49 protein-coding genes, 4 tRNA genes and 1 pseudogene (1 of these 54 running past the window's edge) are annotated in these 57671 nt (G+C 39.3%); 28 read left to right on the plus strand and 26 right to left on the minus strand.

The features are described from left to right. Positions 1 to 67 precede the first annotated feature (67 nt). Positions 68 to 766 (minus strand): SprT family zinc-dependent metalloprotease, encoded by a 699-nt coding sequence (locus tag J8L73_RS15260; protein WP_211018353.1) that lies wholly within the window; start codon positions 764 to 766, stop codon positions 68 to 70. Positions 767 to 1077: 311 nt separating this feature from the next. Between J8L73_RS15260 and J8L73_RS15265 the strand changes: the two genes are divergently transcribed. Both J8L73_RS15265 and J8L73_RS15270 read left to right on the plus strand, forming a co-directional pair. Then, positions 1078 to 4398 carry an MHYT domain-containing protein gene (locus J8L73_RS15265; RefSeq protein ID WP_211018355.1) on the plus strand — a complete coding sequence of 1107 codons (3321 nt, stop codon included), beginning with the start codon at positions 1078 to 1080 and terminating at the stop codon, positions 4396 to 4398. A 17-nt stretch (positions 4399 to 4415) separates the two neighbouring features. Next, positions 4416 to 5411: a two-component system response regulator gene (locus J8L73_RS15270; protein WP_211001675.1), complete on the plus strand. Its 996-nt coding sequence runs from the start codon at positions 4416 to 4418 to the stop codon at positions 5409 to 5411. Here the strand turns inward: J8L73_RS15270 and J8L73_RS15275 are convergent. Next, positions 5408 to 5839 (minus strand): VOC family protein, encoded by a 432-nt coding sequence (locus J8L73_RS15275; protein ID WP_211001674.1) that lies wholly within the window; start codon positions 5837 to 5839, stop codon positions 5408 to 5410. The genes J8L73_RS15270 and J8L73_RS15275 overlap by 4 nt on opposite strands. A gap of 1 nt (position 5840) precedes the next feature. Further along, positions 5841 to 6497 carry an HD domain-containing protein gene (locus J8L73_RS15280; protein ID WP_211018434.1) on the minus strand — a complete coding sequence of 219 codons (657 nt, stop codon included), beginning with the start codon at positions 6495 to 6497 and terminating at the stop codon, positions 5841 to 5843. Positions 6498 to 6636: 139 nt separating this feature from the next. On the opposite strand from J8L73_RS15280, the gene J8L73_RS15285 reads away from it, so the two are divergent. After that, positions 6637 to 7827: a class I SAM-dependent methyltransferase gene (locus J8L73_RS15285; RefSeq protein ID WP_211018357.1), complete on the plus strand. Its 1191-nt coding sequence runs from the start codon at positions 6637 to 6639 to the stop codon at positions 7825 to 7827. 83 nt (positions 7828 to 7910) lie between these two features. On the opposite strand, the gene J8L73_RS15290 is transcribed toward J8L73_RS15285, so the two are convergent. From J8L73_RS15290 to J8L73_RS15340, 11 genes are all read right to left on the minus strand, one after another. Beyond that, positions 7911 to 8207, minus strand: a complete 297-nt coding sequence (locus tag J8L73_RS15290; protein ID WP_211001672.1) for a PilZ domain-containing protein — start codon at positions 8205 to 8207, stop codon at positions 7911 to 7913. Positions 8208 to 8216: 9 nt separating this feature from the next. After that, on the minus strand, positions 8217 to 8597 hold the full coding sequence (locus J8L73_RS15295; RefSeq protein WP_211001671.1) for a response regulator: 381 nt from the start codon (positions 8595 to 8597) through the stop codon (positions 8217 to 8219). A 75-nt stretch (positions 8598 to 8672) separates the two neighbouring features. Next, entirely contained in the window at positions 8673 to 12560 is a 3888-nt protein-coding gene (hrpA, locus tag J8L73_RS15300; protein ID WP_211018358.1) for an ATP-dependent RNA helicase HrpA, read from the minus strand. A 96-nt stretch (positions 12561 to 12656) separates the two neighbouring features. Then, positions 12657 to 13691 carry an isoaspartyl peptidase/L-asparaginase gene (locus tag J8L73_RS15305; protein ID WP_211018360.1) on the minus strand — a complete coding sequence of 345 codons (1035 nt, stop codon included), beginning with the start codon at positions 13689 to 13691 and terminating at the stop codon, positions 12657 to 12659. Between the two features lie 127 nt (positions 13692 to 13818). Next, entirely contained in the window at positions 13819 to 14523 is a 705-nt protein-coding gene (locus tag J8L73_RS15310) for a SapC family protein (RefSeq protein WP_211001668.1), read from the minus strand. A 337-nt stretch (positions 14524 to 14860) separates the two neighbouring features. Next, on the minus strand, positions 14861 to 15571 hold the full coding sequence (gene pgl / locus J8L73_RS15315) for a 6-phosphogluconolactonase (RefSeq protein ID WP_211018362.1): 711 nt from the start codon (positions 15569 to 15571) through the stop codon (positions 14861 to 14863). Positions 15572 to 15573: 2 nt separating this feature from the next. Beyond that, complete coding sequence (gene zwf / locus J8L73_RS15320) at positions 15574 to 17046, minus strand: glucose-6-phosphate dehydrogenase (protein WP_211018364.1); 1473 nt, start codon at positions 17044 to 17046, stop codon at positions 15574 to 15576. Positions 17047 to 17310: 264 nt separating this feature from the next. Next, a complete protein-coding gene (gene pgi / locus J8L73_RS15325; RefSeq protein ID WP_211018366.1) occupies positions 17311 to 18957 on the minus strand; it encodes a glucose-6-phosphate isomerase in 1647 nt (548 codons plus the stop codon). 353 nt (positions 18958 to 19310) lie between these two features. Further along, the gene (locus J8L73_RS15330; protein ID WP_211018368.1) at positions 19311 to 21566 is read right to left on the minus strand and encodes an aminotransferase class V-fold PLP-dependent enzyme; all 2256 of its coding nucleotides are present in this window, start codon (positions 21564 to 21566) and stop codon (positions 19311 to 19313) included. Between the two features lie 136 nt (positions 21567 to 21702). Then, positions 21703 to 22779: an AI-2E family transporter gene (locus J8L73_RS15335; protein ID WP_211018370.1), complete on the minus strand. Its 1077-nt coding sequence runs from the start codon at positions 22777 to 22779 to the stop codon at positions 21703 to 21705. Then, positions 22772 to 22990, minus strand: coding sequence for a sulfurtransferase TusA family protein (locus J8L73_RS15340; protein WP_211001662.1), 219 nt, complete (start codon positions 22988 to 22990; stop codon positions 22772 to 22774). Before J8L73_RS15340 ends, J8L73_RS15335 begins: the two co-directional genes overlap by 8 nt. A 146-nt stretch (positions 22991 to 23136) precedes the next feature. Here J8L73_RS15340 and J8L73_RS15345 point away from each other — a divergent pair, with 146 nt between their 5' ends. The 5 genes from J8L73_RS15345 to J8L73_RS15365 are packed head-to-tail and all read left to right on the plus strand — an operon-like array spanning position 23137 to position 26656. Continuing rightward, positions 23137 to 23802: a hypothetical protein gene (locus J8L73_RS15345; protein WP_211018371.1), complete on the plus strand. Its 666-nt coding sequence runs from the start codon at positions 23137 to 23139 to the stop codon at positions 23800 to 23802. 1 nt (position 23803) lies between these two features. Then, a complete protein-coding gene (locus J8L73_RS15350) occupies positions 23804 to 25261 on the plus strand; it encodes a M48 family metalloprotease (protein WP_211001660.1) in 1458 nt (485 codons plus the stop codon). Between the two features lie 53 nt (positions 25262 to 25314). Next, a complete protein-coding gene (gene arsC, locus J8L73_RS15355) occupies positions 25315 to 25662 on the plus strand; it encodes an arsenate reductase (glutaredoxin) (RefSeq protein WP_211001659.1) in 348 nt (115 codons plus the stop codon). After that, positions 25662 to 26216 (plus strand): NAD(P)H:quinone oxidoreductase, encoded by a 555-nt coding sequence (gene wrbA / locus J8L73_RS15360; RefSeq protein ID WP_211018373.1) that lies wholly within the window; start codon positions 25662 to 25664, stop codon positions 26214 to 26216. The genes arsC and wrbA overlap by 1 nt, the downstream gene beginning before the upstream one ends. Further along, a complete protein-coding gene (locus J8L73_RS15365; RefSeq protein ID WP_211018375.1) occupies positions 26213 to 26656 on the plus strand; it encodes a DUF2069 domain-containing protein in 444 nt (147 codons plus the stop codon). The genes wrbA and J8L73_RS15365 overlap by 4 nt, the downstream gene beginning before the upstream one ends. 261 nt (positions 26657 to 26917) lie before the next feature. Here the strand turns inward: J8L73_RS15365 and J8L73_RS15370 are convergent, their stop codons facing one another. Together J8L73_RS15370 and J8L73_RS15375 are read right to left on the minus strand one after the other, a co-directional pair. Further along, a complete protein-coding gene (locus J8L73_RS15370) occupies positions 26918 to 28255 on the minus strand; it encodes an ankyrin repeat domain-containing protein (protein ID WP_211001656.1) in 1338 nt (445 codons plus the stop codon). A gap of 230 nt (positions 28256 to 28485) precedes the next feature. Beyond that, positions 28486 to 29079 (minus strand): ABC transporter substrate-binding protein, encoded by a 594-nt coding sequence (locus tag J8L73_RS15375; protein WP_211018377.1) that lies wholly within the window; start codon positions 29077 to 29079, stop codon positions 28486 to 28488. A 241-nt stretch (positions 29080 to 29320) separates the two neighbouring features. Here J8L73_RS15375 and J8L73_RS15380 point away from each other — a divergent pair, with 241 nt between their 5' ends. Continuing rightward, complete coding sequence (locus J8L73_RS15380; protein WP_211001654.1) at positions 29321 to 29857, plus strand: acyloxyacyl hydrolase; 537 nt, start codon at positions 29321 to 29323, stop codon at positions 29855 to 29857. Positions 29858 to 29986: 129 nt separating this feature from the next. Here the strand turns inward: J8L73_RS15380 and J8L73_RS15385 are convergent, their stop codons facing one another. Together J8L73_RS15385 and bamC are read right to left on the minus strand one after the other, a co-directional pair. Next, positions 29987 to 31357 carry a YjiH family protein gene (locus J8L73_RS15385; protein ID WP_211018378.1) on the minus strand — a complete coding sequence of 457 codons (1371 nt, stop codon included), beginning with the start codon at positions 31355 to 31357 and terminating at the stop codon, positions 29987 to 29989. 67 nt (positions 31358 to 31424) lie between these two features. After that, positions 31425 to 32486: an outer membrane protein assembly factor BamC gene (gene bamC, locus J8L73_RS15390; RefSeq protein WP_211018380.1), complete on the minus strand. Its 1062-nt coding sequence runs from the start codon at positions 32484 to 32486 to the stop codon at positions 31425 to 31427. A gap of 359 nt (positions 32487 to 32845) precedes the next feature. On the opposite strand from bamC, the gene J8L73_RS15395 reads away from it, so the two are divergent. Beyond that, complete coding sequence (locus J8L73_RS15395) at positions 32846 to 33382, plus strand: ACT domain-containing protein (protein ID WP_058548128.1); 537 nt, start codon at positions 32846 to 32848, stop codon at positions 33380 to 33382. A 10-nt stretch (positions 33383 to 33392) separates the two neighbouring features. Next, positions 33393 to 33872 (plus strand): thioredoxin-dependent thiol peroxidase, encoded by a 480-nt coding sequence (gene bcp / locus J8L73_RS15400; protein ID WP_058548127.1) that lies wholly within the window; start codon positions 33393 to 33395, stop codon positions 33870 to 33872. A 223-nt stretch (positions 33873 to 34095) separates the two neighbouring features. On the opposite strand, the gene J8L73_RS15405 is transcribed toward bcp (J8L73_RS15400), so the two are convergent. Beyond that, positions 34096 to 34614 (minus strand): GNAT family N-acetyltransferase, encoded by a 519-nt coding sequence (locus tag J8L73_RS15405; RefSeq protein ID WP_211018382.1) that lies wholly within the window; start codon positions 34612 to 34614, stop codon positions 34096 to 34098. A 621-nt stretch (positions 34615 to 35235) separates the two neighbouring features. On the opposite strand from J8L73_RS15405, the gene J8L73_RS15410 reads away from it, so the two are divergent. The 4 genes and pseudogenes from J8L73_RS15410 (at position 35236) to J8L73_RS15425 (ending at position 39325) form a co-directional block, all read left to right on the plus strand. Beyond that, positions 35236 to 37134 (plus strand): hypothetical protein, encoded by a 1899-nt coding sequence (locus tag J8L73_RS15410; protein WP_211018383.1) that lies wholly within the window; start codon positions 35236 to 35238, stop codon positions 37132 to 37134. 104 nt (positions 37135 to 37238) lie between these two features. Continuing rightward, positions 37239 to 37723, plus strand: a pseudogene (gene bcp / locus J8L73_RS15415) (thioredoxin-dependent thiol peroxidase). A 193-nt stretch (positions 37724 to 37916) separates the two neighbouring features. Continuing rightward, complete coding sequence (locus tag J8L73_RS15420; RefSeq protein ID WP_211018385.1) at positions 37917 to 38222, plus strand: hypothetical protein; 306 nt, start codon at positions 37917 to 37919, stop codon at positions 38220 to 38222. A gap of 230 nt (positions 38223 to 38452) precedes the next feature. After that, positions 38453 to 39325: a hypothetical protein gene (locus J8L73_RS15425; protein WP_211018387.1), complete on the plus strand. Its 873-nt coding sequence runs from the start codon at positions 38453 to 38455 to the stop codon at positions 39323 to 39325. A gap of 252 nt (positions 39326 to 39577) precedes the next feature. Here the strand turns inward: J8L73_RS15425 and queE are convergent, their stop codons facing one another. Then, positions 39578 to 40243, minus strand: coding sequence for a 7-carboxy-7-deazaguanine synthase QueE (gene queE / locus J8L73_RS15430; RefSeq protein ID WP_211018438.1), 666 nt, complete (start codon positions 40241 to 40243; stop codon positions 39578 to 39580). Positions 40244 to 40387: 144 nt separating this feature from the next. Here queE and queC point away from each other — a divergent pair, with 144 nt between their 5' ends. Then, the gene (gene queC / locus J8L73_RS15435; protein ID WP_058548123.1) at positions 40388 to 41044 is read left to right on the plus strand and encodes a 7-cyano-7-deazaguanine synthase QueC; all 657 of its coding nucleotides are present in this window, start codon (positions 40388 to 40390) and stop codon (positions 41042 to 41044) included. 76 nt (positions 41045 to 41120) lie between these two features. Here the strand turns inward: queC and J8L73_RS15440 are convergent, their stop codons facing one another. Next, positions 41121 to 41570, minus strand: coding sequence for an isoprenylcysteine carboxylmethyltransferase family protein (locus tag J8L73_RS15440; RefSeq protein ID WP_211001646.1), 450 nt, complete (start codon positions 41568 to 41570; stop codon positions 41121 to 41123). A gap of 384 nt (positions 41571 to 41954) precedes the next feature. Here J8L73_RS15440 and J8L73_RS15445 point away from each other — a divergent pair, with 384 nt between their 5' ends. Then, positions 41955 to 42197, plus strand: a complete 243-nt coding sequence (locus J8L73_RS15445) for a hypothetical protein (protein WP_211001645.1) — start codon at positions 41955 to 41957, stop codon at positions 42195 to 42197. Here the strand turns inward: J8L73_RS15445 and J8L73_RS15450 are convergent. The 5 genes from J8L73_RS15450 to J8L73_RS15470 all read right to left on the minus strand — a co-directional run bounded on the left by J8L73_RS15450 (position 42194) and on the right by J8L73_RS15470 (position 48304). Then, positions 42194 to 43210, minus strand: a complete 1017-nt coding sequence (locus J8L73_RS15450; protein WP_211018389.1) for a hypothetical protein — start codon at positions 43208 to 43210, stop codon at positions 42194 to 42196. The genes J8L73_RS15445 and J8L73_RS15450 overlap by 4 nt on opposite strands. Positions 43211 to 43311: 101 nt before the next feature. Next, positions 43312 to 43992 (minus strand): tRNA (adenine(22)-N(1))-methyltransferase TrmK, encoded by a 681-nt coding sequence (locus J8L73_RS15455; RefSeq protein ID WP_211018391.1) that lies wholly within the window; start codon positions 43990 to 43992, stop codon positions 43312 to 43314. Further along, positions 43993 to 44931, minus strand: a complete 939-nt coding sequence (locus tag J8L73_RS15460) for a class I SAM-dependent methyltransferase (protein WP_211018392.1) — start codon at positions 44929 to 44931, stop codon at positions 43993 to 43995. It abuts the gene before it with no gap. Between the two features lie 2 nt (positions 44932 to 44933). Further along, complete coding sequence (gene uvrB / locus J8L73_RS15465; protein ID WP_211018394.1) at positions 44934 to 46928, minus strand: excinuclease ABC subunit UvrB; 1995 nt, start codon at positions 46926 to 46928, stop codon at positions 44934 to 44936. Continuing rightward, entirely contained in the window at positions 46925 to 48304 is a 1380-nt protein-coding gene (locus J8L73_RS15470; RefSeq protein WP_211018396.1) for an MATE family efflux transporter, read from the minus strand. The genes uvrB and J8L73_RS15470 overlap by 4 nt, the downstream gene beginning before the upstream one ends. A gap of 1064 nt (positions 48305 to 49368) precedes the next feature. On the opposite strand from J8L73_RS15470, the gene J8L73_RS15475 reads away from it, so the two are divergent. From J8L73_RS15475 to J8L73_RS15525, 11 genes are all read left to right on the plus strand, one after another. After that, a tRNA-Asn gene (locus tag J8L73_RS15475) sits at positions 49369 to 49445 on the plus strand. A 21-nt stretch (positions 49446 to 49466) separates the two neighbouring features. Then, a tRNA-Asn gene (locus J8L73_RS15480) sits at positions 49467 to 49543 on the plus strand. A 21-nt stretch (positions 49544 to 49564) separates the two neighbouring features. After that, a tRNA-Asn gene (locus tag J8L73_RS15485) sits at positions 49565 to 49641 on the plus strand. 26 nt (positions 49642 to 49667) lie between these two features. Next, positions 49668 to 49744: transfer RNA gene (locus tag J8L73_RS15490), tRNA-Asn, on the plus strand. Positions 49745 to 49893: 149 nt separating this feature from the next. Continuing rightward, positions 49894 to 51837 (plus strand): GGDEF domain-containing protein, encoded by a 1944-nt coding sequence (locus J8L73_RS15495; RefSeq protein ID WP_211018398.1) that lies wholly within the window; start codon positions 49894 to 49896, stop codon positions 51835 to 51837. A gap of 206 nt (positions 51838 to 52043) precedes the next feature. After that, entirely contained in the window at positions 52044 to 52625 is a 582-nt protein-coding gene (rsxA, locus tag J8L73_RS15500; RefSeq protein ID WP_008134172.1) for an electron transport complex subunit RsxA, read from the plus strand. A 1-nt stretch (position 52626) separates the two neighbouring features. Then, positions 52627 to 53181, plus strand: a complete 555-nt coding sequence (rsxB, locus tag J8L73_RS15505; RefSeq protein WP_211001638.1) for an electron transport complex subunit RsxB — start codon at positions 52627 to 52629, stop codon at positions 53179 to 53181. An 8-nt stretch (positions 53182 to 53189) separates the two neighbouring features. Then, positions 53190 to 55679, plus strand: a complete 2490-nt coding sequence (rsxC, locus tag J8L73_RS15510; RefSeq protein ID WP_211018400.1) for an electron transport complex subunit RsxC — start codon at positions 53190 to 53192, stop codon at positions 55677 to 55679. Further along, entirely contained in the window at positions 55676 to 56734 is a 1059-nt protein-coding gene (gene rsxD / locus J8L73_RS15515; protein WP_211018402.1) for an electron transport complex subunit RsxD, read from the plus strand. Before rsxC ends, rsxD begins: the two co-directional genes overlap by 4 nt. Further along, positions 56731 to 57372 carry an electron transport complex subunit RsxG gene (gene rsxG / locus J8L73_RS15520; protein ID WP_211018404.1) on the plus strand — a complete coding sequence of 214 codons (642 nt, stop codon included), beginning with the start codon at positions 56731 to 56733 and terminating at the stop codon, positions 57370 to 57372. The genes rsxD and rsxG overlap by 4 nt, the downstream gene beginning before the upstream one ends. Beyond that, positions 57369 to 57671 carry the beginning of an electron transport complex subunit E gene (locus tag J8L73_RS15525; RefSeq protein WP_211018406.1) on the plus strand. 396 nt of this gene lie beyond the right edge of the window, so 303 of the gene's 699 nt are visible here — the first part of the coding sequence; it begins with the start codon at positions 57369 to 57371; its stop codon lies off the right edge, out of view. The genes rsxG and J8L73_RS15525 overlap by 4 nt, the downstream gene beginning before the upstream one ends.

A 57671-nucleotide genomic window follows, 5' to 3' on the forward strand; every position in this document is an offset into this window, starting at 1 on the left:
TCCTATATTCCTATATTCCTATATTCCTATATTCCTATATTCCTATATTCCTATATTCAGATTAACTTCAATATACCCATTGTAAACTCACACTGTTTTTCTTTAACCATATTGATGATGCTTTATAATCTGGGAAGAAACGCTCAACATGTTGCCAAAAAGCGGTACTGTGGTTTAGGTGGCGTAAATGCGCTAACTCGTGGACAATCACATAATCAATAACATGATAAGGCGCTCCAATTAGATGCAAATTAAATGTGAGCTCTCGTTTGCTATTACAACTCCCCCATTTTCGCTTATAAATAGCTATTTTCAGACTTGTAGGTAATTCTTCGTCCATTTGCTGGCAAAAATACGCTAAACGCATTTCTATATATGCAGTTAGCTGCTCTTTTAGACATTCTTCAAGAAGTTGTTGGTGTTTTTGCAAAGTATTTTTGACACGCGAAGAGTGTGTAATAAGCAAACTATCGTTAGAGTTTATTACTTCAGACTTAACACTTTCCTTGAACGATAAATTTACAACGTTATTAAATATTAAAACTTGTTTGTCTTTAAGCGGTTTCTGCCTGTTGTCAGTTATATTAAGCTGCTTAGTTAATTGCGCACTGACCCATGCCTGCTTATCAAAAAGCCATTTATCGATGTGTTTATTGCTTACAAAGTGAGGAGCATATACCGTCACTTTTTTATCATGCACTTTGATAGCAACCGTTTTACGTTTTGTACTTTTCTTTAACTGATATTCAAACACTTTCATACTCATTAATAGTATTGCGACGAGAATACTCACCAACAATTAATAAAACTAAATAAAGTATACCCTTTCTTAATTAATCCAATTCATTAATTTACTTCGGTTGTACAGTAAAAACTTAAATATAGCTCAATAAGTTTAATTCAGTCCTATTATAGGTACTGTATAATAAAAAACACCGACTAAAAAACTAACCGCTGATAAATAAAAGAAAACGAAAGGTAATAAATTCGTTATTTTAACCAGTTCATTGAATTAACCATTTATTTATTAATTAATTAGATTAAACTTAATAAATAAAGATTATATTTTGAGCCATTATGCTATCAGCTTTTTTTATCACAGACCAAGATCCTAGCTTAATCGTTAATGGCGTTTACGATCCTCTATTAGTTTTAATGTCGTTGCTAGTTGCTATTTTTGCAGCCTTTTTTACCACTCGGCTTATAGACTTAGCAAAAGAAGCTCAATTTCCTAGCTACCAGCGTTTAGCTAATGTGACCGCTGCTACTGTTTTTTCTGTGGGCATTTGGAGCATGCATTTTATTGGCATGCTCGCCTTTTCTCTGTGTACTAATATTGATTATGACCCAATAATTACATTACTGTCTTTTATCCCAGCATTTGTAGCGTGTCAGTATGCTGTATCGATGCTTGTTAATAGTAGAGGTAACTTAAAAGTATTATCGATTTCTTCTGTATTACTAGGAGCTGGTATTGGCACTATGCATTACAGTGGTATGGCTGCAATGGATCTTGCGCCTTTACTTAGATATGACCCATTAATGTTTGGTTTATCGATTATTATTGCTGTTGCCCTTTCCTTTATAGCTCTGTATAGCCGCTTTAATCTGGAGCGTTTTTTACCTTTTTTATCACCTCTTCAAAATAACTTAATTAGCGCTATTATTTTAGGAAGTGCCGTTGCTTGTATGCACTATATGGGAATGGCCGCTACACGTTTTGTAGCTACATCACCTCTAATTTACGATGATGCTAACGCAACCGCAGGGCTAACCTTTATCGCCATCGCAGTCGCGACTGCAACTATAGCAATCACGAGCGTAGTTGGTGTAATAAATGGTATGGTTCGCTACCGTATGCTACTTGAAGATAAATCAGCAAACGAATCTCGTTTAAACGCTATTTTAGGCACCGCTATAGATGGGATTGTTACCATTGATCATACTGGCATTATTTTAAGCTTTAATGAAGCTGCAAGTAAAATTTTTGGCTGGCAAGAACACCAAGTTCAAGGCAAAAACGTTAAAATACTCATGGACGACAACATCGCTAAGCACCACGATAATCATCTTCTAAACGCTCAGAATATAGATTTAGGTAAAGTAATAGGCATAAACCGTGATGTATATGCTAAGCACATGGACGGACAAGTATTTCCTATTCGCTTAGGTATAGGTGAAGTAAATCAGCCGGGCTATAACCCTTTATACGTTGGTTTTATTACCGATTTGACAGAGCAGCGTGCTTTACAAAAAAGTTTAGAAGAGAAAGAGCAAAAGTACCGCTCTCTTATCGATAATATGCCGGGGGTGGCATTTAGGTGCAGGTTTGATGACAACTGGACGATGTTATTTATTAGTCCAAATATAAGTGAGCTTACAGGTTATAACCCCAATGAGTTTATAGAGCATTGTATTGAATTCAATGATTTGGTCTTAAAAGCAGATCAAAAAAATATCGTTGATGAAGTCACTAAAGCTGTTGAAACAAAGTCTCAGTATTCTATTGAATATCGAATTAGACACAGAAATGGCAAAATTTTATGGTTATTAGATAAAGGGAGTATTGATTTTGATTCTCAAGGTAACCCTAAATGGATTGATGGTGTCATAGTTGATATAACTGAGCGCAAAGAATACGAAGAAAATTTAGAGCAAGCTAAATTTAAGGCAGAAGAAGCCGCCCACGCTAAACAGTCCTTTATGGCTAATATGAGTCATGAAATTAGAACGCCGATGAACTCAATTATAGGCTTTAGTGATTTATTAATGGATACGCCGCTTAATCAAGAGCAGCAAAAGCACTTGGTAACAGTAAATAAGGCCGCACGCTCATTACTTAGGCTATTAAATGAAATTTTAGACTCCGCTAAACTAGAGCGCGGCAAACTAACTATAGAGCCTGTTCATTTTAGCTTAAAACCTGTCATAGACAGCATTATTTCTACCTTTTGGCTTGAGGCTAAAAAGAAAGATTTAAATCTAACGCTAAAAATAAAAGAATCGGTAAGCAGCACCTATTATGGCGACCCAGATCGTTTAAGGCAGGTGCTTACTAATTTAATTGGCAACGCAATTAAATTTACAGAAAAAGGTTCTGTTACTGTCACTGTGGGTACAACACAAAACCAGCACTTATTTTTTGAAGTTCAAGACACAGGTATTGGTATTGCTAAAGATCGTGTCAAAGCTGTATTTCAACCTTTCGAACAAGCAGACGGAACTACAACAAGAAGATTTGGTGGTACAGGCCTTGGTACAACAATAAGTAAACAACTAGTCGAGCTTATGGGTGGAAATATCGACCTATTTAGTGAGCTTGGTAAAGGCACTTGTTTTTATTTTTCACTACCGTTAAGCATAGGTGATGAAACTAAAATAGACTTTTTTGATGGCCTTCATACGCAACTACCTGCACTCAGGATACTTGTAGTAGACGATATAGAACAAAATACCGAGTTGCTTTCAATATTACTGTCACGCGATCAACACCTTATTACCAAAGCATCTAATGGCCTTGAAGCAGTTAAAGTATTCGAGCAGCAAGATTTTGATGTCATATTAATGGATATACACATGCCTGAGTGTGACGGCATTCAAGCAACACAAAAAATCAGAACAATTGAAAATCAAAGACAGTTAAAATACACCCCAATCATTGCGCTTACAGCCAGTGTGTTACAACAAGATAAATTAACGGCTAAAAAAGCTGGAATGAATGGCTTTGCCAATAAGCCAGTCGACATAAACCAGCTAAATCAAGAAATAGCGCAAGTACTAGGCTTAGGGGTTGCTAAGGAGGTAGCAATCACTCAAATTGACCCTCAAGCGCAGCACATTGATTTTGACAAAGGCTTGATGCTTTGGGGATCAAAATGCAAACAACTGACGGAAATTACTAAATTTATTAACGACAGTAATCAACGTTTTGAAATTTTATTCACTGAAAAGCTGTCTGATATAAAAGATGTACACAGTCTAGTGCACACACTAAAAGGTGTTGCTGGCAATTTAGGCTTAACAACGTTGATGAAATTATTAGCTACATTAGAGCAACAACCACCTCAACAAGAGCTAATAAGTACATTAGATGCAATTAAAAATGAACTCACTACGATTACCAAGCTATTAGCTAGTAACGAATGTGCTGAGCCAGAGTCAGTTAAAAATAGCTCAGACGATAACGTACTCAGTACTGCTGAAGTAGAAGCCTTATGCAAAGCATTGAGTCAAGACGCCCAAAACGCTGAACTAAATGATGATCTGCTGGCCAAACTACAACGTAACGTATCAGCAAACTTGCAAGGTGAAGTTAACGAAATCGTTGATGCATTTGACGAGTTTGATTTTGATAGTGCACAGACAAAGCTTGAACATTTACTTAAAAACCTAACATAAGAATGAGTATTTAATTAATGGATTTTTCCACAGATAGGCCTCGTATATTAATTGTTGATGATGAGCCTGCAAATCTTAAAGTAATGCGTGAAGTGTTAGGTAATCAGTACAGAATGTCGTTTGCTAAATCTGGCAATGCTGCACTTGCTTTACTTGAAAAAGAGCTTCCTAAGTTAATATTACTCGATATTATGATGCCAGATATGAACGGCTTTGAAGTATGCCAAAAAGTTAAAGCCAATCCAAAAACATCGCATATCCCAATTATTTTTGTAACTGCACTTGGTGACGAAAGCGATGAGTTTAAAGGCTTTGAACTGGGTGCTGTAGATTACATAACTAAACCTATTAGCCCTGCAATAGTTAGAGCACGTGTAAAAACACATTTATCGTTAGTTCAAGCTGAGCAACTTAAGCAAGCCCACGTTGATTTAGTACATCGTCTTGGCAGAGCTGCAGAATACAAAGACACTGACACTGGCGAGCATATCGCCCGCATGAGCCAGTACAGCAAAGTACTTGCTTTAGCACTAGGTATGGACGAGTCTGAGGCCGAACTGTTACGCCAAGCAGCCCCTATGCATGATGTAGGTAAAATTGGCATACCCGATGCTATTTTATTAAAGCCTGGGCGTTTAACAAGCGATGAGTTTGAGCACATGAAACAGCATGCTGTAATAGGTGCGCAAATTCTAGCCAATTCGTCATCACCCCTTTTACAACTTGCACATACCCTTGCTATGGAGCATCACGAAAAATGGGATGGAACAGGTTACCCAAATGGGATAAAGGGTGAGGAAATATCAGTTGAAGGGCGTATTGTAGCGATTGCAGATGTATTTGACGCCCTTACATCAAAGCGCCCCTATAAAGAAGCATGGAGCGTAGAAGAAACTGTTGAGCATTTGAAGTCCCAAGCAGGCAGTCACTTCGATCCTAATTTGATCAATTTATTTATTGAAAAGCTCGATGATATTATTGCCATTAAAGAGGCAAACCAAGAGTTAGTTTAATTAGCCTTAGCAGTATGAGAGCCTAACTCAACATTTTTATAAATACGCTTGATATACTTATAGTCATGAGAGGTAATCTCATGACTATTACTACTGTCGTCTTTAAAATACATCGAAAAAGTAACACCGTGGTCAGCTAATACCGTTTTTATCTTTAATTGCTCCAAATGCTGTAACCACATTACAAATTGCTCACCCGTAGCTGCAAACGCAATCCCTTTACTACGCCCGTCACCTTCAAATAATGCTAATCGGGTTGTTTTATTATGATCTTCAAGTGTTAACGGGCCCTTGCCATTTTCATTCCAAAAAGCGAGTTCCTCTACAACTTTAAAGCCAAGCACATTCTGGTACCAATCAAGCGCATCCTTTATACAATCAACATTTAAGTGACAGTGATCTATGCCAGATAATAAAGGGGCGCTCATATTATTGCCCTATCTCAGATTTAAGCTGCTCTAAAAAAGCATGCATGTAATCCGTGCGTCTTTGCGCCTCTGCTTTAGCCGAAGGCGTATTCATACTTTTAGCAATATGTAGCAACTTTATATAAAAGTGATCTAGTGTATAGGTTTTATCATCTGGCTCGCGGTTAAGGCAAAACGGGTCATCAGGGTTATACAATAAACGACTTATTGAGCCCCCTACTTTCATACATCGACTAACGCCAATAGCACCAAGTGCATCCATTCTGTCGGCATCTTGTACTATTTGCGCTTCTATGGTTTTAATTGCAATGTTGGCACTAAAACTATGCGCTGCAATCGCATGGTGAATATCATCAAACAGCGACTCGTCATAATTAATTGATTTTAAAAACTCAATCGCCTTATCGGCAGCCATCGTAGAGGCTTTTGCGCGATCAGGGTGATTCTTAGCAACTGCCACGCAATCGTGCATCCACGCTGCAGGTAGCACAACATGCATATTTGCCTGCTCAGCCTTACATAGTTGTACAGCAACGCGTACAACCCGTTCAATATGTGTAATATCGTGGGCAACATCAGCATGAACTAATGATGTTATAAACGTCCTACATTTTGAATTAAGTATTTCTAAATCGGGGCTTAAAGCTACATCGGGCACGTTACCATTCCAAAAACTAATTAATATCTGATTTATCCGTACTTTACCGTGCTTTATACCCGCCATGCAAAACATTCATTGTATGTTGCGCCCTGCTTGACTAAAATACAGCGCTTATTTATTACTACTGAGAAGCCCTATGTCATCTGCCGTTTACCTACAAGCTGGTCGCGAAAAATCATTAAAAAGAAAGCACCCGTGGTTATTTTCAAAAGCTATCAAAAAAATTAAAGGTAAACCGGGTCTAGGCGACACAGTTACTATTCACGATAGTGAAGGTAAGTTTTTAGCCACTGCTGCTTATAGCCCACATTCTCAAATAAGAGCACGAGTATGGAGCTTTGACGAAAAAGAAGTAATAGACCAACACTTTTTCGAACGCCGTTTACGAAGAGCCCTTGATGCACGTGAACACGTTATTTCTGAAGGCGGCTTAACAGGCTTTAGATTGTGTGCCGCAGAGTCTGACTATTTACCAGGTGTGACCATAGATAAGTTTGATAACGTATTGGTATGCCAATTACTTAGCGCAGGCGCTGAGCGTCACAAAGGTGAAATAGTCGGCGCGCTTATGGCTATTTTCCCAGGCGCTAGCATTTATGAGCGCTCAGATGTAGATGTACGTACTAAAGAGGGCCTTGAACCAATTAAAGGCGTACTGTGGGGCAACGAGCCTAAAGAGCCCGTTCTTATTGAAGAAAACGGTTTAAAACTTGAAGTTGATATTATCGAAGGCCATAAAACCGGTTTTTATTTAGATCAACGCGACAGCCGCGCTGCCCTTGAGCGTTTTTCAAAAGATAAAACCGTGCTTAACTGTTTTAGCTACACTGGTACATTTTCGTTATACGCGCTACGTGGTGGCTGCACTCACGTTACAAATGTTGATGTATCTCAGCCAGCGCTTGATACTGCAAAGCGTAACGTAGAGCACAACAATTTAGACTTAAATAAAGTCGACTTTGTAAAACAAGATGTATTTAAGCTGTTGCGCCAATACCGTGATGAAGGCAAGCAGTTTGATACTATTGTGATGGACCCGCCAAAATTTGCCGACAACAAAGCACAGCTAACTGGTGCGTGCCGTGGTTATAAAGACATAAACATGATTGCTATGCAAATACTAAAGCCAGGCGGTACATTATTAACGTTCTCGTGTTCGGGCTTAATGGAGCAAAATTTGTTTCAAAAAGTGGTGGCTGATGCAGCAATTGATGCAGGAAAAGAGCTATTAATTATGGAGCGATTAAATCAAGCAGCCGACCACCCTATTGCTGGTAGCTACCCTGAAGGCTTTTACTTAAAAGGCTTAATTTGTAAGGTTTACTAGTCGTATTTTCGAAAGAGACATTATTGGGTTATCTATATCCATTAATGTCTCGACTTTAAATACTTATTGAGTATGTAGATTAACTAATTAAATTGTATAAACTTTAATCCAGCTGTAATCGTGCCGTCCTCTTCTTTACTCGCACGAATAACCTTAGCGGTAGCATTAAGCGAAGCAATACTGGGGTGTGTAGATTCAATATTTACCTGCAGTAAAGTATCAAGCTCAAGTAAATCATCCAAATGTAGTGATAGCCCAGTAGCACTCAAATCTACGCACTCTGCGGTATATTTTAACCCTGCTATTGGCTCAATAGTAGTCAAGCTTGCAGGCGTATTTACCTGCATACGTCTAAAATCTCGCTTATCGTCAGTAAACATAAGTATCCTCTAAACAACCGTGTTAATTTCTTCTAATAAAGCACCCATAGAAAACGGCTTTACAACATACGCGTCGCAACCAGCATTAAAGCCCGCTTGTTTTTCAGATTGGGACTCAAGGCCCGATACCATAACAACAGGAATATTTTTTGTCTCAGGGGTGTGTTTAAGCATTCGACAAGTATCATAGCCATCAAGACCTGGCATACATACATCTAGCAAAATTATATCTGGCGGGTTAGCAATAGCTGATGAAAGACAGCTTTGCCCTGAATCTGCATAGCTTACATCAAATTTCGAAGTCAGTGCTGTTTTAAGCATTTCATAATTGAAATACTCATCATCTACCACTAATAACCGCTTTGTTTTATGTTCAACCAATGAGGACATAACTATGTCGCTTCCTTCTCAAAACAAAAATAAATCCCTCTATTAAGGTACTAAGCTTAATAGAAAATGCAAGTTTTATTCTATCTCTTTTATCGCATTTATAATCCGCTTTGCAGATATTGGGTAAGGCGTGCCTAGCGTTTGTGCAAACAACGAGACCCGTAACTCTTGCTGCATCCAAAAGATAGCTGTCACCTCATCAGGTATTGGCAATCCTTTAGGTGTTTTATTTACTAGTTTTTTGTATTCTTGCGCTACTTTTTCTAGTTCTAAAACACATAAGCGATCTCTGTTCGGATCTACCGGAAGTTTTTCTAAGCGCTTTTGAATCGCTTTTAAATACCGAATCAAGTCTGTTATTTTATCCGCGCCATGAGCACTTACAAACCCTTTAAAAATAAGCGACTCAAGCTGGGATTTAATATCCCCATGTGCAGTAATCATGGTTAAATCAACGCGACCTTTCATTTTTTTATGAAGGCTATGTGCGATGCTCAGTACTTGCTCTACTTGTGTGGCAATTAATACAACGGCATCACCGAGCTCGCCACGTATTTGCTCTTTTACCGCTTCAAACGCATTTTCGTCGCGAATATCGCCATGCTTAACAAGCAAGCTATCAACCCCAGCGGCAATACAGTCATCTATTAAATCTGCAATTTTACCAAATGGATTAAAGTACAAACCAAGTTTGGCTTTATTGGGTAAGTTTTGTTGTAAATACTTAATTGGCGAAGGCACGTTTAATAAAACTAACCGGCGCAGGCCTTTTTGATGGGCCTGCTGCGCTTTTACTTCACTGTCAAATAACTCAACTGCAGCCGCTGATTTTTTATCCACCAGCGCAGGGTATGCTTTAATTTCGTATTGGCTTTGTTTTTTAACGTACGAGGCGGGTAACTTGCCAAAATCCCATTGTGTTAAGTCTGCTTTTTCAATACCTTTGTCGGCTACTTTTGATAGCGTATCGGTTACTTTACCTTGCAGCTGCGCTTTTAGCTTAGCTAAATCAAGGCCACGCGCAAGCAGCTTATCGTGCTCATCGCGCACCTCAAATTGTAGTCGTAAGTGCGCAGCAAGTGCGCTTAAGTCCCACGCATCAGCATCTACTCTTACGCCCGTCATTCTGAGTAATCGGGTAGTAAGCGCCTCTATTAGGCTGCCTTGTAGTGGCTCAATTGCCGCGAGCACTGCATCAGCATAATTAGGTGCAGGTACAAAATTACGACGCAGCGATTTAGGAAGCGATTTAATCAAACCGCTAATTAATTCGTGTCTAAACGCGGGAATATGCCAATCAAAGCCACTCTCTTGTACCTGGTTTAATAGCGCAACAGGTATTTGCACTGCAACACCATCAACGGCTTGGCCCGGATCAAAATGATAAGTAAGCGGTAAAATAATGTTGTCTTGTTGCCATGTATCTGGGTAGTCAAACTCAGTAATGTTACTTGCACCGTGCTGCATAAGCTCTTCACGGCTCATGTGTAAGTAGTGTTTGTTTTGCTGTTTTTGAGTTTTATACCACTTTAAAAATGCCGCACGGTTATTAATTTCTCTCGGTATTTTTTTATCGTAAAACTCATAAAGTGTTTGCTCATCAACTAAAATGTCACGGCGTCTAGATTTATGCTCAAGCACTTGTATGTCTTCTATCAGCTCACGATTAAATGCTAAAAACTGCTCATTTAAACCCAGCTCTTGCTCAACAAGTGCAGTGCGTATAAATAGCTCACGGCTCACTTTTGGATCTATATTGCTATAAACACAGCGGCGTTTATTAACAACTAATAAACCATAAAGAGTTTGCTGCTCAAATGCGATAACTGCACCTGGCTTTTTCTCCCAATGTGGCTCTGAATAGCTACGTTTAACTAAGTGCTGAGCGAGTGGCTCTACCCAAGTAATGTCTATTTTTGCATTAGTACGTGCGTATAATTTACTAGTTTCTACCAGCTCCGCCGACATCATCCATTTAGGGCTTTTTTTAAATAAACCTGAGCCCGGAAAAATATGGAACTGACTATTACGTGCACCTTTGTAAATTTGTTTTTCGTCTTTAAAACCAATATGACTTAGCATGCCGCTTAATAACGCTTTATGCACTAACTCGCCATCAGCCGCTTGGCTGGTGGCTTTCATGCCCATTTCATTACATACAGTGCTAATTTGATAAACAATGTCTTGCCACTCTCGAAGACGCATATAGGCTAAAAAGTCTTTTTGGCATAACTTTCTAAATTGACTATTGGTCAGCTCGCTTTGCTGTTCTTCTAAGTAATTCCACAGGTTTAAAAATGCAATAAAGTCAGAATCTGGATCGTCAAAGCGGCCATGTTTTTCATTTGCTGCAGCGCGTTTTTCTTGTGGGCGTTCTCGTGGATCTTGAATAGATAACGCCGCGACAATAATTATTACTTCACGAAGTGCACCGAGTTTATGCGCGGTCAGTACCATTTTTGCCAAACGAGGGTCCACAGGTAAACGGCTGAGCTCTCGACCCGATTGTGTGAGACTCGTTTTATCACGATTTTTTGCAGGTTTTATGGCTTGTAGCTCTTCAAGTAGCGTTAAACCATCGTTGATATTACGACTATCGGGTGCTTGAACAAACGGAAACTCACTCATATCACCGAGACCAAGTGCTAACATTTGCAAAATAACAGACGCTAGATTAGTACGTAGTATTTCAGGGTCGGTAAACTCTGGGCGCGATAAAAAATCATCCTCAGAGTACAAACGGATACAAATACCTGCCTCAACACGTCCACAACGCCCCATACGCTGATTTGCACTCGCTTGTGAAACTGGTTCAATAGGTAAGCGCTGCACTTTAGTACGGTAGCTATAACGGCTAATTCGCGCAGTACCTGGATCTATTACATAACGAATACCCGGCACGGTTAACGAGGTTTCGGCAACGTTGGTGGCTAAAATAATATGCCTACGTGAATGCGGTGCAAAAATGCGGTTTTGTTCAGCGTTAGACAAACGCGAATAAAGCGGTAAAACATCGGTGTGTTTTAAATTACGCTTACTAAGCGCATCGGCAGTATCACGTATTTCACGCTCACCGTTTAAAAATATGAGTATGTCACCGGGGCCTTCTGCGCAAAGCTCATCAACCGCATCAAAAATACCTTGTAGCTGGTCGCCCTCTGCTTCCATCTCATCTTTTTTAATATCAGAGATTGGATTGTAACGCACATCAACAGGGAAAGTACGACCAGATACTTCAATAATAGGTGCATCATTAAAATGCTTTGAAAAGCGCTCAGGATCGATGGTTGCAGAAGTAATAATAACTTTTAAATCAGGGCGTTTTGGCAGTAAGTTTTTTAAATACCCTAAAATAAAGTCGATGTTTAAACTGCGCTCATGCGCTTCATCAATAATAATGGTGTCGTATTGATTTAAAAACCGGTCATGTTGTATTTCAGCAAGCAAAATACCGTCGGTCATCAGTTTTACATAGGTGTTGTTAGAAACCTGATCGCTAAAACGAATTTTAAAACCAACTTGTTGGCCAAGTTCGCATTTCATTTCCTCAGCAATCCGATTAGCAACACTTCGCGCAGCTAAACGCCTTGGTTGGGTATGACCAATAAAGCCATCAACCCCACGGCCAAGCTCCAAACACATTTTTGGTATTTGTGTTGTTTTACCTGAACCAGTTTCACCAGCAATAATAACAACTTGGTTGTTTGCTATGGCGTCTTTAATTACATCCTTTTTCTGACTTACCGGTAATTGCTCTGGGTAAGTCACTTTAGGCAAACCAGCAAGACGTTTTTCGCGGTTTTTTTGGCTACGGGTAATATCGGCCGCTATTTTTTCAATGGCATTAGCTTGTTTGTTTTCATCGTTTATTTTTTTTACGCCGTGTAGGCGCTTTTTAAAAATAAATTGATCTTTTTTTAAGCACGTTTTTAGCTCGCCAAACAACTGACCTAGGTTTACCACCCGCACACCTTATAAAATTAGTAAAAGAGCGTTAATTGTATCAAACTAAACGCGCTGGGTTAATGCTACAAAGTGCATAACTATAGACTTAATAAGCTATTCGTCGTTAAAAATACCCACGTAAGTTGCTTGGGTGTTCGATTTACTGGCGCGATACATACCTGAGGTATTAAATGGCAAACTAATATTGCCTTTCGCATCGACAATAATTACCCCGCCCGTACCACCTATGGGGGCAAGCACCTGATTAATAACTTCATCACCCGCTTGTGCAATGGTTTTATTTTGGAATTTAACGCGCGCACAGATATCACTCGCTACGTTGTATCGAATAAAGTATTCCCCATGCCCCGTTGCCGATACTGCACACGACTCGTTTTCAGCAAATGTACCTGCACCAATTACGGGGGCATCACCTATACGGCCAAAGCGTTTAGCTGTCATGCCGCCCGTAGATGTACCCGCAGCTAAATTACCATGTTTATCAAGTGCAACAGCGCCAACTGTGCCCATTTTATATTCAGTAGGAAGTGTTTTATGTACCGCTTGGTAATTTTTACTAGTTGCCTTGGCTTTATCTAGTTTTTGTTTAGCTTTTAAAAGTGCCTCATAGCGATGTTCAGTATCAAATATATTATTTTCGATAAGCTCAACGCCCTGCTCTTTAGCAAATTCTTCAGCACCTTGACCGCTAAGCATGACATGTACTGAGTTATCCATTACCAAACGCGCTAACTTAATTGGACTTTCTATGTGCTTAATACCCGCAACAGCGCCCGCTTCACGGTTTCGTCCATCCATTATTGACGCATCTAACTCATGGCTACCATCGTAAGTATAAACAGCACCTCGCCCTGCATTAAAATAAGGTGATTGTTCGAGTATTTGTATCGCAGTGGTTATTGCATCTAAGCTCTCACCGCCCTTTTCAAGTACCGCATAACCGGCTTCAACTGCTTCACTTAATTTAGCTCTGTAGGCTTTTTCTTGCGAGTGCGTAAATTTTGCTTTTTCAATTGTTCCCGCGCCACCATGAATCGCAATAGCAAATGGTGCTTGCTCACTCAAAGCACTATTACTTAGCGTTAAACACGCACTGGCAATAATTGATAATACTAATGTTTTTTTCATGGTGATCTCTTTTTGTATTAAGTGTTAAAACAATCTGAAGGGTTACAACGAAGATTTCAACTAATGTACGTTTAATGGCATAAAAAAAGCGCCCTAAGGCGCTTTTTAAAATTTAACGTATTTATAATTAAGCTTGTTTAGCTTTTAAACGCGCTAAACGTGCTACTTGGTGAGTAGACGTTAAGAAAGAGTAGATAGGTGCTAGGTAACCGCGCTTACGAAGCTCTAAGAAGTCAGCATCGCTTAACTCGTTTAGCTTTTTCTCGTCGATAAGGTAAATACCGTTGATGTCTTTTTTCTCGCCTTTAATATCTACTGTTAACGTTTGCGCTATTAGTAGTTCTTTATCAGCAAGGAATTTAGTGAACGCTTCAGTTACTTGAGAAAACTCAATAAACGATACTAGCGCTTCTTTACGACGTTTTAGGTAATCAGTTTCTTCACCATTTTCAAATAACGCATTACCTTCTTCTTCACCAACCAATGAGCTTGCTTCATCGATAACGATACCGTATTGATCTTGGTCTGGGTGCTTAACTAAACCTAGTGGGTAACGAGTTGTTGCCATTGGTGCAAATGCTGCAGTCCATTTACCGTCTTCTACAAAAAGGTTTTCGCCTGGCTCTAGGCCAAACATAGCTACTGCTTGGTAAGTGCCAGCTTCGTTATTTTTAACGAATGACATTGGGAACTCATTTGCTACGCGTGCAAACTCATGTGCAACTACTGGCACTAAATGTTGAGTTTTCATAAATTCTACGTTGATGCCGTTTTGAATTTTAGTGTTGGCATGTTTTTCGTTGTGTAAAGGCTGTACTTGTTGCTCCGCCATGTTACTGCTCCGTTATTTTTAATTTATATGTTTCATTGTTAATACCTTTAGGCTAATGCTTTTGAAGTAAAAAAGGAAGGGAAACTTTTATGACAACCGTCATGAAAAAATAAAATATAACTAAATCTGTGCGTTGCTAAAAAACGTACAGCAAAAACTTATAAAATACGATTAAAAACAACACACTGAAAGAGCGTTTTTTATACACCAAAAGCAAAACCATTAACATTGGTTAACAGTAATATGGCAGTTTTATGCTTTGCGCTGTATTAAATTTAGGCAAATAAAAAGGCAGCTTAAATAAGCTGCCTTTTCTGGGTAGTTTAAAGCACTTAAATTAAGGTGCCCAATATACCTCAATATTAATACTTGGGTGGTTTAGTACAGCACGAAGAGGCATATCATTTACCTCCCCCCCTGCTTTTGCTTGCTTATAAACTGCGAGTTTCTCTTCACCGCTTATCAGTAGCTTAACCACTTTAGAATTTGCTATTGCATTTAACGTAAGAGTCATACGCTCAGTAATACTACCGGTTACGTCACTTTGTATTGCGTTAATGGCGCAAACAGTTTGCTCAGTAGTTAGACCGTGCTCTAAGCCCTCTGCATTTGGAAATAAAGACGCAGTATGACCATCGGGGCCCATACCTAAAATAGTTACATCGTATGGCGCCTTTAAAGCACTGTAAGCGGCTTCACATACTTGTGTGCCTTCTTTTGCAGTTGCTGCATCGTTTTTCATTGTAATGAAGTTTGCTGCACTGCCGTAGTTTTGAAGTAACGTGCTATTAATAAACGCTTCGTTACTTTTTTCGTGGCTTGGCTCAACCCAGCGCTCATCAACCATGGCAACATCAACATTTTGCCAATCAAGATCAAGCGTTGATAAATGCTTGTACGCTGGTGCTGGTGACGAGCCGCCAGAAACCATTAATACAGCACGGCCGTCATTTTTGATGCCATCACGTAATGATTGTTCAAGTGTTGCTGATAACTCAGCTGTTAGCGCGTCTTTATTATCAAAAAACTTTTCAACGAGTGTTGCCATGTTTATACCTTATCGCCGGTGTTAAACCATACATGGTTGTTTTCAGCTAATAATTCATCTGCATCATCAGGGCCCCAACTACCAGCACGGTAAAGTGCAGGTTTACCTTTGTCCTGCCAGCGATCAATAATTGGATCAATCCACTTCCAAGCTTGACGTACTTCATCACGATGAATAAATAACGACGGGTTATTGGCAGCCGCATCTAGCATTAAACGCTTGTATGCATCTGAGTGGAAACCGTTGCTGTAAGCTTGCGAAAGCTCAATATTCATTGTTACCGGCTCTAATTGCATTTCAAGATTATCAAGGCGCTTAGACATAAGCGTCAATTGAATCGTCTCTTCAGGTTGCAAACGAATAACGAGGCGGTTTGGCTCAATATTACCTACGTTATCTTCATAAATATTATGAGATACTTTTTTGTATTCAACCACAATCTCAGCACAGCGCTTAGCCATGCGTTTACCTGTACGAAGGTAAAAAGGAACACCAGCCCAACGCCAGTTATCAATGTGAGCACGAATAGCTACAAAGGTTTCTGTTTTACTTGAACCTTCATTTAGCTCTTCTAAGTAACCCGGTACAATTTTACCGTTTAAATCACCCGGTACGTATTGGCCGCGTACAATATTGCTATCAACATCGCCATCTAATAGCGGACGAAGTGCTTCTAACACTTTTAGTTTTTCGTTACGAATACTATTAGCGTTAAGCTTATTCGGTGATTCCATTGCCACTAAACAAAGTAGCTGTAACAAATGGTTTTGTACCATGTCACGCAATGCACCGGCTTTATCGTAAAAGCCAGCACGGCTTTCAAGGCCTACAGTTTCAGATAAACTAATTTGAATATTATCAATAGATTTAGCATCCCACATATTTTCAAACAATGAGTTTGAGAAGCGTAATGCCATTAAATTTTGAACCGTTTCTTTACCTAAGTAGTGATCTATACGGAAAATTTGCTCTTCATCAAAAAACTCTGCAATTTTACCGTTAATAGCTTCAGCTGAATCGCCGCAGTAACCAATTGGCTTTTCAACAACGACACGAGACGTCGGTGTAATTAAGCCTTTAGTTGATAGTATTTCACAACATGTGCCGTACACAGCCGGTGGTAGTGATAAATAAAATACGCGAGATTTAGTACTATCGTGCTCATTTAAAATACCTTTTAGCACGTCCCAATTATCGTCTGCTTCAGTTACGTTACAGACTACTGGCACTAAAAATGTAGAAAATGCTTTCCAGTCTTTAGCGTTAAACTCGCCTTTGCTTAAAAATTCTTGTAGTGCTTTGTGCGCTGTTTCTACGTATTCAGCACGTTTGGCTTCTTCGCGCACTGTTGGTAGGATACGTGAGCCTTCAGGTAAGTTACCTTCTTGATATGCTCTGTACATTGCAGGTAGCAATTTGCGTAACGCAAGGTCACCACCGCCCCCAAAAATTATAATATCAAAAGGATTAAGCATAGTTACTCTCTACGTTATGATACCCGGTGCATTAAAATAAACGCGGGTATGCCTATTTATTGCTAGATTAGATGGCTTATATAGCATGATTGTATAAAAGCCTGCTGAATTGTTGTGTTGTACGGATGTTTATTGTTTTAGTTTGCGATATTAAATGAGCCTTAGGGGTCCTGTATCTCCTCTCACAAAAATACAGACCCTAAGAACTCCAGCGCTACCCGTTCAAAGGTACTCGGTTTGCTTATCTTGCGATAAGCTAAATTGTTACTGCGTACGATGCTGCTTGTAGTACGCCATTAATCCATTTGTTGAACTGTCGTGAGCATGTTTAACGCTATTATCAGTCAGTTCACTTTCAATCTTAGAGGCTAGGCCTTTACCTAACTCAACACCCCATTGATCAAACGAACAAATTTCTAAAATTATGCCTTGGCAGAAGATTTTATGTTCATACAGGGCTATTAATCTACCCACTGTTTTTGCATCTACGGTGTCTAACAGCATAGATGTAGTTGGGCGATTACCTTTATGAATTTTATGATTTAATAGTTCATCAATTTCTGCTTGCGATTTACCCTTAGCGCTTAAATCTGCTGTCACTTGTTTGGCATCTACACCACTCATCATCGCTTCTGTTTGCGCTAAAAAGTTTGATAGTAGAATATCGTGGTGTTTATCAACATTTACTTGTGGTTTCACTGAGGCAATAAAATCAGCAGGTACAACTACATTCCCTTGGTGCAAGCATTGGTAAAATGCGTGCTGCCCGTTAATGCCTGTCATACCCCAAATAATCGGCACTGTTGTATATGGTACTGTTTCGCCTGCAAAGTTGACATGCTTACCATTACTTTCCATTTCGCCTTGTTGTAAATACGCAGGCAACATATGAAGCGCTTGGTCATAAGGTAAAATAGCTTGTGCTGTATAACCTAAAAAGCTGGTATTCCAAACACTAAGCAATGCCATAATAAGTGGTATATTTTGTTCAAAAGGAGCTGTTTTAAAGTGCTCATCTACTTCAAACGCACCTTCTAAAATAGCTTCAAACGCGTCATAACCTAAATATAAAGCAATGGGTAAGCCTATCGCACTCCACAGTGAAAAGCGACCGCCAACCCAATCCCACATAGTGAATACGTTTTCATCCGCGATACCAAAAGCGGCTGTTTTTTCTAAATTTGTGCTTACCGCAACAAAGTGCTTCGCAATAATAGTGTCATCTTTTGCTGTTTGTAAAAACCAATCAACGGCTGTTTTAGCATTTGTCATGGTTTCTGAGGTAGTAAATGTTTTTGACGAAATAACAAACAATGTTGTTTCAGGGTCAATTGCCTTTAATACCGATGAAATTTGTACGCCATCTGCGTTTGATACGTAATGCACATTTAACGTGTCATCAGCCAACGCTTTCAGTGCCTCGGTTGCCATTTGCGGCCCCAAGTTTGAGCCACCAACACCGATACTTACCACATCTTTTACTGGTTTACCGGTGTAACCTAACCACTCGCCACTACGTACTTTTTCAACAAATACTTTAATTTTTGCCAGTTCATTATCTACAGCTTGTGTCACGTTTTCGCCATCAACCACTAACGATGTATGCGCACGATTACGTAATGCGGTATGAAGCACTGAACGACCTTCAGTGATATTTATCTTTTCGCCGCTAAACATTTTATCGCGCCATGAGGCAATATCACACTCTTTAGCAAGTGACATTAAGTTGGCAAAAACACTGTTATCAATTAGCTGCTTTGAATAGTCGAATAATACGCCTGGTATTTGAGTCGAAAATTGAGAGAAACGTGTGTCATCTTGTGCAAATAACGTCTTAAGATGTGTTTGTTTCATCTTTGCAGCATCTTGCTCTAATGCTTGCCAACTTGCTAATTGCGTTCGGTTAGACATGTAAGTACCCTCTAATTCTTTCAATCAATTGATTTAAAAATGCTTTTTATAAAAGCAAAACTCTCACACTGTTTTTTATACTAAATTTAAATGTCGATAGCATAACTAAAAATGCAAAAAAAGTGCTGTTTTTATAATTTTAGATGCAGATGATAACGCAATTTTTAGCTTTTGACACCGGTATCATAAAAATTTTATAAATTAATTGTCCCTTAATTTTAAAGGCACTGATATAGCTTAAACCCAAAAAATGAAATATTAATGACTTTTAACGAGTGTTTGTATATTTATCTAATAAGTATGCATAAATAAAAAAGTCGGCCTTAAAGCCGACTTATTATTAACCGCTGCTGTTAATTACTCAGTGCCAAGCCACCATTTAAGTTATAAACGGTTTTATACCCTAGCTGCATTAAATTATTAGCCGCTATTTTTGAGCGGTTTCCGCTTCGACACAATAAAATATAACTATTGTTTTTACTAAGCTGCCCTTCAAATACCGCATTAGCCATTCTGCTAAGTGGTATATTTAATGTGTTTACGTTTGGAGTATTAAATAACTGAGCTACATTAGTAGCGCCATGCTCATATGGTTCTCGTGTATCAATTAAATAAGTGTTATCAGTGCCAAGCATTACTTTTGCATCGTCAAAACTTAGCTGTTGTGTGTCAATTTTTGGCAGCGCATTTACATAACCACACAACTGAGTGTTACTAACTTGTTTTTGTACATCGTATTGCTGCTTTTGCACTGCAAACTTATCGATTGTAATCTCGCCATTGTTTAAAGCTTTTAATAAAGGCGTTTGCTTTTGCTGAACAGCCCAGTTCATAGCAAAACACTGCTGATAGTCATGCCCAGAGCAAATAATACTGCTGCCTGTAAGCTGCATGCTTAATGTTAAAATAGACTGCGCCATTACTTTAGCATCGCCCCCTTTGAGCGATGTGTTACCAAGCCCCGCAGGTAGTATTAAATCGCCACAAAAACAGTATTGCGTTTCACCCGCGCTATTTTTTAATAAATAACTAACGCTATCTTCGCTGTGTCCTGGTGTCGCTACTTTTTCAAGCACGTCATTTGCTAAATTGATTTTAGCCAGATCAATAGGCCAACCAAGTGCATCAACCTCACGATTCACAAGCCTAGATGCTAATACACTGGTTAATAGCTGTGTTGCAGACTCTCGCTCTTGATGATTATGAGTGTTAAGTACCGCTGCTACCTTTAAGTTTTGCGTATTCGCTATTTTTTCAAATCGGGGAATTAGCTCTATAATTGGGTCTATAATAACTGCATGTTTATCATCGCTCACATACAACCAGCTACACGCGCCCTGATGCCTAAATTGAGTTAACCCCAGTGCGCACACTTCTTGTTGTGGTGTAGTGCTGTCAGATACGATTAAACAGTTTGCTTGCAGTATTTGTTTTAAAGCACGAATACGCTCACAAGCATGAGTTATATCTTGCTGCGTGGCAGCTGGGCCAAACGAGAGCCTAATTGCATTTTCGCTTTGCCATTTACTTGCGCCCATTGCATCAAGTACAAAGCTTTGCGCAGCACCTGTACTACACGCAGACCCGCCACTAACACGAATGCCAGCCGCGTCAAACAAATCAATTACTTCTTTTGACGTTAAATCGTTTACAGCAAAGTTTAATGTTGTTGGTACTGAATGCTCAAAACGATGGTTAAACGTAATATCGCCAAATGTATTTTTTAATGCTTCGTGTAACTCACTGCGATAGCTATTTAATGTCTCTAATGACTTAAAGGTATCATCTGTTTTATCAAGTAATAAGCTAAAAAGCTTATTTAAACCTGCAATACCTGGCAGGTTTTCTGTACCTGAACGCATACCGCTTTCTTGTCCGCCACCGGCTATAAATGGCGTGTAAGCACTGCCTTTTTTAATATAAAGTAAACCAATCCCTTTGGGGGCATAAAGTTTATGCCCTGAAAACGGCGCGTAATCTATCGTTGTATCGCTAAGCGCAAGCGCTTGCTTACCAAGTGATTGAACGCAATCAACCATCCACGATACATTTTTGTTACGGATGCGAATTACTTGCTCTATTGCCGCTAAATCTTGATACACGCCAGTTTCGTTATTAACCGCCATTGTGCAGATCATCAATGCGTTATTAATATGCTTTGCAATAAAATCTAAATCTAAAATACCGTTACTATCAACGGGGATAGCAAGCACTTGGGCGTTTATTTCAAGTACGTTATTCCAATGCTTTAATGTATTTGGCACAGCTTTGTGCTCTGTAGCGCCATAAAGTAACACTGGGTTTTTAATCGTGTGTTTTTTAGCATTAATAAGCGTAGAAACTACCGCCGTTTGAATGCCCTCTGTAGCACCAGAGGTAAACAAAATGTCGCCGTTTTTAGCACCAATAACGGTGCGCGCTTTATCGCGTGTTTGTTCCAATAAGTGTTTAGCTTGAATACCACTAATATGTGGGCTAGAAGGATTACCAAAACATATTTGCATAGTATGGGACACCACATCGGCAATGCATGGCAACACTGGTGTTGTTGCATTCGCATCAAGGTAAACTTGTTTTAGTGGTTCATCGGGCAATAAAAACTCAGACATTAAAAAACGCACCTTTATTACTAAAAAATATATCTTATTACCAATAGTACATAAATTTAGTGGTAATGAGTAATAACTCTTTAGCAACTTAGGTGCGTTTACTATTCTTTTTTATACTAAAAATTTGTTTGTAGCGTTACTCTGCCAACTCTTTAGTTATTTCTTCATGTGTTGATGACCACGCATTTATTAATGCTTTTACAAGCGATGCTAATGGAATGGCAAAAAACACCCCCCAAAAACCCCACAGGCCACCAAAAAATAACACTGCCACAATTATAAACACGGGGTTTAAGTCAACCGCTTCCGAAAACAACAGCGGCACTAATACATTGCCATCAAGTGCCTGGATGATTCCGTAAATTATTAAAATGGTCCAAAACTGCGTTTCAAGGCCAAATTGAAATAACGCCACAGCGGCAACCGGAATAGTAACAAGTGCTGCGCCTATAAAAGGAATTAATACCGAAAAGCCAACCAGTACGCCTAAAAGCGCCGCATAACGAAGCTCTAAAACAGTAAAAGCGATGAACGAAACGCCGCCAACAATTAAAATTTCAAACACTTTACCGCGAATGTAATTCATTATTTGCTGGTTCATTTCATTCCATACCTGCAAAATTAAGCGCCGTTGCTGCGGTATAAGTTTAGCAGCGCTACCTGTTAGCTCTAACTTATCTTTAAGCATAAAAAACACAAGTAGCGGCACAAGTACTAAGTAGATAAGCCATGCCACCACATCTTTTAACGACGTAAGCGAAAACGATAAAACCACTTGGCCAAACTCAATAATTTTGTCCTCAACAGTTGCGACTATCGCTTGCACCTGTTCAATATTAATTAAACTTGGGTATTGCTCAGGCAGTGCAATTAAATACAACTTACCTTGCTCTAGCATGTGCGGGGTTTCTTGTACTAAATTACTGGTTTGTTTCCAAAGTACAGGGCCAATAACCAAAATAAGGGTAAGCATAATGCTTATAAAAATTAGCATTACAATGACCGTAGCACCAAAACGTTTTACACCAAAGCGCTCTAAATGCACTACCGGCCAATCAAGTAAATAAGCAATTACCAGTGCCACTAAAACCGGCACGATTAACGAACCAAAAAAATAAAGTAAGGCTACCGAGGCTAATAATAAAAATAATAAAGTAACCGAATGAGGATCCGAGAACTTCCTTTCGTACCATTCTTTTACGTATTCAAACATGTAATGGCTCCACTAATAACAACCCTTGTTGTCTATCATAGTTGTAACGATAAGCATTTTTTTGCAAAAAGCGCTCTATGTCATGTGCACTTTCGTCTTTGTTTACACTAAAACGAATACGCTGTTTTGATGACTGTGCATTTTTTAAGGCAAGTTTAAACTGCACAAACTGCTGCGGACATTTAAACGGTTTTAAATCACGCTCTAACATAACGGCTTTACTCGCATAGTAAATGAATAATAAGTCGCATATTGTCGGTCAATATACTTATAAAGCATGAACAGCTGTAACTTTTTCTTAAAACAAATCATGCAATAGTTTATCCTTGTGAAATAGTTAGCAGTAAGGATAAGTTAATGTCTGGAACGCATAATAAAGCGCATCTACCAAGTAATCCAACACTCAAAGAGATTAATTGGTTTAAAAAACAGATTAACTGGGGCGAGCTGCCTCCTTTTTATCATTTAGTGGCATCTTCGGTTAGTGAATCAGAAGGTGTGTTAGAACACGGATTTGATAACGCAGTAAAAAGCTTACTCGATAAACGCAACTGGAACTTAGACTTACTAGATGGCTACGAAGATAACTTTGGTGAAATACATACAAAACATAAACCACGCATAGCACTGCACCAAGTATTTACCGACAGAGGTTTTGAGCTGTGGGCTCAACCTTATGCAAAAGATGTTATTGTTGATCAATACATCAAAGACAACCGTTTTATGGAATTTAGAGTGTGGGATCCACATTCGATGAAAAACTTAATAAGAATAAACCAGCTTCATAAGTTTATTGGCTTTTATTTTGAACGTGGAGATAAAGCCGATAAAGCACTTATTTTACATGCGCACAAAGTAGTACATAAAATTATTACTTTTTTACAGCGCGAATTGAACGTTGTAAAGCTTGACGGAGTCACAATAAAAGAACTCTACCAATTGTGCGAAAAAGACAGCCGCGCAAGCAGTGACGAAATAGATATTGCCAAAATAGCCATTGGCGAACCATTAAACAAGGAATAAAATGCAGCTAAAATCAGCATTTATCACTTTATGTAGCGCCGCACTAACATTTAGCTTATTAGTGAGTGAACCATTAAAGGCGCAGACTAACTTTACACTTCCTGATTTAGGAACCTCCGCATTACAAGTCCTGCCACTTGAAAAAGAGCAAGCCATTGGCGAAGTCATGATGATGCAGATACGCGGTTCATCACCTGTTATAAACGATCCTGTGCTTGACGAATACCTAACAACTATCGGCAGAAAACTAGTAGCAAATGCTAATGATGTACGTTTTCCGTTTTCGTTTTTTTGGATTAATAACTCAGAAATAAATGCCTTTGCGTTTTATGGCGGACATGTAGGTGTGCACACAGGACTGATAGCGCAAGCCGATAACGAAAGCCAATTTGCATCAGTACTTGGCCACGAGATTGCTCACGTAACACAGCGCCATTTAGCGCGTAGAATTCAGCAACAACAAGACAATAGCGCGATGACAATAGCCGGAATGATCGCCGGTATCTTAGCAACCGTTGTAGCGCCAGATGCGGGTATTGCTATTATTTCAGCAAGCCAAACACAATCTGCATTTAGCCAGTTAACACATAGCCGCTCTGCCGAGCAAGAAGCCGACCGTATTGGTATGCAAACACTTAACAACGCAGGCTTTGACGCACGCGCCTCGAGTGAGTTTTTAACAAAGCTCGCTGCACAAATTCGTTACAAATATAAGCCACCCGCGTTTTTACTTACTCATCCACTGCCTGAAAGCCGTGTATCTGATGTGCGTTTACGCGCCGAGCAATATCCTCAACGTCATATAAACCCAAGCCTTGAGTTTAATTTAGCTAAAAGTCGCGTACTTGCCCGCTACGATAACAAACCAGAACAAGCCGAAGATTTATTTAGAAAACTATTACGCGAAAATAACTACAGTAACATTGCCCTTAAGTATGGTTTAGCTATTAGCCTACTCGATCAAGATAAGTTAGACGAAGCAGCGCCAATTCTTGATAAGTTATTAAAAAACGACCCTAAAAACTTATTTTATATCGACACCCACACAGATTTACTTATAGCGCAAAAAAAGGCTGATGAAGCCGTTAAATTTTTAGCCGATTTAAACCAATACCGCCCTAATAATCAGGTTATTACGCTAAACTACGCCAATGCAGCACTTGAAGCTGAGCAATACAAGCTGGCAGAAAATATACTTAAAAGTTTTTTACTAGAAAAACCAGATCATAACTTAGGTAAACAATTACTTGCTGATGCGTATAAAAAACAAGACAAGCTTGCTGCCTATCATGAGGCAAATGCTGATGTACTATCGCAATACGGCGCATATATAAAGGCCGCAGACGAAGTACAAAAAGCACTTAATTTTGTAGAGCCAACAGAACTTGTTAAGCAACAACGCTTAAAAGCACTACTTACCCAATACCGACGTTTACAAAAAGAGCTTGCAAGACTTTAAGTCTGCAAGCGCTTGCCCTAAAATAGAGGCAATTCACACTTTGGATACATTTTATGTCTGTTACTATTTATCATAATCCTCGTTGTTCTAAATCACGCGAAACACTTGCCCTATTACAAAATAACAATGTAGAGCCAAATATTGTTGAGTATTTAAAAACACCTCTTACACATGAGCAAATTACAACCCTTGTAAGCCAGCTTGGTTTTGATTCCGTTCGTAAGCTTATGCGCACTAAAGAAGACGCTTATAAGGCGCTTAACTTAAAAGAAGAAAACAGCGAGCAAGCTTTAACCGATGCCATGGTACAAAATCCAAAGCTAATTGAGCGCCCTATTGTAGTTAATAACAATAAAGCAGCTATTGGTCGCCCACCAGAAAATGTATTAAGCGTTTTATAATGAGCGAAACCATTGTGGTGCTTTACCACTCAAGCCATGGCTCTGTAGAGGCTATGGCTCACGAAATAGCTGAGTCCATTGAGCAACAAGGCGCAACGGCCTTACTACGTACTTTTGTTGCTAAAAATCCGCACGACATTGTTATTTCAAAAGATGAACTAATAAATTGCGACGGCCTTGCTTTTGGTACGCCCACACGATTTGGCATGATGGCCTCCCAGGCTAAAAGCTTTTGGGAAACCACCAGTGATCTATGGCTAAAAGGGCAACTAATAGACAAGCCTGCTTGTGTGTTTTCGTCATCAAGCAGTATGCATGGCGGCAATGAAGCCACACTACTTAACTTGTCTTTACCACTTTTACACCACGGTATGATGCTACTTGGCGTACCCTACGATGTACCCGAATTATTAGCTACTCAAACAGGTGGAACCCCTTATGGTGCAACGCATGTAGCCGGAAGCGCCAATAGCACACAGTTAAGTAAAGACGAAATTAAAATATGCCAAAGCGTTGGTAAACGCCTTACTCACATTGCGAGAAAACTAAAATGAACACCGCTGACACTCCAGCTAAAAAGCCAATAACTATAAAATTTCAGCGCGCCGCACTATTTGGTTATGTAGGCTTATTGATTTTACTTCCAGTGTGGATGTATTGCATTCCGCCTTTAAATGGCAATGCGAGTTTAGCGTCAATATTTGCGCCTATCATCCCGTTGTTACTGCCACTAAGAGGCATAATTAAAGACAACACCTACACCTATGCGTGGGCAAACTTTATTGTGATGCTTTACTTCATTCACGGGTTAACCATGCTTTGGGCAGCGCCTGATGAGCTTATATGGGTGTTATTAGAGCTTATATTCGCATCGTCTATGTTTATTGGCTGTACATACTATGCAAGGCATCGCGGGCAAGAGCAGGGTTTAAAAATTCGTAAACTTAAAGAAGAGCTTGCTGAAGAAAAAGCCGCAAACGAGCACGGTAAATAACGCTTAAATATTATACCAACTCCATTAAGTGTGTGTTCTAAATTTCACGCCGAAAAAACAATTCAGTTTTAGGCGTAAATTGATGTAAATGGTTGTTCCCTTTACGAAAATTACAACAAAGAAATGAGTTGTTTTAGCAAGTAAAATAGATCAGCTATTTATTAGGGTTGGTATTAATACCCTATAAGGTATCACGCTACATAAATTAAAAAACGCGCTTAAATTGCTTTAAGCGCGTTTTTATTAACTATTTAAAGGTGACTAAACCAGCTCACTTAACGCAGCAAGGGCCACTATACTCGCAAGCCCAATTTGAGCCACCAAGCTTAATAACGAAAAGCCTCTTAATACAAACAGCCCCCAAGGGTGTTTGATGTGCGGGTATAACGCGCAGCGCTTTAAACTGGCCGCAAAGAAAAAACAAATCACAGCTACCATGGTTAAACCAAGTGTTAATTCACTTTTAATCGTAGCAGCTTCATCAAAAAAGAAAAACAACTGTAATGGGAATAATAACGTCACCACAGCGTGCAACACGTGAACTTTTTTGATTCGGTCAAACTGCCCTTCTGGCGATAGCTCTTTAATACCAAAATCGCGCTCTAAACATTTAACTAGATTATTAGCCTTAATACTTACCGCGAGTCTGTAACAGCTTAAACCTTCATTATTACGTGCTCTGAAATCGTATCCGGCTTTAATTAATAGCACCATCAACGACTCATTTTTAGCAATCACAGCATAATGTAATGCGGTATTACCTAAGTTATCGACTGCTTTTTTATCTTGCTTTGCAAGCAGGGTTTCTACTACGTTTACAAAGCCTTTTTCAGCAGCCCACATAAAAGCTGTTTTATTGTTTTCATCAGCCAGTACACCTGTTGCACCTTGCTCAATAAAGCGCATAGCCATAGTTTGTTTAGCTGTTTTTTTACGTAAATGAGTAAGTAAGGCTTTTTCAAGTAGCACAACCGAATCAACGTCCGGCGACACTTGAGTCAGTAAAGTGAAGTAATCTTTACCAGATGCCACCTTTTCACTAGCAAGCTCAGACAGTTTATCTAGATCAGCAATTGATTCTGGAATAAAGGCGCTTAAGCGCTCTCTAAAATCAACTTCTTTCCAAAGAGCTAAAGCATCCTCTGCAGAGAGTTTACTTTTATGATTTAACACATGCTCAATAAGCGTGAAATAGCGTTTACTAAATAATAAATCCACTAAAGAAAGTGGTGTATTAATGGCGCTTTGCGCAGCAACACTTGCGTACTTTTCAAGACGCTGAAATAACATAAGCGCTAAGCTTTCTGGGGTGTATTCATTATCGTAATAATGGGTTTTTACCGCACCAATATAAGCTTGAGCGTCTTCATCATATTCGCAAATATGTTGAAAATAACATTCTTCAAATGGTTCCAGCGGGGTTAACCATGCCAGGTAATAAATAGGCGGCAACACGGTAGTGCAAACACCATCGTCTTCATTTGTAGAACGACAAGCAGGCCAAGCTTCCAAAGCATCTAAAATAAAGGCACCGTTTTGTTCTACAAGTCCTTTAATAAGTAATGGGTATTCCTTTGGCCAAATCAGTACATTTTCCATTAAAACAACACAACTCCAGTGTGGCTTGGGGGTGGTAAGTTATATCAGTTTTTAGCTGACACCACGCTTAATCAAAGTCTCGATATTCTAGCACACCTTTATTTAGCTGCGAGCCTAAAGTTGCTCAATAACATCAATCCTTTACTTACAAATATAAAAACGGCCAAGTACATAAGTAATTGGTCGTTTTTAAGGTTGGAGTTGGACTTAATCAGAGCCAGACAAACAAATTATTTGCTTTGTAATTCGCTAATAACTTGCTCCAAACCTACTTCAGAAATACGTTGGATGATCTCTTTTTGTTTAGCGCTTAATAACGAAATGCCTTCAGCAACAATGTCGTATACTTTCCATTCGTTATTCTTACCTAAGCGAAGTTTAAAACTTAAATCAATAGTGGGTGCATTTGGCTCAATAATTTGTGTATTTACCGTTGCATATTCAGAGTCACTTTTAGCATTGTTACGCTCAAATACCACCTTTTGCCCTGTATATTTCATTAATGCACCGGCATACGTACCTGTTAAATAATGATCAACGGCATCAATAAAACGCACTGCTTGTTCGCGCTCTATACCTTTAATGTGCTTGCCAAGTAATTTAAACGACACAAATTTAACATCAATATGCGGCATTAAGCGCTCTTCAACAACTTTAGACATTGCGGCTTTGCTCGCGTTACCTTGCGCATTTACTTTACCAATGTCTGCAAATAACGAATTTGCAACCGACTCAAGAAGTCGATCTGGTGCTTCTTGTGGGTTTGCAAAAGCCAAACTGCTAATAAACGCTGTCGCTATAAGTAAAAGCTTGATTAATTTCATGAGTGTTATGTCTGTGTGATTAAGATGGCTGTAATTTACGTGATCTACCCCAGTAAAAAAAGCATTAAATAGGCAACTTATTAATGCCAAATTAGCACCAATAAAATAAAAACATATAATTCAGTGTGTTAACACAAAGCGGTTAACAGCTCATATACAACCGGCATTTTGTCCTCATTGAAATAGTAAACAGGTCGCCCTTATTATTTATTTTATATTCTAAAACAGACAGTTGGCACCTATGAAAACGTCACTTAAAACACTTTATATTTCTTTTATATTAGTAGTATCGCTATTTGCAAAGAGTGCATCTGCTCAATCAGCACATGGCTATGCGGTTGATTTTCTCAAAGGAGAAGGTAACGTAAATGGCGTTAAACTAGCCTACCAATACCATGCCCCTAGTATGCAAAACCTAGTAGGTGACGCACGGTTTTATTTTGAAACGAGTATAAACATGTGGCAATACCGCCACGGCGATAAGTCACAGTCTAATGTTGTGCTAGCTATGTCACCAGTGCTGCAGTTTCCGGCGTTTAGCTTTAACAACACCCCATTTTATGTTGAAGCAGGTATTGGTGTATCACTTATTGATGAAACTGAATTTGCGGGTAAAAATATTAGCACCCATTACCAGTTTGAAGACCGTTTAGGGCTTGTCGCCGATTTCGGTAAAACTAATGTCGCACTGAGAGTTATTCATTACTCAAATGCTGGTTTTAAAGAGCCAAATCCAGGCCTTAACTTTTTAACGCTTTCGGTAGCTAGGCGCTTTTAATCCTTTAGCTAATGCACTACCTGTGTTTTTATAATACGGGGCGTATATACATACTATAAAAATTACAGTCATAAAAAAGCCCTGTAAATCAGGGCTCTTTTAATATTGTACTTGCTTGTTGCCTTGGCACTAGCCCACTAGCCAATGAGCCATTAAAGCAATGACAGGCAGCGTAATAAGCGTTCGCAAAATAAATATAACGAACAGCTCAAAAATATTTACCGGTATTTTACTACCTAAAATAAGCGCACCTACCTCAGACATATAAATAAGCTGAGTTACACTCATAGCAGCAATAATAAAGCGCGTTACGTCACTTTCAATGGTGCCCGCCGCTAATATTGACGGTATAAACATATCAGCAAAGCCAACCATAATAGTTTGCGATGCAGCAGCGGCTTCGGGTACTTGTAGTAGCTCTAAAAATGGCACAAACGGCATACCCAAATACTGAAATATAGGCGTATGCTCAGCAATAATTAACGCAAATGTACCAACAGCCATGACGACTGGCAATACACCAAATACCATATCAAGTGCATTATGCACGCCCTCTTTCACAGTGCCTTTAACGCCTGTTGAGTTATCTGCTTTGGCAAGCGCTACATCAAGAGAGTGACCAAATAAGGTTTTATTATTAGGGATAGTTTCTGCATCTCTATTTGGCTCGCTGCCATCTATAAGTACATCTTTTTTAAAGCAAAGAGGCGGTAAACGCGGCACAATAATAGCGGCCACAATACCTGCTAAACATACCGTGGCATAAAACGGCGCAAATAAGTACTCAAGCTTTACTTGCCCTAGTACCACTAAACTAAACGTAATTGATACCGCTGAAAACGTAGTACCTATAATTGCGGCTTCACGTTGCGTGTAGTGTTTTTGATCGTACTGTCTAGCCGTCATCAAAATGCCCACACTGCCATCACCTAACCACGATGCAGTGCAATCAACAGCACTTCGCCCTGGTACGCCAAATACGGGTCGCATCACTTTAGTCATCAAAGTACCAGCAAGCTCTAATAAGCCAAAGTTAATTAATAATGGTAATAATAACCCCGCTAAAATAAACACCGAAAACAACACAGGGAGTAAATCGTTTAATACAAGCGCACCTGTATTAGCAGAAGTAATCATTTCGCTACCCACGCTTAAGTGAGTCATTAAAACAAATGCCATACCAAATAAACGCACTGCCAGCCACATCCAGCTCACATCAAACAAGTGTTTTAATAAGGGCGAGTTACAAATTGCGGCAGGCTTAAACGCTTTAGTAATTACAGAAATAACCCCTGTAATACAAATAATTAGAGTAATAATAGCTTGAGCAGAACCAAACATCATGGTTTGCACAGCTTTAGCCATCACGGCAATAGGAATGGTCATTCCCTGAGAGGTAGAAATCGGTGTCATAAATAAAAACACACCAATTAACGACGGTACTAAAAAAGTAAACCAAGTGCGCCACGTGTAATGTGAACGATGAGGTAACTGAGACATATTTTTTAACCTATAAAAACTACAAAAAGAGCTGAGCGCTCTTTTTGTAGTAAAAATTTATTATTATTTAAATTTTAATACCGCGTTGAATAAGTGCAGCTTCTAGCGCTTGTTGTAAACCGTTCATTGTACCTGGCTCAAGCGTTTCCCCCTTGTCATCCATCCACGTTAAGCTAGTACCTCCCTCTTTAGTTTTACTTACTAAAATTTGGTACTGACCTTCATCTATAGGTAACTGAGCAACTTCGTCGCCCCAAATAGAATCCCATACACTGCTTTCTGGCGCATTATAATCGGCGGTGATTAAACCCGTTTCTTGGTTAATTTCAACAATTGTGAACGATAAACGCTCTAAAAACCCTGAAAATCTGTCAAACACTGCATCGTACGATTGCTCAGTAACAAGTGCTGCATTACCTTTGTTATCAAAGCCCATTTCTAGAGAAATAATACCTTGGCGTTGACGCATATCAACTTCAAGTTGGCGGTAGCGGTAGTCAAACTCACTCACTACTTGGTTAAGTGCACGTACTTCTAACTGCTGTTTTAATAAATCAGTTAACGTGTTATCACCTTTAAAGTCTATAAGCTCTACACGTAAAGAGGCAGTACGTTGGTGCGATTTTTCTTCAATAGTAAATCTGAATTTTTCTAAATCATCATTTACTTCATCGCCCCACCACCAAAAGCTCTCTTCGGTTTTTATAATTGAGTACCAATCGGTTTCAATTGTGCCTAATAGTTTGTCTTCTTTTGTAGCCGCTGCATTATTCTCAGCAAGTACTGATTTAATTGTATCCCAAAGAAATTCGTCTAAATCAACAATGCCGTCGTTTTTATCAAAGTAAATACGCGCCTGTTTATCACCTTCTTCAACCCAGCTACCTTTAGCGATAGTAAGCACTTGTGCTGGTGGGCGATAATTTGTTGCTTCTGGATTGTTGTCGTATTGACCTACATCCATTTTATAAACTGGGTCTTGAGCTGGTTGAGATAACGACTCAGGTGCTTTTACTGGCTCATGAGTACGGTAATTACGCTCATTATGTGCTTCATTAATAAATACACTACACCCTGATAAACTTACCAATACACTTACTGCAAGCGCTTTTGGGATCCAATACTGCACAGATATTTCTCCTTAGCATACCCTTTAATTGTTTTAACAAGTATATGAGTGGGTGATGCTGATTTGGTTCAGTGTAAAATCAATATTAACTTTACATTTATTATTTGGCTGCCTAATTGCAATAAAGTTCAGCACTTTGAATTAGAAAAAATCTAAGCGCAATTAAGCAAATTTTAGCTATGGTACTTTCCCATGCCAGTAAAAACAAGAAACACCGCACTTTAAAAGCGCTTAATTAGCCCGCATTGTAGTTTAGAGCACTTTTTGTGTTAAACTTCGCCGCCGTGCAACGTATTGTATGTGCATCGGGCTATATCAACTCGGTTGTTATATTTCAAAAAACGTAGGTATTAAACTTCATGACTGCATTTTCAAATCATCAAATTGTTTTAACCGCTATTGGCGAAGATAGGCCGGGAATTGTAAGTGAACTTACGCAACTTGTAAGTGATTGTCATTGCAACATAGTAGATAGCCGAATAGCCATTTTAGGCAGCGAGTTTACCTTTACCATGCTGCTAAGCGGCGACATGTCGGCCATTAGCCGCATAGAGCACACCTTACCAACTAAAGGCATGGAACTGGGCCTACTGACCATGATGAAGCGCAGCACGACTCGCCACACCGAAAGTGAATTTTGCGCCGGTTACACGCTCGAATATACAGGGATAGACACCCCTGGTACATTGAGTAAAGTAACGCGCTACTTTGCCGACAACAACATTAGCATTTGCTCTTTAAAGTCAGATACATACGATGAAGAAGTAGATACTAAAATGCGCTGTGAAATTGAATTTAATATTCCGGTTGATGTAGACATTGACCAATTTAAAATTAGTTTTGAAAACCTTTCTCACACACTTAACGTAGATTATATTTTTAAACGTATTCGCTAAGGAGCAAAGCATGAACAAAATTAGCCCACTACAAGCCGGTGATACCGCACCCGCTTTTAGCCTACAAAACCAAAACGACGAAACAGTCACATTAAGCGAGCTGCTAAAAGAGCAACAGGTACTTGTGTACTTTTACCCAAAAGCATCAACACCGGGTTGTACGGTTCAAGCCGAAAACTTACGTGACCAACAAGCAGAGCTTGCTAAATTTAACACCCGCGTTGTAGGTATTAGCCCAGATCCAATTAAGCGCCTTAAAAACTTTGAAACTAAAAAAGAGCTTAATTTTGATTTACTAGCCGATGAAGATCACGCCATTGCAGAAGCTTTTGGCGTATGGGGCTACAAAAAGTTCATGGGTAAAGAGTACGATGGTATTCACCGCCTAACGTTTTTAGTAGGCCAAGACGGTAAAATTAAACACTTATTTGATAAGTTTAAAACCAAAGATCATCATCAAGTGGTGTTGGATTACTTAGCGGCTGAATAAGCTCATAGCAGAATAAGCTAGTGGTTGGGTAAATTAGCTACCAGCTATTAGACAAACACAGAAAAGCGTTGCTCAAGAGCAACGCTTTTTTATGCCTATACATTTGCGCTTTATTTCTAGCTATAAGCTCCCAACTAACAATTGTTATAATTGCGGGAGAAATTGATAAAAAAGTAATTAAATAGATAAAGTTATTACTGGGGAGTCTGGTATTCAGGGTTATTTATAAAGCCACTTGGTATATATTAAGTTGTTGTCGTGTATTATCAACCGCTACAAAGTTTGGAATAGTATCAACTAAACTTGCACCTGATTTTAAAGCAATTTTAATGCTAGCTACATTTTGTTCTAAGCATCTAAACTCAATGACTTTAGCGCTTGTATTTTTGAGTATGCTTGGCACTCTTGCGATTACTTGACCGATAATACCATTGCCTTGTACATCACTAGTTAACCAGTAACCAAGTTCCGCTATATTCAAATCAGGACAAATAAACTTAACTGCAAAAACACCACTCAGATTATCTTTATAATAAATTTTAAACCACCGCGAACCATTAAGCCCGCTGTTTACTCTGTCGAGTATGTACTTTTTAGCTGATTCAATATTGTTTACCCCTTCTACCCAAGGCAAAAATTCACCTAAACTTGCCCGACTTAAATTAACAGTCTTTAAAATGCCCGCAGCATCGCCTTCCACTAAAGGAGCCAGTTTAATGTGTTCTGCAATTTGGATATGCAAGTGTTCTTCCTTGTGAGTATTAATTTTATAGTTATAAGTTTAAAACTAAAGATCACCATTAAATAACCTTAAACTTATTTAACGGCTGAATAACATTTGAAATATTAAAAATATACAGAAAAGTATTATTCTAAGGCAACGTTTTTTATGGTGATTATTAAATGCTATGGTTAAATCAAAGTATGATCAAGGGGTAAATGAGCGAATAATAATTTGATGTATGAAGTCAAGATTTGGCCCTTTAGCTTTTAATATTTGACCCTTTGGCTTTTTATACCCTCGGGAGCTGAGCCGTATACCGTTATTTGAACCAACAAATTAATTCTAATATCTCCTATACAGAACTACATGGTAAACAATTTAAATAAGTTCAGTTAAACAAATGTTTATATTGAATATTTTAATATGTGCGGCAGTGTTCCATATTTGAAGTGCAAGTGGTAGTGTTATGAAAATGTTAACTTTAAATGTAGCCAGGCTGTTCTCAGAGTTTAATATTGACCATTTTGCTCATTAAACCAACGAAGTAACCTTGCAAAAAACTATCTCACAGTCAGCGCCGCTGCGTTATTACGATGTTTAAATTTTAAAATATTTTCACCCTTGTTAAGGAAACAAAACGTGACTTCGAGCCCTTTAACTAAATTACCATTATTACTGTTTTTATTTATTCTTTGTTGTCATGCGGGGAGTTCTGTAGCAGAAACTGTTGGCCCTGATACTCAAGGTTATCTCAGTGAACCTAGATTCACCTTGAGTGCGCAAGCCTGCATTGAATCCTTGTCAGAACAAGCGCTGAGTATTGATGACGGGTTTGAGGTTAATACACTGGTTTCAAGTGAGCTTAGTTGCTCACAGTCAAGTGATGGCAAAAATCTTATATATAATATTAGCTGGCGCGGTAACGATTTTAATCATGATGGAGACAAAGATACCTTAACCTTCGATGTCAGAGTTGAAGCTTTTTCGGGCTCTACATTCATTTATAGTGAATCAACAGGTGAATCATCAGTCACTGCATTAGGAAGTTCATCAACCGTTAGTTATTGGGCTGATGCAGATAAAAGTGTTTGGGATATTGATGGTGACAGTGGTGATGGGATTAGCGAAGGGCAGAGTTTGCGCTTTAGCGTAGAAAACATTGACGTATCACTTAGCGATTACCGAGTGTTATTTAACGGCTTTTCAAAGATTAATGTGATGGAAACTAACGCCGGTTATGGTCATAACCATATTAGAGGATTTGGAACCGAGCTAGATTCTGGCACTTTTGATGGTTCCCAAACATTTACACTTGACGCTGTAGATAGTTTTACTATTACTGGTGCGGGTGATAGATATGCAGGGCGCGTATGGGGAATAAGTGACATTCAGTTCTCTTTCTCTATTGAAAATCCCAATGTGCCATCAATGAATAGTACACAATGGTTGGCTGGATCTTGGGGAATAACGTATCCAGTGTTTGGTGGTGAGAGACTTGATAGTGAAGTGGCTAATAATTATAACTACAGAGCTGGCGCGCAAGAAATTGTGGATGAATTACCGACAGTCGGGCATATCATTTCAAATTTATCGTATTTTGCCCATTCTCATTATTTTACGTTAAGACAAAATAGTAATGTGGATATTGCAAATGAAATTCATGAAACCTTAGTACCTACTCTCCAAAATGAACAGATTATTCTCGACGTATTACAGACATTTAAAAATGCAGATAAAAAAGTAATTCTATATATATCAACAAACTATGTTGGTAATGCAAGTGATGAAGTTAAAGCAGCATGGCAGTCATATTATACAACTGAGTTCGCTGGCAATGAATATTTGGCTTATGAAAATCTTATACAAGGATTTGTTGAACGTTTTAAAGATCTAGCAGATGGTTACTGGTTAGATACAACCTCAAATATTAACGACGATGGAAAACTACAAGATTTCATTAATATGATTAAAAGGACTGATCCCAGCTCTATTGTAACGGCCAACCAAGGAAAAAACTATTTTAAACAAAATGGTAGTCCGATTTTGGTGGATTCTGACGGACTCGATGACAATAACGATACAGAATATAAAGTTATTTTGCATGAGCCCTTAAATACATATCAAGACTTTACCCACGGACATGTTACTCCTATTGCTACAGGCGCGCCGGTTAATTCATGGGCATACGAAGAATACACATTACCAGATATGATTAACAAACCTTGGACAAGTTATAGTGGTAAAAAAGTTCTTAAACACGCTTGGTTTCCAGTCAGAGAAAGATGGCACGTACCTACACTACCTTTAGTATTTGATGTTGAACAAGCTTATCGTTTTGTAAAAAGTATTACCGATACTGATGCCTCAATTACCTTTGCTACGACAACAGCATATGCAGTTAAGCCGAATCCTGGATACTTGATGGAAGATGAAATGGATATAATGAAAGTGATTAATGCCCGGTTATTGATGGAGCCAGCGCCAGAGTTTGAAGAATATATAAGGCCAGAAGGAGCCTCATTAGATATTGTTGAATAACATAACAACTTGGACATCCATTCTTACTTATAAACAAATTTAATCTCACGAGGAACTATCGGGGTCAGGTATTATTTTTTGCCAACTAATTACATAAAGACAAAATGCAAAACCTGGCCCTATTCACCACACAAGCTGGCGATACTGCACTTGCTTTAACCTACAAATCCAAAACGACGAAACAGTAACATTAAGTGAGCTGTTAAAAGAGCAACAAGTGCTTGTGTACTTTTACCCTAAAGCGTCAACACCGGGTTGTACGGTACAAGCCGAAAACCTACGCGATGAGCAAGCACAGCTTGCTAAATTTAACACCCGGGTTGTAGGTATTAGCCCAGACCCAATTAAGCGCCTTAAAAACTTCGAAACTAAAAAAGAGCTTAATTTTGACCTGTTAGCCGATAAAGACCACGCCATTGCAGAAGCATTTGGTGTATGGGGCTACAAAAAGTTCATGGGTAAAGAGTACGATGGTATTCACCGCCTAACGTTTTTAGTAGGCCAAGACGGTAAAATTAAACACTTATTTGATAAGTTTAAAACCAAAGGTCATCATCAAGTGGTTTTGGATTACTTAGCGGCAGAGTAAGGTTGTGGTTGGGTAAGTTAGCTACCAGCTATTAGACAAATACAGAAAAGCGTTGCTCAAGAGCAACGCTTTTTTATGCTAGTTATTAAATATTTTGGTTAAGTGAAAGCATGATTGAGGGATAAGTAGGTAGGCAATGATTTTGATGTATGGAGTCAAGATTTGACCCCTTTAGTTTCTTGAGATCAGCCGTTTGTCATTAGGGCAGCACGTCGACTTAAGGTTTAGTACATTTAAAAATGCAGATACATTAATAATTGATGGTACAGTTGAAAACATTTCTGCAGATAGACTTGAAAATGAGAGAGCTGAGCGGCAATACTATTTAGTCAGAATATCAGTAAAACCAGAAAGCCAACATTTATTAACGAAAAATGGTCTTAAGCTACTTCCAGGTATGCCTGCCGAGGTTCATATTAAAACAGGAACGCAAACCTTAATGGCTTATTTACTACAGCCTATGAAAAAAATGTTCGCTAGATCAATGGTTGAGCAATAGCTCATGCCTTTCTCTAAAGCGGTTAAATCTTGCCGCTAATTTAGGAAATTTTATTTCTCTACTCTAATTAAAGCTACTATGTTAAACATGTGAATTTATAACTCAACCATTTGAATAATGTGAATTTCTCCTGTTTGGCCCACTTTTTGCTAAATTTAATTAAGCTATTAGTAAGCTACTCATCGCACCTCTAATAGGCTTTAAGTGGACATACATTAAAGGATAAGACTATGCAAATCACTTCCCCTAATAACAGTGCTTTCAACCAATATATTCCTCAAAAAAGTGAAGGAACTACCCTAAATAAGAATGAATCTAACGGCCCAAATTTAAAAAACTCAACAAACATTATTTATAAAATTACAGAGCAAAATATTCATAAATCATCTAGCAGTGAAGAATTAATCTCTAAAACTGACTTTCGAGCTTTAAGTAACTCTATAGAAAACCTTGAAAAGCTCTACAAAGAAAAAGGGAGTAACGCGGATGTCGCTGCGATAGTCGAAGTAGATGGCCAAGTTATGGGTTACTTAAATCACGATGGCTCATTTTCTGGAAGGAGCGGGATAGAAACTATCCTCTCAGAGTCTAAAGGCGATCCACAATCCTTAAAGCGTTTAGTTGAGGAAAAGTATCCTAGTAATGGTAGTGTTGAAGTATTTTCACTAGGAAAAGGGCCTACGAATGCAGAAGTTTTTGAGCTATACAATAATAAATCTTATAAATCTTTTGTATCTAACGAAATTAATACTCTTAAGGATGCTCAAGCATCAGAACAGCAGAGTATAGATAATTCCATGCGTCGTAAGTTGTTCTTTGAAGAAGCCCCTCAAACTTCCGTTTTTAAAATTGGGGATGATGTTGTGGGAAGTATGGATGAGTCAGGTTTCTTGGACATAGGTCAAAGATTATTGAAAGTGGCTGATGAGCGAAATATTAGTAGAGATCAATTAAAGCCCTTATACACCCTAAACTTTGAACATACCTCCGCTGATTATAAAGGAATGCTTACAAATATTTTTGGTTCTGACGTTAAGGTAGAAAACTTTGAAGCATTAGGGGCGCCTACACGCTCAGAGGTAAGAACAATGACAAACCCTTAGCTTTCTTTTAAAAGCCAGAGGGGTCAAATCTTGACTTCATACATCATAATTAGTTAGCTGTTTATATTCACCGAAACTCAAATATATTACTGCGTCGGATGGCGCTTCGCTTATCCGACCTACGTTTTCAAAAAATACGGGATTATTGGGGGTGTGGGTTTTGGAAGTTCGTTGGGTTTCGTTTCACTCAACCCAACCTACGAATTAACGCCGAGCAGCTTATCGCTATTCACTTACAGCTGCTCTTGCGCTTTAACTAATTCCTAAATATTTATGTACTTGTATTGATAAGCGCCAGTTTTTGGCAATACAGGTGTCGATTGCGAGTTTAGTTGCTGATACTTTTTGGCTAATTGGCTGTAAGTAAACAAGCTTTGGATTAACACCTGTTTTAGCAAATAACGCTTCTAGCTCTTCTACGTGCTTTTGCATAGCAACGGGGTGTTTTATCTCGTCTGCACGTTTCATTGCGCTGGTAAGTACTTCATAACCGCCGCGCATATTGATTTTTGGTGATACCGTGACCCAGGTTTGCTCAGGGGCGAGTATTTCAAACGTGCCGCTGGTTTCTATTTGTGTGCTAAAACCGTGTTCGTGTAATAAATTACATACAGGGTTTAAATCGAACATGCATGGCTCGCCACCGGTAATTACAACATGCTTTGCGGTATAACCACGTGATTTAAATAGTTCGAGCACTTGCTCTGCGCTGGCATCGGCCCAGTGATCTGAGTCGGCCTTTTTTTCTACGGTTTCATCAAGAGATACTTTATATACGTTGTCTACATCCCAGGTTTGTTTAGTATCACACCAAGAGCAACCTACAGGGCAGCCTTGCAGGCGCAAAAATATTGAGGGTGTGCCAGTAAAACTTGCTTCACCTTGGATGGTTTCAAACACTTCATTAATTTTGTACAAAAGAGATCTCACTTACTACCTAGTAGCAAAATTGCTACTATTAAAGACGAAAAAGCGCTGTGCAAAAATTGTTATTTAAGCTGCGGCCGTGTAGTATATCGCGCCCTGATATAAACCTCTATTAAAACTAAGAGCAAAACAGATATGACGCAAAAAGTAGTTGTTATTTATTCCGGCGGTATGGACTCATTTACCGTATTAAATAAAGCCCTGCAACAAGGCCATGATGTATATGCCCTCTCATTTGACTATGGTCAGCGTCATGTAAAAGAGCTTAAAGTGGCTGCACAAGTATGTGAAAAGCTTAACGTTCCGCATAAAATTGTGGATATTTCGGCAATTAACCAACTTATCGGTGGCTCATCACTTACGGACGATATTGAAGTCCCTGAAGGCCATTACGAAGAAGAGAGTATGAAGAGCACGATTGTGCCAAATCGTAATATGATTTTGCTCTCACTTGCAGTTGGTTACGCGGTATCACTTAAAGCAAGTCAGGTTTATTATGGTGCTCATTCTGGTGATCATGCTATTTACCCCGATTGCCGTCCTGAATTTGTGCAAAAAATGGATGATGTATGTCGTATTGCAAACTACGATGCAGTGGAAATTTTTAGCCCGTACTTAAATAATACCAAAATTGATATTTTAACTGACGGTATAAAAATGGGCTTAGACTACAGCCAAACATGGACCTGTTACAACGGCCGTGAAAAAGCCTGTGGTAAATGTGGCGCTTGCCAAGAACGTTTAGAAGCTTTTAAACTGAATAACGTTACCGACCCACTTGAATACGAATAACGCTAATTTATTAACACTTTAGCGCTAAACGAAAAAAGGCTATCATCACGATAGCCTTTTTTGTTATTGCTGAAAGTTAAAGCCAACGTTTAACCTTGTTTTTATATTCAGTAAATTCTTCACCAAATAATTTAGTAAGCGCTCGCTCCTCGGGAATTATTTGAAAAAGCGTTAAATACACAACAAAGCCAATAATACATAAAAGCGCCCATAGCGAACTCAGCCATATACCCCACCCTGCTAAAATAAACGCAAAGCCAACATACATAGGGTTGCGTGAAATTTTATAAATACCACTGGTTACGAGTTTTGATGCTTGCTCAGGCTTATTGGGGTTTACCGTCGTGCGCGCAAGTTTAATACTCACCACCCCTGCAATACAAAAAACACAGCCAATGATTACCAGACTTGCTGCTAAATAGGTAATAAACGCAGTAAAATCAATAACACTATAGTGCGCAATTAACGCCATAATACCTGCAAAAAATAGCACAACAATAACCGGAGGGATTTTATTATTTAACATAGCAACTCACTGTATTATTTATAAAAATGTAATTAACCTTAACGCTGGTTAAGAGGTTTTCAGTGAAAACAAGGCGAATCGACGCGTCAATAACTAGCCTGCTGCAAGTAAACTCAATGCAATTAACGCTCAAAATAGCTGCTAGAAATAGATTTATTATTCACCGTTCAAGTTAATTACTTTAATGGTGACTCTTTAACCATTTAACCATTTAACCATTTAACCATTTAACCATTTAACCATTTAACAACACCTTAAGTGTATAAATGATGAACATGTAGTGATACGCTCAGACAAATAAAGTTACAATTGTCAGGTTTAACCACTCTAAAATGCGATTATACTTTGACACAAATAAAGCGATGAATATAAAAGGAAGTGGTTATGTCAGGCACTACAATGATAGTACTTATTGTGCTTATTTCGGTTGGCTCTGGGGTTATTTACGATATGTATAAAAAACATTTAGAATTTAAGCATAAAATGCAAAATAACAATCAAGACGCAAACAAACAGCTTGCCGAAGTAAGCGCACAAGTGGTTGCTTTAAAAGAGCGTGTGCAAACGCTTGAGGCCATAGTGACAGACTCAAGCTACACCACTAAAGAAGAGATTAACCGCCTTTAAAAACTATATAAATGGGCGTTTTCTGGCTGCTTTATTCCGTGAGCAGCTAAAAAGCCATCTATAGCTTGCCCGCAGCCCTGTGGCGCACGAGAGCTATCTATTTCAAAGTTTAACTGATTAGCATGTTGCTTACCCATCGAACACAGTGCAACAGTCTTTGGCGAGCGCATAGCAATACTAAGCTCCCCTATTTGCTCAACATTTACATGTTTGCTAAATCGTGCGAATCCTTTGTACTTAAATTGCTCGTTTACGTATTCATTGCTTGTCGCAACAAGGGCTGCAATAAACCCATGTAAAAAGCTATTAGTTGACGAGTCAGGCGTTAAAAACGAAATCGTTTTATTATTAAATTCGCTTAATTGGCAGTCGTTACATAACAGTTCAACGGTGTATAAGTGTTGCCCTGTTATTTGCTGATGACCTTGTAATGTAACGTTTGTACCTGCAAACACAATACGATTTAGTAACTCATTAATTGATGTGTTTGAACAGCTTCCTTTAACTAACTCTGGATTTTGCGCCATAACAGGTAAGTCGTGATGATTATTAAATGGTGTACTCGTTGCATCGTATTGCGTTAACTGAAAAAGCTCTCTTACTTCGTGCTCACGCGCTATTTTAAGCGCTAAAAAAGCGGTTTGAATAAGCTCAGAAGTAGGTAAATTTTCTTCAACAAGCCAGCGCCTACCAAATAATAGTTTTTTAGATTTACTATCGCCTGGGTAGCTACTTGTTTTGTAATTGTCAGGGCTTAGCACTGCTACTTGTAAATAAATCTGTTCATCTTTTTGTGCAGCAAGCACTCTAAAGTGAGCCGAAAAATCAATGCTTTCGAGTACTTCGTTAACGCTTTTAAGCGTATGCTTGTAGCGTAAAAAATGCTGGGGCACTACCCAATTACTATTAGCTAATTGCACTAAAGGAGCATATGAAATAGGTTGCTCGTAACTGTGTTGCCATTTTTGCTCATCACTGAGTAAGTGATTCATGTGACTCTTTTTATCTGACATAAATAAACCAAATAAACTCGCGCATTGCGATATAAACTATGAACATATTACGTCGTCAATGTCGTAATTAGATCACATATACGCCCCACTTTAAGGCTTTTTTAACTATCACTGAGCCCTTGATAGTCTGTTATAACTTTTTGATAATAAACCGCATCTTTATTAAGCATTTTATTATAATGATTTATTAGCTGCTGTTTATACGCTTTGTGCTGTGCATGATTAAGTTGCCACATGCTTTGCCCTGTATTGCTAATTTCGTTATGGCTATTAACGCTAACTTCAACAACCTCGTAAAAGCGCTTATTATCGTAAACTATTTGCTCACTTATAAGGCCAAATCCAAGTGCTTTTAAACCCACTCGCAACTTATAAGTGTGATGCACAGGGCATAAAATAAAGCGCACATGCTCAAGATTATTTAACGCATTATTAGCAATAATTTGTTGCATTAAACGTAATAACAACTCACCGCCAACACCTGCTATTACAACTACTTGGCTTTTATTTTTGGCAATTTCAATTTTGCCTACATCCTGACATAAGACCTGCCACTGCGGTTTTTTATCACAGGTTTTTTGTAATTTATTAATAGATGATAATTGCGCACTTAAATCGTCCATTACAGTGGCGACTATATCAACAAATATGACTTGTTTTGCCGCTGCACGTTTTAATAACGCCATCCCTAAATAACCATGATCGCAGCAACAATCCCAAATAATATCGTGATGCTGCGAAATTAGTGTATCAATCGCTGTTAGGCGTTTGCTGAGCTTCATTTAATCAGCTGATTGTGACGATTTGTATATCAGTGCTTTTAAGCTTTTGTTGCTATCAACTTCAATAAAGCGTGCTGTGGGGGCAAGGCGCTCTACAAACTCTAATGCGCCTTGAGTGTGCTCATTTATTAATACTTTAAAGTCTTCTTCACTAAGCTCTGGGCTGTTAGCGCATAATAAAAGTTGAGTTGTATCGCTAAGTAGCTCAGGCAATCTGCGCAACACTTTTTGATAATCTTTGGTGAGAATAAAGCTGCCTTTTTGAAAGCTTGGCGGATCAACAATAATTAAATCAAACGGGGCTGCTTTTTTTAATTTACCAAAAGATTTTAAAATATCATGAGGTAAAAAACTAACGCCGCGCTCAAAACCATTTAACTGATGGTTTTGCTTACCGACTTTAAGTACACCTTTACTCATATCCATGTTCATCACATGATCTGCCCCGCCTTGCATAGCCGCAAGCGAAAACCCACATGTATACGAAAACAAATTAAGTACTTTTGCATGCTTACTATTAGCAGCAACAAACTCCCGGCCGCTGCGCATGTCAGGAAATATCCCGGTATTTTGACGGCTTTGTAAATCTACTAAAAACTTAATGCCGTTTTCAGTTACAACGTGTTGATTAGGCAATTGCCCATAAACCACCGTATTTTGGCTTTGCACACCAGCACGCTGTTGATATACAAGCGATGTAATAAATTCAGGTTGATGCTGCTGTGCCCAATCCCACAGCGTGCTAGTGAGCTCGTTTAACGTTTGTTCATCAATTTCGTCGTACGATACTAAAAATAAACTAGGCGGGTAAAAGTCTAAATTAATATGGCTTAGCGCTTCTACGCTGTGCCCTCGCCCGTGAAAAACACGACACAGTTCGTTGTTTACAATAGGCGCATCTTCAAGCGCTGTGATAAGGGGAGTAAAGTTTGCTGTCATTTTTAATTAATCAACTGTTGTTGTAGTTCGTGTATTTCATCGCGAACAGAGCCCGCTTTTTCAAATTCTAAATCGCTTGCGTACGCATGCATTTTGGTTTCAAGCTGCTTAATCTGTACGGCAATTTCTTTCGCGCTAAGTACCTTTTTAGACTCTTTACGAATAAGTTTAAGGTTGTCTTTAGGCTCTGCTTCTTCACCAACATCCATAATGTCGGTGATTTTTTTAATAAGTGCTTGAGGCTCAATTCCGTGCTCAATATTGTAAGCGTGCTGTATTTCGCGTCTACGCTCTGTTTCTTCAATGGCTTTGGCCATTGATTTAGTCACTTTATCGCCATATAAAATAGCACGGCCATCTAAGTGACGTGCAGCACGGCCAATGGTTTGAATAAGTGAGCGCGTTGAACGTAAAAAGCCTTCTTTGTCGGCATCAAGTATGGCAACTAAGGCTACTTCAGGCATATCTAGGCCTTCTCGTAATAAGTTAATGCCTACTAACACATCAAACACACCTGCTCGTAAGTCGCGTATTATTTCTACGCGCTCAACGGTGTCTATGTCTGAATGAAGGTAACGTACTTTTACGTTATGCTCGCTTAAGTAGTCGGTTAAATCCTCAGACATACGTTTGGTTAATGTTGTTACCAGTACGCGCTCGCCTTTTTCTACACTTTTGTATATTTCTGAAAGTAAATCATCAACCTGATCGCCTACAGGGCGTACTTCTATTAATGGGTCTAGCAATCCAGTTGGACGAATAACTTGCTCTGCTACTTCGCCTGCGCTGCGCTCAAGTTCAAAGTCGCCAGGCGTTGCCGATACATAAATAGTTTGCGGCGCTATGGCTTCAAATTCTTCAAACCTTAGTGGGCGGTTATCCATAGCCGATGGCATTCTAAAGCCATATTCAACGAGGTTTTCTTTACGGCTTCTATCGCCTTTATACATGGCGCCAATTTGCGATACGGTAACGTGTGATTCATCAATAATCATTAATGCATCATCAGGTAGGTAATCAAGTAGTGTTGGCGGCGGATCGCCCGGTGTGCGCCCTGATAAGTAGCGGCTGTAGTTTTCTATACCTGAGCAATAACCAAGCTCGGTCATCATTTCTATATCGTATTGAGTGCGCTGCGCTACGCGCTGCTCTTCTACTAATTTATTTACACTAAGTAACTGCGAACGACGCTCTTTTAGCTCTTCTTTTATTTTTTCTATGGCACCAAGAATTTTATCCCGCGGGGTCACGTAGTGTGTTTTTGGGTAAATAGTGGCGCGTACTATGTGTTTTTCAATTGCACCTGTAAGGGGGTCAAAAATACTTAGGCGTTCTATTTCGTCATCAAACATTTCTACGCGTACAGCAAATGTATCTGATTCAGCGGGGAATATATCAACGACTTCACCGCGCACGCGATACGTACCACGGCTAAAATCTATATCATTACGAGTATACTGAATCTCTGCAAGGCGGCGGAGCATGTCGCGTTGGTCTACTTTTTCGCCCACTTTTAAAAGCAGCATCATTTTCATGTATGACTGCGGGTCGCCCAAGCCATAAATAGCCGAAACCGAGGCAACAATAATAGTATCGCGTCGTTCAAGCAGTGCTTTAGTAGCACTTAAACGCATTTGCTCTATGTGCTCATTGATTGATGCATCTTTTTCTATAAACGTATCACTAGAAACAACATACGCCTCTGGCTGGTAATAATCGTAATACGATACAAAGTACTCAACCGCATTATTAGGAAAAAACTCTTTCATTTCTCCGTACAGCTGCGCAGCTAGTGTTTTGTTATGTGCCATTATTATTGTTGGGCGATTTAAGTCGCTAATAATATTGGCCATAGTAAACGTTTTACCAGTACCTGTAGCGCCTAATAGTGTTTGATGCGCAAGCCCTGCTTCTAAACCTTCTTCAAGTTGTTTGATAGCCGTAGGTTGATCACCTGCGGGCTTAAACTGTGATACTAGTTGAAAATGATCGCTCAATTGTTGCACTCCTGTAACGATTTGCCGCTCAGCGTTTCTAGTTCTTTCATAAACCATTTATACGCGACCATTGCTGTAAATAAATTACCTAACGCAGCGCCAATAAATAACCCAATTAAACCAGCTATTTCATTGCCTATATAAGCAAATGGTACATAAAATATAAATAAACGAATGACACTTAGTACCAACGCATTCATTGGTTTGTGTAATGCATTAAACGATGAATTAGATAATATGATCACCCCTTGTAAGCCATAACTTAGCGGGATTGTATAAATAAATAGTTTAATTACATCTATAACGGCTTGTTCTTTACCGAATAACTGACTTATAACGCCTGAAAATACAATTAGTAATACGTAAATTGCAAACTGCCATAGCATCACAAATTTTAATGTGCCTGTGTAGGCTTCTTTAACGCGGCACAATTTGCCTGCTCCAAAGTTTTGACTTACAAAAGGCGGTAATGTCATAGATAGCGCAAGCACCAATATACTCGCGATAGATTCTATTCTGCTCCCTACTCCAAATGCAGCTACGGCTTCTGGTCCGTGATGCGCAACCATAGCGGTCATCACTGCCATTGCAACGGGTGTTAGCATATTGGCGCCCGCTGCCGGTAAGCCTATTTTCAAAATTTTACGAATAGCACCAATAACCGTTTGGTTGCCTGCTTTTAAGCTAAGCAAGCGTTTTTTAATGGCTAAAATGTATAAAATAATAACCACAGCAACCGACCATGCAACCACACTTGCAATGGCCGCACCTTCAATACCCAGTGCCGGAATAGGCCCAAAACCAAATATAAGGATGGGGTCAAGTACCGCATTTATAAGCCCTGCTCCACCCATTACAATACTCGGTGTTTTTGTATCGCCACTGGCACGTAACACTGAGTTACCAATCATTGGGGTAATTAAAAATACACTACCTATAAACCAAATATTCATGTACTCATGAATAAGCGGCAGTACCTGCGAGCCAGCACCAAGTAAGGTAAATATTGGGTCAATTAAAGTAAAACCAATAAACGAGAGCACAATAACCAGCACCACACCTACCATTAAAGACACACTGGCATCAAAACGTGCTTCATCTATTTTATTACTACCCAGGGCTTTTGCTATTACAGCCGACGTACCAATGCCTAAGCCTATCGCTAAACTTATTACTGTAAAGGTAACAGGAAAGGTAAAACTTACGGCAGCCAATGGCTCTGTGCCTAATAAACTTATAAAAAAAGTATCTACAATATTAAACATCATTAACGTGATCATGCCGAATATCATCGGGATGGTCATTGTTTTTAATGTAGGCAATATAGGGTCGTTTAGTAAATCTGGGCGAGTCGGAGTTTTTGAAATAGCACGCATGGAATAAATAAGCCTCTTTTTACTGAGCTGAACATTTTAAAGCATCAAGGCACTTCAAGCCACGGATTTATCAATACAATTATCTTAATGTAAAAACTAAACATTCTAAAAAATAGTAAAGGCGCATTTTTACATCTTCTTGTGAAAATAGAGCCTTAAGGCACTAAAAAACAATTAACACACATTTTTGCAACTTTTATTACAAACCCTACGCAGTATCTGGTGGTTTTTTACACAAACCATCAGGTTACTATATTATTACTAAATATCTCATCGCGTAAGTTGCAACATTAACTTACTAAAACATAAGTATTTGTTTTTTAATTAATAAAAAATAATGATTTAAAAGCTTGAAATCGTTGTAGTGCCCTAAAACATTGGTGCCGCTGATGTTCTTAAAGTTTCATAAACAGAGTTATCCACAGAAACCGTGGATAACTCATTCAACCCCGCATTTATAAAGGCTTAGAGGGGGCTACGGTTTTTAATTACCTCACGTAGTTTGTAGTTACCCTATTTTGTAGCATTTTTATAGTCTCAGCTAAAAACAACCTTTTACTATTTTTTACTCTTGATAGATTTATACTCGACTAAGTCAGAATACGGTCATAATTAAGCCAAGTTATTGATTGTGCTATTTTTGAACGGGTACATTAATTGCTCTATTAAAAATAATCTAACCACTCTATCACTTAGTAGTAAAAATATTTTAAAGCGCATGGTTATAGGTATATTTGTAAAAAATAAAACTACGGATGCAAATAACAGAAAAAAATACCTCATTACAAAAATGGCTTTTTATGTTTTTGGGCACCTTTTTAATAACGAGCCACTTTAATAACGTGTTTAATTTAACCAATCTAATAAATTAAAAACCTAAAGCTTCGATAAAATGCGTGATGATCTTATTAATTTTTTTTAAAAATCACTTTAATAGAGCTATAAAACACGCAGATCGAACATAAAAACAACGAAAAAACCTCTTTTTTAAATTTATGACTTTTATATGTTGACACTTTGCAGCTCCATCATTAATATTTCGCCCCGTTGAAAGGCAAGACGCTTCCCCCTTAGCTCAGTTGGTTAGAGCGACGGACTGTTAATCCGCAGGTCCCCCGTTCGAGTCGGGGAGGGGGAGCCAAGTTTTTCAACCATAAACGATTCCCCCTTAGCTCAGTTGGTTAGAGCGACGGACTGTTAATCCGCAGGTCCCCCGTTCGAGTCGGGGAGGGGGAGCCAAGTTTATGTATATGATGTAGTTCCCCCTTAGCTCAGTTGGTTAGAGCGACGGACTGTTAATCCGCAGGTCCCCCGTTCGAGTCGGGGAGGGGGAGCCAAATCATCATAATATCACTATTTTAGTTCCCCCTTAGCTCAGTTGGTTAGAGCGACGGACTGTTAATCCGCAGGTCCCCCGTTCGAGTCGGGGAGGGGGAGCCAATTCTAATAATTTCATAGACATCTAAGCTTAATTCCTCTACTCTTCTGGTTATAACTAAAGCATTAATTGAGTTTTTGATGCGCTGTAACTTAGTTTATTAATCAAGGACTTGATTCCTTCCCTTTTGAATTATTAAAAGACTGAAAACATGGCTGGATTTAAAAAACTTATTTTTATACAAATAATCTCATGGCTATTGTGTGTTGCAGCAGGAAGCTACCTCATATCTGTAAGTTTTGACAATGCAGTAAGTGATGCTCAAAAGGCTGCACAAACTACTGTAACTAAGTATATTAATGGCCTTACTCTAGACAATACCTCTGCCCAAAATCTAAAACAATCAATCGCAGATGGTAATACCTTTTCAAGCTTTACATTAAGAGACTACCAAGGTGCTGAGATATTTAGCATAAACTCCCCTACTCACTTACCTATGTTTGCTGGGTTTGTTCAATCTAGCTTTAACTCTGTTCGCCCCCAGTTTGCGGTAAACGATGCAGCCGATATAAAAGTTGAGTTTACACTTAATATTCAACACTTAGCTAAGCAACTACAAATTTCCTTATTTATTGTGATTGCCATTTCTGCAATTTTAGTAATTATTCCAATTATTTTAATGCAATCGATTTTTTATCAGTTAAATAAAAGTATTAGTACCACTGTTTCAGACATTATTGATATATACATAAATCAAGATCAGGTAGACGAAAATCTAGATACTGCACTTGATAGCTCAAGACTTAAAAAATTAGGCAAAGACTTAGTCCCTAGCTTTAATCGCTTATCGCACTTTTTAAAAACCAAAAGCGAAGACATGCAAAGCGCTGCAATGACTATTAAACATGAAGCATACAAAGATATAATTACCGCCCTAGGTAATAGAAATATGTTTGTTGAGTACTACGAGAAAAACATAGAAAACAGCGAGCAAAGTACCTTTGGTTCTCTAGCCATGATCCGCTGTAGTGAATTACAAGCAATAAACCAAAGTCGTGGCTACCAAAAAGGTGATGAATACGTAAAAGGTGTTGCTGATATAATTAAACACATAAGTGGTACCTACACTGGCAGCCAAATATTTAGATTAAACAGCTCTGACTTTGCTGTTGTACTACCCCACACGCCTTTAAAAGAAGCTGAGCGCTTTGGTGAAAACTTACAGTCGCGCTTTACACAGTACCAACAAAACCAAGAACTAAGTTCAGTAGCAAATACGGGGATTGTGGGATACGAAAAAGGTAAACCGTTAGGGGAATTGCTGTCTGTTGTTGATAACGCGATGAGTATGGCGCAATCAAAACAAGTTAACGCATGGCATGTACAACGAGAAAGCGATTTAGTAAATAACGTAAGTGCAGGATTTGGTAATCAAAACTGGCGCAAGGTTATTAACGAAGTCATTGAATCTAAGCGCGTGCATTTAGTAATGCAAAACATAATGCCACTTGGTAAAAGTATTAAAGCGTATGCCGAAGTGCAAGTACGCTTTAAAACCGAAGATAACCAAGTGCTACCAACGGCCTCTTTTTTAGCTATGGCTGAAAAGCTTGATATGGCCATAGATATTGACCGCCTTATTATTGACTCATCACTTGAGAAAGTAAAAAGCCGCAACTTATCTGAAAAGTTTTTCGGTTTAAACGTTACGGCCACAAGTGCGCATAACGACCAATTTGTTATATGGCTAGAGCGCCGCTTATTAAAAGATACACACATAGCCTCTAAATTAGTGTTTGAAGTAAGTGAATTTGGCCTGCAGCAAAACATAAAAGCCAGTAAGCGCTTTATTGATATGGTGCATCGTGTGGGTGCACGTGTAACAGTTGAACGTTTTGGTGTTGGTTTAACATCGTTTAAATTTTTCCGCGATTTAAAACCTGACTTTATTAAAATGGATGCCAGTTATACGCGCGGCTTAGAAGATGATAAAAATAATCAATACTTCATGCGCTTAATGGTCGATTTAGCTCATCGTATTGGGGTAAGTGTTTTTGCTGAAGGCGTTGAAAGCCAAGAAGAAAAACACATAATAGAAACCTTATGCTTAGACGGTGCTCAGGGTTATTACATAGAAAAACCTAAAGATATCTAATCCCGTCTTTAAAACAAAAAAGAGCACATGTTGCTCTTTTTTTTGTTTTTAAGATTTTATTCTAACCTCAAAATCACATAAATTTTACAGCTTTGTGATCGAAGCGTTATTTTCCGGTGTTTATTTAACTGATAACGACTCGCATATGTTGTTTATCGGGGCAGAAAAAAGGATAATACGCGGGACTTTAATAGCGCGAGGCACACATGACAGAATATGTCTTGTTATTGATTGGAACCGTTCTAGTTAATAACTTTGTATTAGTACAATTTTTAGGCTTATGTCCGTTTATGGGCGTATCAGGTAAGCTTGATACAGCGATAGGTATGTCTTTGGCAACTACGTTTGTGCTTACACTTGCCTCAGTAACAAGCTATTTGGTCAATCAATATATTTTAATCCCGCTAGATATCGAATTTTTACGTACCATGAGCTTTATTTTGGTAATTGCGGTCGTTGTGCAATTTACCGAAATGGTGGTGCGCAAAACCAGCCCTACACTGTACCGATTACTGGGTATATTTTTACCGCTTATCACTACAAACTGTGCAGTGCTAGGTGTTGCTTTATTAAATATCAAAGAAGATCACTCATTTTTACAATCAGCAGTATATGGTTTTGGCGCTGCGGTTGGCTTTTCATTAGTACTCGTATTATTTGCAGCGCTGCGCGAACGCCTTGCTGCTGCTGATGTTCCTACACCTTTTAAAGGTGCCTCTATTGCTATGATAACCGCAGGCTTAATGTCGATGGCGTTTATGGGTTTTACTGGATTAGTGAAGTTTTAATATGACCTTGTTTTATGCCTTAATAGCGCTTGGCTCGCTAGCGCTGATTTTTGGACTCATTTTAGGTTTTGCTGCCGTTCGTTTTCGTGTTGAAGGCAACCCTATTGTTGAGCAAATAGATACTATTTTACCGCAAACTCAATGTGGTCAATGTGGCTACCCAGGCTGTAAGCCCTACGCAGAAGCCATTGCTAATGGCGATGAAATAAATAAATGCCCTCCTGGTGGCGAAGCAACGGTAAAAAAATTGGCTGATTTAATGGGCGTTGAAGCTAAACCGCTTGCCGGCGGAGAACAAGCCGACCCAATTAAAACAGTAGCCTACATTAGAGAAGATGAATGTATTGGCTGTACTAAATGTATTCAAGCATGCCCTGTAGATGCCATTGTAGGTGCTACTCGCCAAATGCACACGGTACTTATTGATGAATGTACTGGTTGTGATTTATGTGTAGAGCCCTGCCCTGTAGATTGTATTGATATGCTGCCGGTTGCCGAAACAAAACAAAACTGGAAATGGCAGTTAGATGCTATTCCTGTTACGCAAATAGATTAGAGGTTTGAGTGGAAAAGTTACTTGAACAAATTAAAAAAGGCACCGTTTGGGCATTTCCTGGCGGCGTGCATCCACCACAGCAAAAAACACTTTCAAATAGTGCCCAAATTGCTCGCTTGCCCCTGCCAGACAAACTGGTAGTTCCGCTTAAGCAACATATTGGCGCGAACGGTAAATTAATCGCTGAGAAAGGCCAACACGTATTAAAAGGTCAACCGCTTACAGCACCTGCGGCTAATTGGTCGGTGCCCGTACATGCTCCAACTTCTGGAACCATTACCGACATTGCACCTATGCCATCTGCACACCCTTCAGCGCTTCCTGAGCTGAGCATTATTATTGAGCCTGATGGCAACGATGAGTGGTGCAATCTTAATCCAGCGATTAACCCTGCTAAGCTTAGCCACGATGAATTAGTAGATATAATTCATCAAGCAGGCATTAGCGGCATGGGTGGTGCGGGTTTTCCTACTTATGTAAAAGCCGATATTAAGCAACCTATCGAGTTTTTAATAGTAAATGCTGTTGAGTGCGAGCCGTATATAACCGCCGATGACGTATTAATGCGTGAGCATGCCAAGCAAGTTGTGCAAGGCATAGAGCTAATGCAGCAAATATTAAACCCAACGCTTTGTATTGTAGGTATTGAAGACAACAAACCCGAAGCCATTGCCGCTATGACACAAGCAGCAGAGCATAATGCTAATATTGTTATACAAACAGTGCCTACGGTTTACCCCTCAGGTGGTGAAAAACAATTAATAAAACTACTCACCAATCGAGAAGTGCCAAGCAGTGGTATTCCAGCCGACATTGGTATTTTAGTGCATAACACGGGTACTTTATTTGCGGTGCAGCAAGCTGTATACGAAGGTAAACCACTTATTGAACGAGTAATTACCGTAACAGGCAATACTATTCATAAGCCCGGGAATGTGTGGGCATTACTAGGCACTGAAATAAAGCATTTACTTGATTGCCAGGGGTTTTCTCCAGTGCCACAACAACGCGTTGTAATGGGCGGCCCTATGATGGGCTTTACCTTGCCCACTGTACGTATTGGTGTAGTTAAAACCACTAACTGTATTTTAGCCCCTGATCATAAAGAGCTGGCAGAACCAGGCCCCGAAAAAGCCTGTATACGTTGTAGTGCCTGCGCAGATGCCTGCCCTGCTTCGCTATTACCGCAGCAATTGCAATGGTTTGCCAAGTCAAAAGAGTACGATAAGCTACAAGAACATAACTTATTTGATTGTATAGAATGTGGTGCGTGTGCCTACGTGTGCCCAAGTGAAATCCCTCTTGTACAATACTATCGCGTGGCCAAGGTTGAAATTAAAGAACAGCAAGCCGAAAAAATTAAAGCAGATAGAGCAAAAGAGCGTTTTGATGCCCGTAAGGAGCGCTTAGAGCGTGAGCAAGAAGAGCGTCAAAACCGCCATAAACGTAAACCGGCCGCTAAATCTGACGATGAAAAACAAAAAGTAGCAGATGCACTAGCTCGTGTTAAAAACAAATCAGATAACGGTGGCGAAAAATCAGCGGTTGCTGCCGCTATTGCTCGCGCTAAAGCTAAAAAACAACAAGGCGAAGAGTTAGAGCCTGATAATACTGAAGTAGCAAAAGAGCGCGCACTTCGAAAAGAGCAAGCGCGCAAATATAAAGAGCAAAAGTCACAAACAGATGACTCAGGTGATACTGCACCAGTTGATGATAAAAAATCAGCTGTAGCTGCTGCAATTGCCCGCGCCAAAGCTAAAAAAGCAGCGCAAGCACAAGGTGATCAAACTAATACAGATGATGCCAATACAGCAGCGCCTGTTGATGATAAAAAAGCGGCCGTGGCCGCCGCTATTGCTCGTGCCAAAGCTAAAAAAGCAGCGCAGGCACATGATGAGCTAGTTAATAGTGATGATGCCGATACAGCAGCGCCTGTTGATGATAAAAAAGCGGCCGTAGCCGCCGCAATTGCCCGCGCCAAAGCTAAAAAAGCAGCTAAAGCTGCCGAGCAGACTGATCAACCGAATGATCCAAGTATCAACGAAAAATCAACCGATAATGTTAAATCTGAAGAGTCACAAACAGACTTTCCAGCAGATAACAAAAAAGCGGCTGTAGCTGCTGCGATTGCACGTGCTAAAGCTAAAAAAGCGGCAAAAGAGGCACAGCAGACTGAACAATCGATTGAGCCAAGTATTGACGAGTCGCAGGTCGATAATGTTAAACCTGAAGAATCACAAACTGACTCTGTAACAGATAACAAAAAAGCGGCTGTAGCTGCTGCCATTGCCCGTGCAAAAGCTAAAAAAGCGGCAAAAGAGGCCCAGCAAACACAAAGCAATGAAGGTACTGAACAAGTGACGACAGCAGAGCCTGATACGCCAAGTGAAACTAGCCCAGAACAAACCGCCGCCCAAAAGAAAAAAGCCGCAGTGGCCGCAGCTATTGCTCGCGCCAAAGCCAAAAAGTTACAAAAAGAAGGAAATGATCAGTCATGAAATTAACCATGGCCAGTTCGCCGCATAATCATAGCCATAAATCGCTAACACGATTAATGCTGACCGTTATTGCTGCGTGTATTCCTGGGCTCATTGCTCAAGTTTTCTTTTTTGGTACTGGTGTACTTATTCAGTTAGTGCTTGCACTTGTTGCTGTAAGCGCATTTGAAGCTGCCATAATGTTAATGCGTAAACGCCCTGTTTGGCCTGCATTGAGTGATGGTAGTGCTTGGCTTACTGGTGTGCTATTAGCACTGAGTATTCCGCCGCTAGCGCCTTGGTGGGTAATTATTATTGGTTGTTTATTTGCCATTGTAATTGTTAAACAGCTTTATGGCGGGCTTGGTTTTAATTTATTTAACCCTGCAATGGCCGCATATGTTCTGCTTTTAGTATCGTTTCCGGTGCAAATGACAGCTTGGCTACCTGTCAGTGATTTAATAAATACGCCGATTGGATTTGTTGATCAATTAAGGCTCATATTTACCGACTTTACGGCCTCAGGTTTTAGCCTAGATCAAATGCGTGCTGGGGTTGATGGCCTAACAATGGCCACACCTCTTGATACTGTTAAAACAGATATAGCACACGGTTTAACCGTTACCGAGAGTATGCAAAAGCCACTATTTAATGAATGGGCAGGCCTTGGTTGGATGTGGGTTAATTTAGGGTTTTTAGCGGGTGGTTTATACCTTTTAAAAACCAAAATAATTAACTGGCATATCCCTGTTAGTTTTATTGTAAGTTTAGCGATATGTAGTGCAATAGGTTACATTGCGGCGCCTGGTACCGAGCCTGGTACACTATTCCACTTATTAAGTGGCGCAACCATGATGGGGGCATTTTTTATTGCCACTGACCCTGTCTCTGCTGCAACCACAAATAAAGGTCGCTTAATTTATGGCGCTCTCATTGGCTTATTAGTGTATTTAATTCGTACTTTTGGTGGCTTTCCTGATGCAATCGCATTTAGCGTATTATTAATTAATATTGCTGTACCGCTTATTGATTACTACACGCAACCACGTACCTATGGCCACGGAGCAGTAAAATGATTATTTCATCAATGGCTAAAAATGGCGCTATTTTAACGGCTTTTGCACTGGTAACAACGGGTTTGGTTGCCTCAATAAACGCACTCACCGCAGATAAAATTGCAGAGCAAGAGCAGCTACAACTTACAGCGCAACTACAAGAAGTACTCGACCCAAAATCGTACGACAACGAATTATCTACAGATTGCGTTATATTTACTGATGAAACGCTTGGTCCATACGCTAATCAAGTTATTTACCGTGCTCGTAAAAATAATAAACCCGTTGCCGTCGTTATTCGCCACGTTACGCCAAATGGTTACAGTGGTGATATTAACTTACTTACAGCCGTTTTAAGTGATGGATCTATAGCTGGTGTACGTACAACTAAACACGAAGAGACACCCGGCCTTGGTGATAAAGTAGAAGTAAAAAAATCGCTGTGGATTACAACCTTTAATGATTTAACCGTTGATGGCGAAAATGACGCACGCTGGGCAGTTAAAAAAGATGGCGGCCAGTTTGATCAATTCACAGGCGCTACAATCACACCGCGTGCAGTTGTAGGCTCTGTTAAAAACGCAGTTTTATTCGCACAACGCAATTTTGACGATATTTTTGCAGCGCCAAATGCCGAATGTGTAGAGGTAAAAAAATGAGCGAATTAAAAACACTATACAAAGAAGGGGTCTGGGTAAATAACCCAGCCCTTGTTCAGCTTTTAGGGTTATGCCCGTTACTTGCCGTTACCTCAACAGTAACCAATGCACTTGGCTTAGGCCTGGCTACTTTATTAGTACTTGTAGGCTCAAATATTACTGTATCGGTTGTACGTAACTGGGTACCTAAAGATATTCGTATCCCTGTATTTGTAATGATTATTGCAGGCTTTGTAACCATAGTTCAGTTACTTATGAACGCTTACACCTTTGGTTTGTATCAATCACTTGGAATATTT

The organism is Pseudoalteromonas sp. MMG006 (genome assembly GCF_018101025.1).
In the GTDB taxonomy this organism is placed as follows: Bacteria; Pseudomonadota; Gammaproteobacteria; order Enterobacterales; family Alteromonadaceae; genus Pseudoalteromonas.

Bases quoted from the DNA above. Each gene is read 5' to 3' on its own strand.
- J8L73_RS15260 (WP_211018353.1), bottom strand. From the start codon at position 766: ATGAGTATGAAAGTGTTTGAATATCAGTTAAAGAAAAGTACAAAACGT.
- J8L73_RS15265 (WP_211018355.1), top strand. From the start codon at position 1,078: ATGCTATCAGCTTTTTTTATCACAGACCAAGATCCTAGCTTAATCGTT.
- J8L73_RS15270 (WP_211001675.1), top strand. From the start codon at position 4,416: ATGGATTTTTCCACAGATAGGCCTCGTATATTAATTGTTGATGATGAG.
- J8L73_RS15275 (WP_211001674.1), bottom strand. From the start codon at position 5,839: ATGAGCGCCCCTTTATTATCTGGCATAGATCACTGTCACTTAAATGTT.
- J8L73_RS15285 (WP_211018357.1), top strand. From the start codon at position 6,637: ATGTCATCTGCCGTTTACCTACAAGCTGGTCGCGAAAAATCATTAAAA.
- J8L73_RS15290 (WP_211001672.1), bottom strand. From the start codon at position 8,207: ATGTTTACTGACGATAAGCGAGATTTTAGACGTATGCAGGTAAATACG.
- J8L73_RS15295 (WP_211001671.1), bottom strand. From the start codon at position 8,597: ATGTCCTCATTGGTTGAACATAAAACAAAGCGGTTATTAGTGGTAGAT.
- J8L73_RS15305 (WP_211018360.1), bottom strand. From the start codon at position 13,691: ATGAAAAAAACATTAGTATTATCAATTATTGCCAGTGCGTGTTTAACG.
- J8L73_RS15310 (WP_211001668.1), bottom strand. From the start codon at position 14,523: ATGGCGGAGCAACAAGTACAGCCTTTACACAACGAAAAACATGCCAAC.
- pgl (WP_211018362.1), bottom strand. From the start codon at position 15,571: ATGGCAACACTCGTTGAAAAGTTTTTTGATAATAAAGACGCGCTAACA.
- zwf (WP_211018364.1), bottom strand. From the start codon at position 17,046: ATGCTTAATCCTTTTGATATTATAATTTTTGGGGGCGGTGGTGACCTT.
- pgi (WP_211018366.1), bottom strand. From the start codon at position 18,957: ATGTCTAACCGAACGCAATTAGCAAGTTGGCAAGCATTAGAGCAAGAT.
- J8L73_RS15330 (WP_211018368.1), bottom strand. From the start codon at position 21,566: ATGTCTGAGTTTTTATTGCCCGATGAACCACTAAAACAAGTTTACCTT.
- J8L73_RS15335 (WP_211018370.1), bottom strand. From the start codon at position 22,779: ATGTTTGAATACGTAAAAGAATGGTACGAAAGGAAGTTCTCGGATCCT.
- J8L73_RS15340 (WP_211001662.1), bottom strand. From the start codon at position 22,990: ATGTTAGAGCGTGATTTAAAACCGTTTAAATGTCCGCAGCAGTTTGTG.
- J8L73_RS15345 (WP_211018371.1), top strand. From the start codon at position 23,137: ATGTCTGGAACGCATAATAAAGCGCATCTACCAAGTAATCCAACACTC.
- J8L73_RS15350 (WP_211001660.1), top strand. From the start codon at position 23,804: ATGCAGCTAAAATCAGCATTTATCACTTTATGTAGCGCCGCACTAACA.
- arsC (WP_211001659.1), top strand. From the start codon at position 25,315: ATGTCTGTTACTATTTATCATAATCCTCGTTGTTCTAAATCACGCGAA.
- wrbA (WP_211018373.1), top strand. From the start codon at position 25,662: ATGAGCGAAACCATTGTGGTGCTTTACCACTCAAGCCATGGCTCTGTA.
- J8L73_RS15365 (WP_211018375.1), top strand. From the start codon at position 26,213: ATGAACACCGCTGACACTCCAGCTAAAAAGCCAATAACTATAAAATTT.
- J8L73_RS15370 (WP_211001656.1), bottom strand. From the start codon at position 28,255: ATGGAAAATGTACTGATTTGGCCAAAGGAATACCCATTACTTATTAAA.
- J8L73_RS15375 (WP_211018377.1), bottom strand. From the start codon at position 29,079: ATGAAATTAATCAAGCTTTTACTTATAGCGACAGCGTTTATTAGCAGT.
- J8L73_RS15380 (WP_211001654.1), top strand. From the start codon at position 29,321: ATGAAAACGTCACTTAAAACACTTTATATTTCTTTTATATTAGTAGTA.
- J8L73_RS15385 (WP_211018378.1), bottom strand. From the start codon at position 31,357: ATGTCTCAGTTACCTCATCGTTCACATTACACGTGGCGCACTTGGTTT.
- J8L73_RS15395 (WP_058548128.1), top strand. From the start codon at position 32,846: ATGACTGCATTTTCAAATCATCAAATTGTTTTAACCGCTATTGGCGAA.
- bcp (WP_058548127.1), top strand. From the start codon at position 33,393: ATGAACAAAATTAGCCCACTACAAGCCGGTGATACCGCACCCGCTTTT.
- J8L73_RS15425 (WP_211018387.1), top strand. From the start codon at position 38,453: ATGCAAATCACTTCCCCTAATAACAGTGCTTTCAACCAATATATTCCT.
- queC (WP_058548123.1), top strand. From the start codon at position 40,388: ATGACGCAAAAAGTAGTTGTTATTTATTCCGGCGGTATGGACTCATTT.
- J8L73_RS15440 (WP_211001646.1), bottom strand. From the start codon at position 41,570: ATGTTAAATAATAAAATCCCTCCGGTTATTGTTGTGCTATTTTTTGCA.
- J8L73_RS15445 (WP_211001645.1), top strand. From the start codon at position 41,955: ATGTCAGGCACTACAATGATAGTACTTATTGTGCTTATTTCGGTTGGC.
- J8L73_RS15450 (WP_211018389.1), bottom strand. From the start codon at position 43,210: ATGTCAGATAAAAAGAGTCACATGAATCACTTACTCAGTGATGAGCAA.
- J8L73_RS15455 (WP_211018391.1), bottom strand. From the start codon at position 43,992: ATGAAGCTCAGCAAACGCCTAACAGCGATTGATACACTAATTTCGCAG.
- J8L73_RS15460 (WP_211018392.1), bottom strand. From the start codon at position 44,931: ATGACAGCAAACTTTACTCCCCTTATCACAGCGCTTGAAGATGCGCCT.
- J8L73_RS15470 (WP_211018396.1), bottom strand. From the start codon at position 48,304: ATGCGTGCTATTTCAAAAACTCCGACTCGCCCAGATTTACTAAACGAC.
- J8L73_RS15495 (WP_211018398.1), top strand. From the start codon at position 49,894: ATGGCTGGATTTAAAAAACTTATTTTTATACAAATAATCTCATGGCTA.
- rsxA (WP_008134172.1), top strand. From the start codon at position 52,044: ATGACAGAATATGTCTTGTTATTGATTGGAACCGTTCTAGTTAATAAC.
- rsxB (WP_211001638.1), top strand. From the start codon at position 52,627: ATGACCTTGTTTTATGCCTTAATAGCGCTTGGCTCGCTAGCGCTGATT.
- rsxD (WP_211018402.1), top strand. From the start codon at position 55,676: ATGAAATTAACCATGGCCAGTTCGCCGCATAATCATAGCCATAAATCG.
- rsxG (WP_211018404.1), top strand. From the start codon at position 56,731: ATGATTATTTCATCAATGGCTAAAAATGGCGCTATTTTAACGGCTTTT.